Here is a 57,671-nt window from a genome sequence, read left to right on the forward strand (position 1 = left end):
CGGGATGCACAGTTTTTCTGTCAGACGCAGGTTGAGGCGCATGATTTTGATCAGGTTATACAGCTCTTTGTAGCTGCTGTCGCTCTGGTTGTAATGGCTGATTACCCGGTTGAGCGTGTTAAAGATAAAATGGGGTGATACGCGGTTGCGGATATTTTCCATCCGGAGGCTGATGATCTTGTTGCGTGTTTCCGCCAGCAGAAAGGCCCGTTGTTTTTTCTGGTAGAAATAGATGAAAGCCGCAACGGTCAGCAATATCACACAAACGAGAATCCAGATATAGACACTTAGTTCCAGCGACTGCATGTCGCTTTGCTGTTTTTGTATGAACAGCCTTTGTTTCATCAGTGTCGTATCCTGTTTATAACGAAGGTCCGTTTCAGCCACCCGCATCCGGATGCGGTCGTTACGGATGGAGTCGTCCATCCGCATGTTTTCTTTGAGATATTGGTAGGCCTTGCGGTAATCGCCAGTCTCTTCATAATAATGTTGTAGAAATTTTTTTCGGATATCGACCAAAGTCGGCTCCGCCTGCAAGTTATCGGTCATGCTGTGGAGCTGTTTTGTCGCTTCGGCGATATTCCCTTTCTTGAGCGCCAGTTCGAATACCTGCGTCTGGGCGTGGTAAAGTGCTGATGAATTACCGATCTTTTCGAAATAGGAATAACTATGGTCCAAGTAGTATTGGGCCGAGTCGAGCTGTCCCATCAGCAGATAGATGGCTCCGATATTCAGCATGCAGACATTTTGGGCGTAAACATATTCGGGTGAAGGTCTGACCAGTTCGTATCCTTTTTTGAATAGTTCGAGAGCTTCGGGATATTTCTTTTCAAAAAAATAGACGTTCCCGTGGTTCGTGCAATAGACGAATTTCCGGTTGATGTCCATCTGGTCGAAAAGTTTGTAAGCCGAGTTGAAGTAGTAGTGCGAAAGATCGAAATCCCGTAGTTCGGAATAGGTTTGTCCCAGTCCGGTATAGATATTGATCAGCTCCGGTTCGGGCAGGCCGATCGAGTCGGCGATGTAGAGTATCTGCCGGTAGTACCATGCTCCCTGGTCGTAGCGGCCACTGCGGATATAGACGTCGGCCAGGTTCGTGTAGCCTGTCAGCAGCACCTCGCTGTTGTGTGTCTGCCGGCTGTACGAGAGCATTTGTTTGAAATATTTGAGAGCGGAATCGTTCATGCTGGTGATCGCATACCGGTTCCCTATGTTATTGCTTGCATCTGCCAGCAGGTAATAATGATAGGGTGTCAATGTCTTTTGGCGTGCACAAAACTGTTCGACTTTCCGGCACAGTGGCAAGATCGTGTCGAACTCGGAAGTCGTCAGAAAGGTTTTGACATATAAATTATAAAGGATATACCAGTCGACGCTGTCCTGCACCGGGCGTGTCTGCATCGCTTCCTCCAATATCCGGCGTGCGAAAAGGGCATCCGAATAGATCGCTTTTTGAGCTTGTTCATAAACCGTATCTCCTTTAGGTACAAAGTTAATCTCTTGTGTCACCGGGACTTGCTTGTTGCAGGACAGGATGGCGGAAAATAAAAAGATAGTAACGGTGTAGAAGATGTGTTCTTTTTTCATATAAGAGATGTTTTAGATGGCAAATTGTATTGAAATAAATCAGGATCGCTGTTGGGGCAAATGTAGCAGATATAATGATTATATCGGCATGGAAAAGGCTTTGTTTTTTGTTTTTTCTTGAAAAAGAGAAAAAAGGAGGGGATAAATTGGTTAATTGCTTTTTAAACTCTACTTTTAGGCTGGGTCTTGGTGGAATAATGGTTGGAAAATCATCGGGGAAGCTTTCTCACAATGAGAAAACTCCGGTGAGATTCCTAAAAGTATGCTCGCCGTGAGATCCCTTCAAAAAGTTTTTGTTCCAAGCCTGCAACGCCGAGCATTACCTCCTGTATGCACAGCTTGTCGCGGCCATCACCGCCGAGTTTCGGCAAACTACAAGATCAGTGGCTTCCGTGACAACTACGTCAGCCTGTTTGAGAAGGAAAACGCGCTTTACCTGCAGGGAGTCGCCTATGCCGACACGAAAGAGATCGAAGTGAAAGACGCTTTTTGCGACCAGCGCACCCGGCATGTCTTCCTTTAGGGGGCGCCTTCCTCATTTGCGGTTGGCGGAAAAAGATCCCCGGATTCCGTTCGCCCCGAAATCTATATTTACCGGATGGCAGACGTCGCGAAGAAAATACGAGCGCCTGAATAATCTCTTTTTTGGGCAGGATGATTCCTGTTATCGGCCTTATAACTGCATTTTCGGAAATTAGGCATTCCCGGGAATGGCGGGGGGTATTACCTTTACCGGCACAGAATAAAAGAACACAAACATAAATAATTGATTTAAAAACAAACGGCGTATGAAAACAAAATTCAGATTTTTAAAATGGATGGGGTTTACTGTATTCTCAATGGCATTGTTTTTGGGGTGTGGTGATGACGATGATTTTTCCGGTAGTTCCGGTTGGGCACCGGAGTCTTTGCCTAAGGGTACTGTCATAGGATGGACTGGGTATTATACATATCGAGGAAGTGTCAAAGAATATAGTGAATATGGTTGTAGCATTGAGATCTTAGATGAAACCACTTGCCAGTCAAGTTGGTCTTTCAATACCGGTAAATATACTTATGTCAAGACCGGGGATAATAGCGCAGAATTAAACATCTCTGTCTTGCAGTCGGTCCCGGGTAATTCCAGAATGTTTATCTATAACGCGATCTTGACCTTTACAGGTGAAGGAAAATATGAATTTACAGGAACTAAAAATGTGAACGGAAGCTTGATGGATCTCCATTGCACGGGAGCCTTTAAATGAAAGGAAGGAGGATTTTCCCATTCTGTATGAATTAATACGGATCATAGTCAAGCTATAAATAAGTGAAAGGTGTGGCGCAAGTCGCACCTTTTTCTTACCTTTGCCCCTCATTCAAAGAATAAAAATAAAATAAATATACATACGAATTATGTTTGAGAATTTAAGCGAAAGGTTAGACAGATCGTTTAAACTGTTGAAAGGTGAAGGTAAGATCACGGAGATCAATGTGGCTGAGACATTGAAAGATGTGCGTAAGGCATTACTCGACGCCGACGTAAACTATAAAGTAGCCAAGAGCTTTACCGATACGGTAAAGACGAAAGCGTTAGGGCAGAACGTGCTTACCTCCGTTAAACCCAGCCAGTTGATGGTCAAGATCGTGCATGACGAGCTGGCCGAACTGATGGGAGGGACGGCGACCGAGCTGGACCTGAAAGGCAGCCCGGCGATCATCCTGATGTCCGGTTTGCAAGGTTCCGGTAAAACGACTTTTTCGGGTAAGCTGGCGAACCTGCTGAAGACGAAGAAAAATAAGAAGCCTCTGTTGGCAGCCTGTGACGTGTACCGCCCGGCCGCTATCGAGCAGTTGCGCGTGGTCGGCGAACAGGTCGGAGTGCCTGTCTACATGGAGCTGGAAAACAAGAATCCGGTGGAGATCGCGATGAACGCGATCCGCGAAGCGCGGGCGAAAGGCAACGATGTCGTGATTGTCGATACCGCCGGCCGTCTGGCTATCGACGAGCAGATGATGAAAGAGATCACGGCTATCAAGAGCGCTATCCAGCCCGATGAAATCCTGTTCGTGGTCGACTCCATGACCGGACAAGATGCCGTGAACACGGCGAAGGAATTTAACGAACGCCTGGACTTCGACGGCGTGGTGCTGACCAAGCTGGACGGTGATACCCGTGGCGGTGCCGCCCTTTCTATCCGTACGGTGGTCGACAAACCGATCAAATTTGTCGGTACGGGTGAAAAGATGGATGCACTGGATATCTTCCACCCCGAACGTATGGCAGACCGTATTCTCGGTATGGGTGATATCGTTTCTTTGGTGGAACGCGCACAGGAACAGTATGACGAAGAAGAAGCCAAACGCCTGCAGAAGAAGATCGCCAAGAACCAGTTCGACTTCAACGACTTTATCGCCCAGATCCAGCAGATCAAGAAGATGGGTAACCTGAAAGAACTGGCCTCCATGATCCCGGGCGTAGGCAAGGCCCTGAAAGACGTGGATATCGACGACAATGCTTTCAAGAGCATCGAAGCGATCATCTACTCCATGACTCCGGACGAACGTACGAACCCCGCTCTCCTCAACGGTTCACGCCGCCAGCGCATTGCCAAAGGCAGCGGTACGACCATCCAGGAGGTGAACAAGCTGATCAAGCAGTTCGACGAAACGCGCAAGATGATGCGTATGTTGACGGCTGCCAAACCGGGAAGCAAAAAATTCCCTTCATTCAGAAGATAATCCCGAAAAGATAATAGAGTATGGAAGAACAGCAATACAAGCTATTGGACGGAAAGGCCGTTTCAGCTCAGATGAAGCAGGAGATGGCGGAAGAAGTGGCCCGTATTAAGGCTGCCGGTGGTAAAATTCCTCATTTGGCTGCTATATTGGTAGGCCATGACGGGGGGAGTGAAACGTATGTCGCCAGCAAGGTGAAGACGTGCAATGAGATCGGTTTCAAATCGTCGCTGATCCGGTATGAAGCCGACGTTACCGAAGAAGAACTTCTTCGTAAGGTCGACGAGCTGAACAACGATCCGGATGTGGACGGCTTCATCGTACAGCTCCCGCTGCCGAAACATATCTCGGAACAGAAGATTATCGAAGCAATCGACTACCGCAAGGATGTGGACGGTTTCCACCCGATCAATGTCGGCCGTATGTCTATCGGCCTTCCCTGTTTCGTGTCGGCAACTCCGGCCGGTATCCTGGAACTGTTGAGGCGTTACGAGATCCCGACTCGCGGCAAACATTGCGTAGTGCTGGGCCGCAGCAATATCGTGGGTAAGCCGATGGCTACCCTGATGATGCAGAAAGCTTATCCGGGCGATTGCACGGTTACCGTTTGCCATAGCCGTTCCGAAAACCTGAAAGAGATGTGCCAGAGCGCCGATATCATTATTGTGGCTTTGGGCGTCCCTGAATTCCTGAAAGGCGATATGGTGAAAGAAGGCGCAGTTATCGTGGATGTGGGTACGACGCGTGTTCCGGATGCGACTCGCAAAAGCGGTTTTAAACTGACCGGCGATGTCAAGTTTGACGAGGTTGCCCCTAAATGCTCCTATATCACGCCGGTTCCGGGTGGCGTAGGTCCGATGACTATTATCTCTTTGATGCGCAATACGCTTTTAGCCGGAAAGAAAGAGATTTATAAATGAAAATCCTCCTTTCCGGGTTTTGTCTTTTGAGCTTTCTGTCTTTATCCGCTCAGGACTCGCTGACAATCTTGTTTGCCGGTGATGCCATGATGCACCAGAAGCAACTCGACAATACCCGGAGGGGAGATTCTTTTGATTTAGGCGGCTACTTTGCGAATATCGAAAAAGAGGTGAAAGCCGCCGATATCGCCGTTGTGAACTTTGAAGTCCCGTTAGGAGGGAAGCCCTATAGCGGTTATCCGGCTTTCAGCGTTCCGGAAGATTTCGCTTTAGCTTTGAAAAAAGCGGGCTTTAGCTTTTTCCTGTTAGCTAACAACCATTGCTTAGACAGGCGGACAGGCGGACTTGTCCGCACCATTCAAACGCTGGATTCTCTCAAAATCCGCCATACCGGAACCTTTCTTGACCCTGACCACCGCCACCGCACATACCCGATGTTGCTCCGTAAGAAGGATTTCCGTATCATCATGCTCAATTACACGTATGACACTAACGGCTTGAAAGTCGATACGCCCCGTATCGTCAATTATATCGATAAGAAACTGATGGAAGCCGATATCGCCGAAGCCAAGCTCTTTAACCCCGATTTTATCATTGCCAATATGCATTGGGGACTGGAATACGAGCGGATGCCTTCCCGCAAACAACGTGAACTGGCCGATTGGCTGACGGGACAGGGCGTCGATCTGGTCATCGGCTGTCATCCCCATGTTGTCCAGCCGATGGAACTCCGCAGAGGGAAAGATGGAACTTCCGACCGCCTGGTCGTCTATTCATTAGGCAACTTCATATCGAACATGAGCCGGGAACATACCGACGGAGGTGTTATGGTGAAAGTCGTTTTATGCCGGAAAGGTTTGCGCCGGTACATTGCATCCGCACAATATTCGTTGATCTATTCCTCCCGGTGTGAGAATAAACAGGGAAAAGAAGATATCCGGGTAGTCCCGGCAGCCTCTTGGTCGGAAAAGAATCAAAAAGCCTCTTTTTCAATTGATTCAGCATTAATTAAGTATGTAAATAATACCCGTTTGCTTCTAAATGGCAGTAATAAAGAGGTCGGAGAGTATATTTTTGAATAAAAAAGTATTCGGATTATTTGCAGTTTAAAATAAAACATCTATCTTTGCACCGTCTTAAAGAAATCAACACTCGATAAGATAAACATGGTGAGAGTAGCTCAGTTGGTTAGAGCATCGGATTGTGGTTCCGAGGGTCGTGGGTTCGAGCCCCATCTTTCACCCCATAAGGCTGTCTAAAAGGACGGCCTTTTTTGTTTGCGTTCATCCGGCCCGTGTTTGTCGCATCAGGCATCCGTTATCTGCATTAACTATCTGAATTTTAAGGAAGAACTATTTCTATATCTACCAAGAACTATTTCATCTCACGCTAATCAGTGCCCATATCATCTACACCCGATCCGGAATACCCTGTAGACCGTATCTGTTATACAATGTACAGGGTATTGACGATACGGTCTACAGGGTATCTATAGTTCCCGCCTAAGTTTGAATTAGTATCCAACGTGAAACGGAATAGTTTCAGGCGAGAAAGACAATAGTTTATTTATCCTTTGGTTTATTTGGTTTGTGGGGAGTTATTGCGTATCTTTAAAGGTCTATTAATCTTAAAACAAAAGAAATGAAAATAACACAGTTTCGTGGAGATCTACGTACTTTCCGGAATCTGGAATTAGAGGCGGGAGTAGAAGCGATGAAGTCGGAGGTTTCACGGAAACGAGTGGAAGATTTACGGATTTCTTTACCCTATCTGAACCCCTATAACCGCAGTTCGCAGGCGGAAAAACTGCCGGGATTGATTTTCGGTGCTACTTGCAAAAAGGGAAATGGAAAAGCGGAAATTCAAAACTACAACGGCCTGATCCTGTTAAGTGTCAGTAAATTGACCGGGTTGGAAGAAGCAGCCCGTGTCAGGAGGTCGGTGGCGGAGATGCCGCAGACCTTGTTGGCGTTTGTCGGATCGAGCGGGAGGAGTGTGAAAATCGTAGTGCCGTTTGTCAGGATGGAGGGTACGCTGCCGGAACGGAAGGAAGAGGTCGAATGCTTTCACGCCCATGCCTTTATACGGGCGGCACGTTATTACGGGGCACAGTTGCAATATGGGATCGAACAAACGGAACCGTCGCCTTTGCAAGGATGCCGTGTGTCGTATGATCCGGATTTATATTACAATCCCGGCGCTTTGCCGATCCGGATGGAACAGCCGTTGCAGATGCCGATGCCGTTGACGGTTCGCGAAGCGCGAGAGAGGGAAACGGATCCTTTGAAACGGATGCTGCCGGGCTATGACCGGTATCAGTTGATCTCCATTCTTTTCGAGACAGCTTTGCAACAGTCGGTGCTCGAGGTCGGCTATGGAACGGAGGAAGGAGAGCGGAAATCACTGTTGGTGAAGTTGGCTAAGAATTGTCTCCGTTCTGCGATCCCTGAAGAGGATGCCGTGCGGTTCACTTTGTTGCATTTCTATGAAGAGATGGGAGAGCAGGAGGTCCGCATGACTTTCCGGACGGTCTATATGAAGCGGGAGGCTTTCGGGAAGGCGTTTGCTATGCCGAAGAAGATGCTGGCGGCCATGCAGTTGCAGGAGTTTGTGGCCCGTCGTTTCGAGGTTCGTAACAACCGGATGAAGGGATGCCGCGAAGTCCTTACGCGTAATACGGTGTTTGCCCGGTTTCGTCCGGTGACGGCGGAGGTGATCAAAAGCATTTGCTTCGAGGCGCAATTGGAAGGAATCTCGGTCATCGAATATGACGTGCAGCGGTATATCGATTCCGACCGCATTCCTGATTTCTGGCCGGTGGAAGAGTTCCTGTCCCGTCTGCCGGCCTGGGATGGAAAGGAGCGCGTCCGGGAGCTTGCCGGTTGTGTCCCTTGCGATCAGCCGGAATGGAAGGACCGGTTCTACGTCTGGTTCCTGAGCATGGTGGCGCATTGGTTGCAGATGGACCGGGAGCATGCGAACGGGGTTTCCCCTTTGCTTGTCGGTCCGCAGGGATGCCGCAAAAGTTCGTTCTGCCAGAATCTTCTGCCGCCCGAACTGCGCGAGTATTATACGGACGGGATCGACTTCACGAGCCGGAAAGATGCGGAATGGGCGCTGGGGTGCTATGCTTTGATCAATATGGACGAGTTCGATTCGATCCCGGCATCCCGCCAGCCTTATATGAAGAACTTGCTCCAGAAAGCGAAAGTCAGCATGCGGAAACCGCATGGATCGAGTGTGGAAGAGATACGTCGTTTTGCTTCGTTCATTGCGACGTCCAACACGTTCGACCTGTTGACGGACACGACCGGGAGCCGTCGCTTTATCGGTGTCGAGGTGACGGGTACGATACGCCTGGAAGCTGTCGACTATCCGCAATTGTATGCCGAGGCGGTACATGCGTTGAGAAAAGGCGAACGCTATTGGTTTACGCCGGAAGAGGAAATGCAGTTGAACCGGAATAACCGCAGCTTCGAGAAAATCCCGTTATTGGAAGAGCTGTTTCTCTATTGTTACCGTGCGGCGGAACCGGATGAGGCGTGTGAGCCTGTTTCGGCTCCGGAGATCTTGAAATATCTAAGTAAGTTTGGAAAAATAGAGGTCACGGATCATCAGTTGTCTTTGTTAGGGCGTTTGATGCAAAAGCATAAAGTGAGAAAGAAGCGGACTGCCACGTGCCGGTATTACTATGTTTTACCCCAAAAATAAGGATCAGTGTCGGCAAAATGTCGGATCAGTGTCGGCAAAATGTCGGCAAATGGCTTCCGTGTGTTTTCTTAATTGGTTTAGAAATAGAAAGTTATAGATTTAGTGTCGGCGTGTCGGCACTTCAATCAAAAATACATACATAAAAATAGAAATATGGCAATCACTTACAGGTTTGAACCGGTTCACGACAACATGAACCCCGAAGAAAAGAAAACGAAAGGTTATTATCCGAAAGTCGTCAGTAGCGGGACGATCGATAAAGAGGCGATGTTCAATGCGATTTCTCACGGTTCCTCCAGCCTCCGCGCCGAGTTGGCGCGGTCCTGGATGCTGATGGAAGATTTCATAGTTAATAAATTGCAGGATGGATATACCATTAACCTGGATGGATTCGGTTCGTTTTCGGTGTCGGCCCAAAGCCGCCTGATACAGAGAATGAATGAGATACGTGCCGAATCGATCCGGGTCAAAGGACTGAATTTCCGTGCATCCGAAGTCGTGAATAAGAAGTTGAAGCGGGCGACGTTCGAGCGGGAATCCAAAAAATGAATGTTACTTCCTCAGGAACTTTTTGCCCAACCACTTTCTGACCGGTTCGTCATAAAGTTTCAGGCAGAGGAAAGCCACAACGATGCTGCCGACGTAGACTGCCAATGCTACAGGCCAGACTTCGAAGAACGTATAGAGTTCGTTGTCGATCAGCCAGGCGTAGAACAGGTACATGATCGGGTAGTGGACGGCGTAGAGCGGGTAGGATATGTCGCCCAGGAACTTGCATATCTTCGTCGAACGTTTGTCCGTAGTCTTGCCGGAAGCTCCGAGCCAGACAAGGACCGGGAAGATAAGGATGATGCAGGCTGCCTCGAACAGCCCGTTGAAGCTGATGGGGGCGGCGTCTACCTTTATGTAAGGTACGCAGAAAAGAATCAGCAGGACGATCGAACAGATCCAGAAAGCTCCTCTCATCTGGAACGGTTTGAAATTGCGGGACAACAGCATCCCCAGCGAGAAGGGGAAAAGCATACGCAGGGAACCGCCGAGGAAATTCAATCCGTCGAGTGTCCAGCCTACGCCGATCATGTCGTAACCCGAGACATTGAAGAGCGTGAACCCGGCAAGCCCGATCCCCAACAGGGCGACCAGCACCGTCAGGGCCTTGGTGGAAAGGCGGTGGATGAAAACGGCGTAAAGGATATTGCCGATATACTCGAAAAAGAGCGACCAGCTCGGACCGTTGAGGGGGAACATCTCGCCGTTGCCGCGCACTTCATATCTCGCACCGGGCAGGGCGGGAATGAAAAACATCGCGCAGAGCGTGGACAGCATCACCGCCGAGACTGCCACGTGCTTGCCGTCCCACTGGACGCACCCTTGTATGAAGAAGGCTATCGCTCCCAATACGACTCCCATGATGATCATCGGATGGAGGCGGATCAGGCGGCGTTTGAAAAAGTTGCCGGTCGTCATTGTTTTGCCTAAGCGGTCGTCGTAGGCGTAGCCGATCACGAAACCGGAAAGGATGAAGAAGAAATCGACGGCTAAGTAGCCGTGGTTGATCGTTGTGATGGGAGTTCCTCCGGCTGCAAACGAAAGGCCTTCGAAGATGTGATAGAAGACAACCAGTAAGGCTGCCACCCCTCGCAATCCGTCAAGGAGCTCGTAATGGGGTTTGGTATCCGCAAATGCGGCTGAAGAGATTGTTGTGTCTGACATCGATATTGAATTAGATATTTGTAATATGCGGCAAAGGTATTTGCTTTTCCGGATAAATAATTTGTCCTATGTCAAATTCCGCTATCCGTTCGCCCGGAGCCGGCTGAGGGTGGAGAGCCTGATACCCAGGTAGGAGGCGATATATCCTAAGTTCACTCGCCGGTATGCGTCCGGAAACTGTTCCTTGAATGCTTCATATCGTTCCTTGGCTGACAAGGTCAAATGGTCTTTGTGGCTGCGGTGCAAGCGCCTGTATTCGTTTTGATGGATGATCCTTCCCCAGTTGCACAGTTCGATGTTTGTCTCGAAAAGGTGCGTCAATGTCGCCAGCGGGATCCGGTAGGCTTCCACCTCTTCCAGCGTTTCGACAAACTCCTCGCTTATCTTTCCGTAATAGAGCTCGTCCATGCTGAAGACGATGCTTCCTTCGCCGGCAAACGATGTCGTAACCTCTTCGCCGTCTACCAGCCAAAAGGAACGCGTAATGCCTTTCTCAATGAAAAAGGCGGCTTTGCTATAGGTATCTGCTTTTATCAACTGGTACTTTTTCGGGAAGCGGCAATAGGTTACGTTCTCTTTCAATACCTGGACCGTATCGTCGGAAATAGGAAACAAGGAATTTATTTTATTTAATATATTCGTCATGATGTTACTTTGGCATTATCTGTCCATCACAAAGATAGGAAATAAAATTGAGACTTAGGGCGGAACGTAGTAATAATACTGATTAATAGTGGTTTATGTAATAAAAAGGAAAGAGCAGCAAGCCATCCGAAACCAACAAAAAGCCAAGTGAGAATGGAGATGCGGGATCGACTGAATAAGCGGATGCAACAGGATGACGAGAAGGAACGAAAGCGGAAATAAAGAGACCGATTCCTGTTCATAAGCTTGTTGCATTCATTACAACTGAAACATCCTCATACTTTGCGATATGGGGATGTTTATTTTTATATTGATTGCTTGTTAGTATCCTAAATAATTTCCTATATTTGAAATCAAGTAGATGATATGAGTAAAATCAAGGATATGAATAGGATTAAAGAGCTACTTCAAGAAAAGGGCATTAAACAGATGTGGACATTTCATCCAGACCTTAATATCGATTTATGCATTTTACCAATAAATCCATTGGTAGAAGCAGCCAAGAATATGGGGAATAAATTATTTTTTGTGCCTCTTGACAATAGTTTAATACCTAATATCGAATTATTAAAAACATTAGATGTGGTAGAGAATATCCTAATGATAGGTTATCCCAATTATAAAGACTAAATATTCAATTTAAACAGTGATACTCAGAAATAATATGAAGATAAAGGAGACACTAACGCAACCCGAAGGGCGTAGATTGGAATTTAAGGCAGAGTTGCCGGAGCATTCCGATGTGGCTAAGACGGTTGTGGCATTTGCCAATGATGCAGGTGGCGACCTGTATATTGGTGTGGCAGATGATCCTCGTGAAGTGGTAGGATTGGATGAGGACAAGTTGGTGGCTATCGGGGAGAAAATAAGTAATATTATTTTTGACCGTTGCTATCCTGCGATATTGCCGGAGATAAAATTTATAAGCGAAGAAAACAAACACTTGATTCAAGTGACTGTTTTCAGAGGTAGCACGCCACCTTATTATCTCAAAGAGAAAGGTAAGTTACAAGGAACATTTATTCGTGTAGGCTCGACAAATCGACTTGCGGATGAAGCTATTATCTCGGAATTGGAACGTCGGAGACGAAACATCTCTTTTGATAGCGAAGTTATACCAGATAAGCCTGTAAATGATTTGAGCATAGATGGTTTTAAGGCTATATTCAAGGAGAAAACGGGGGAAGAATTATCCGACCAGGCATTAAGGAAATTAGACTTGGTTAAAGATATGCAAGGAACAGAATATCCGACCAATGCGTTGATTCTATTCTCGGACGACCCGTTGCGAAACTCGTTGTTTCACTATGCAAAGGTGGAGTGTGCTCGTTTTAAAGGTATTAGTATCGATGATTTCATAGACCAAAAGAGTATTACGACCAATATTGCCACACAAGCAGAGGAAGCATACAACTTTGTGTTACGCCATATCAATAAAGGCGCTTCGGTTGAGGGAGTGTACACTGTCTCTCGTTGGGAGTACCCTGTTAAGGCAATACGTGAGGCGATTCGTAATGCGGTGGTTCATCGGGATTATTCTCTCACGGGAAAAGACGTTAAGATTGCGGTCTATGATGATATGGTAGAGATAACCAGTCCGGGACTTCTACCACCATCAATCGACTATGCTGCAATGGAAAGCCGTCAGAGCGATGCACGTAACAAAGTGATAGCCCCTGTTTTCAAACGTCTTGGTATCATCGACCAATGGGGCAACGGCTTGAAGTTGATTGCCGATGAAATGAAGGAATACCCAAACATCGAACTTCGTTGGAGAGAGGTGGGCTTGTCGTTTCAGGTACAGTTTGTGAGGCTGGATTATATGCTGAACGCAAAGCGGATAAAGAATATACAGCAAGAGTTACAGCAAGAGCTACAGCAAGAGTTGCAGCAAGAGTTACAGCAAGAGCTACAAAAGACGACATTATATTCTGAGGTATTGCGTTGTATAGTAAGTAATGCTTTATCAAGGCAAGATATATCCCTTGCATTGGGACAAAAGAAAGTATCGGGACAATTAAATAAAGTTATTCAAAAACTGATTACCGACAACCTGATTGAAAGAACTATCCCAGAGAAACCTAACCATCCTGCTCAGAAGTTTCGACTAACAGAACGTGGACAGTTATTTCTTGGTTTACTTGCAAAATGAAATGACTATGATATATAGCTATCTACATTGAAATAAAACCTCGCTTCGACAATATAAATCAAAGCGAGGTTTTATTATTCCAAAAACTTTTCTAACTTTGTAACGAAGTTGTTTTAAGGTATGCAAAGCACAGATTATCAATGCAGTTTTACTGTTGCCAAATCGTTACCAACAACTTGTTACTTCTCAATAATAATCTGCCATTCAGATAGATACAAGAAATTTTCTTATCCGACTACAAGATACGAAAAACCGGTAAAAAACGATTGGCAACCGGGCGGTAATTACTCACCTCCCAATTGCCAACCTATCAACCTATTGAATTTTCAATTTTCAACTTTCCATTTCCTACAGCCATTCACTCATAAACGCATCCATCTCTTCCGCATGCGCTTCGAGGCTTTGGAGCAGTTTGAACTGCGCCTTTGTGCGGATCAGGTTGTGCTTCGGGCTGTGGATCTTGTAGTATGTGTCGCCGTTGATGTAGTCGGTCAGGAAACGGACGGTCTGCATGTACGTCAACAAACGGCCGCCATACGGGAGCAGCTTGATTTCCGTCGGAGTCAGGAATGATTTGGCTTTCTCCATGTAGCCGCGTGTATAGGCTTTGAAGATGTCCATGTTGACGTTGACGTTGTCTAAGTTTTCATCGTCTTCAGCCCCGGTATTGGCTCCCGTGCGGATGAAGTCGCCGATGTCTGACAGGACGAAGCCCGGCATGACCGTGTCGAGGTCGATCACACATAAAACCTTGTCGGTTTCGGCATCGAACATCATGTTGTTAACCTTCGTGTCGCAATGGTTCGTGCGTTTTTTCAGCTTGCCTTCGCGATACAGGCGTTCCTGGATACACATGGCTTCGGCACGTTTTTCGATTTCTTCGATCAGGTCTTTCACTTCGTCCAGACGTCCGGCGGCATTAGCCTTTACTGCGTCGTGGAACTGCTCCAGGCGGAATTCCATGTTATGGAAGTTCGGGATGGTTTCGCCCAGCGTACCTTCCGGAATGTCGGCCAGCATGGATTGGAAGTCGCCGAATGCCTTGCCTGCTTCGTAAGACAGCTCCGGGTTGACCTCTTCGTAGCTCTTGCTGTTCGGGATGAACAGGCAAACGCGCCAATAGCTGTCGCCGTCGAAATAATACAGCTTGTTATCTTTTGTCGGAAGGAAAGTCAGCACTTTGCGGTCGATGTCGCTTTCGCCTTTTTCTTCCAGTTTCTTACGGATATGCGAAGTAACGACCTGGATGTTGTTCTGCAACATATCCACGTTGGTGAAGATCAGGTGGTTGATGCGTTGCAGGACGTATTTGATTTCGCCTTTTTCGTTTGTTACTTTCAGCGTATCGTTAATGTGTCCGTTTCCGAATGGTTCAGCGGAAACTACTTTCTCTGTGAGCTGGAACTGATCCAGGATGTCGAGTAATTGTTCTTTAGTTTTTGCCATGGTATGATGTTAATTGATATTTGAAAGTTGAAGATTGAAAATGAAGGATGCGCGGTGCATAGCTTGATTTCAATCTTCAATTACGCACAAAAGTAAGAATATCTTTGTAAATAAAAAATGGTAGCCGGGTTCTTTGTAGTCGAATTCCATATAAATAAGAAAGGCCATCCTGTGAAGGACAGCCTTTCTTATCAGATATAATCGAAACGGGGAACCGGTATATGTTCAATTCTCCATTTGAATTCCCTATTACTTCTTGTTACGGTTACCGTAGCGGCTCATGAACTTATCAACACGTCCGGCAGTATCGACCAATTTAGCCTTACCTGTGTAGAACGGGTGGGAAGTGCTTGAGATTTCGACCTTTACCAGCGGATAAGTAACGCCGTCGATTTCGATCGTTTCTTTTGCATTGATAGTAGAACGAGTGATAAATACGTCCTCGTTTGACATGTCCTTGAATACTACAGGACGATAGTTGTCAGGATGAATTCCTTTTTTCATTGCTTTGTTATCTTATTTTTAATTTATATTCTTATACTTAAGTCTGGTAACCGGTATTTTGGGTTGCAAAGGTATGGATTAGAGTTGAACAAACAAAGAATTTCGAACTATTTTTTCAATCTGGCCTACTTTTGTGTTATTTTATATGCTTAAAAGCATAATGTTTCCGGATAGTTATTATCTTTGTGGAAGATTTCTAATCATTAACGTAATAACATATACAACAATGGTAAATTACAAAGATTTAGGTTTGGTGAACACAAAAGAAATGTTCGCAAAAGCCATCAAAGGCGGATACGCTATTCCGGCTTTCAACTTTAACAACATGGAACAGATGCAGGCTATTATCAAGGCTGCTGTTGAAACAAAGTCTCCGGTAATTCTGCAGGTATCTAAAGGTGCTCGCCAATATGCTAACGCTACTCTGTTGCGCTACATGGCTCAGGGTGCAGTTGAATATGCAAAGGAATTAGGATGTGAAAACCCCCAGATCGTTTTGCACCTGGATCACGGCGATACGTTCGAAACTTGCAAAAGCTGTATCGACTCCGGTTTCTCTTCTGTAATGATCGACGGTTCTCATCTTCCTTACGAAGAAAACATTGCGTTGACTAAGAAAGTGGTTGAATACGCTCATCAGTTCGATGTGACCGTAGAAGGCGAACTGGGTGTATTGGCTGGTGTTGAAGACGAAGTTTCTTCTGACCACCACACGTATACAAACCCTGAAGAAGTTATCGACTTCGCTACCCGTACAGGTTGCGATTCTTTGGCTATCTCTATCGGTACATCTCACGGCGCTTATAAATTTACTCCGGAACAGTGTACGATCGACCCGGTTACCGGCAAGATGGTTCCTCCTCCATTGGCATTCGACGTTCTGGACGCCGTAATGGAAAAACTTCCGGGATTCCCTATCGTTCTTCACGGTTCTTCTTCTGTTCCTCAGGAAGAAGTTGAAACGATCAACCAGTTCGGTGGCGCTTTGAAGGCTGCTATCGGTATTCCTGAAGAATGGTTGCGTAAGGCTGCTACATCTTCTGTTTGCAAGATCAACATCGACTCAGACTCCCGTCTGGCTATGACGGCTGCTATCCGCAAGACTTTCGCTGAAAAACCGGCTGAATTCGACCCGCGTAAATATCTGGGCCCGGCTCGCGATAATATGGAAAAGCTGTACAAGCACAAAATTATCAACGTACTTGGTTCTAACGATAAACTCTAATCCCTGTTTTACAGAACACGGAATATATGGAAAGGGGCGCCGGTCGGCGTCCCTTTTTTTATTTCCTTTTGAGGGGAGCCGGTTCGGAGATGCGCAGGCAACTGACGATCCCGGCGACAATGGCGAATGCGCCGGCCAGGTAGAGGCAGGCCTGTGTGCTGTGGCTGGGAACGAGGTTGAACAGCATGGCGACCAGTGTCGCTCCCAAAGTCTGTCCCAAGAGGCGTGCCGTACCGAGCATCCCGCTTGCGCCGCCGCTGCGGTTGGTGGGGGCGGAGGAGATGATCGTGCTGTTGTTGGGCGTCTGGAACAAGCCGAAACCTGCTCCGCTGATAAACAAACGCCAGATGATATCCATATCGGTAGGGTGGGCCGGCAGCGTGGCGAGTAGGAACAGTCCCGTTGCAAATATGCCCATGCCGATCCCGCCTAATATCCCCGGATGGATCTTCTCGACCAGTCGTCCGGCTGTCGGAGCCATAATCATGGTTGCCAGGGGCCAGGGAGTCAGTAGCAGTCCCGTGGCGACGTCGCTTCGTCCCAATGTGTTCTGGAGGAAAAAGGGCAGGGAGATCATAGCCAGCATTTGTGCCGTGAAGGAACTGACCGAGGTCCCGATGGAGAGCGAGAAGATCGGTATCCGCATCAGGTCGACGGGAAGCAACGGGAAGCGCTGGCGCAATTGCCGACGGATAAAGAAATATCCGATTATGCTCAATGCCACGATCCCGCCTATGATGAGGACGGCGCTTTTCTTATGGGCGATCTCTTCCAGCGAGAAGATCAGCAGCCCGAAGGTAAGCGCGTTCATCAGGCAACTGACTTTGTCGAAGCGCCTGCCGTAGACTTTCACCGGGTTGCCGGGCAGATGGGAGAAGCCGATCACCAGGGCGGCGATGTCGAACGGGACATTGACGGCGAACAGCCAGTGCCACGAGCCGAGCGACAGGATCGCCGACGCAATGGTCGGTCCCGCAGCGATCGAGACCGCCACGACAAGGGCGTTTATCCCCATTCCCCTTCCCAGAAACTTTTTCGGATAGATGATGCGCAACAGAGCCGTGTTCACGCTGGTGATGGCCGCCGCCCCGAACCCCTGCAAGATGCGGGCTGCCGTCAGGGTCCAGAAGGAACCGGACAGGGCGCAGATCAGCGAGGTGACGCTGAATACGGCAATCCCTGACAGGTAGATGCGTCTATAGCCATAAATATCTCCCAAGGAGGAGAAGGAGAGGAGCGAGATCGTGATGGCCAATTGGTAAGCGTTCACTACCCAGATGGTGACGGACGGTTCCGTCCCCAAATCGCGGGCGATGGTCGGCAGGGCGACATTGGCGATGGTTCCGTCAATGACGGACATGCCGACACCCAAAGCGGTGGCAAGTATCGCCCAGTAGCGTTTGGGCAGCGGCAGTCCGTCGGTTTCGTTTACACTTGTTGCACGATTGGCTGATATCATTTGTTTTGCTTTAGTTGATCACTTCCCGTACGGCTTCCAGCATCGGTTCGACTGTCAGCGGGCTGCCGGTGGCTTCCTGCATCCACTCGTTGGGCGTCAGGCGTCCCTGGCGGAAGATGCGTTCGACTTCGGTCGCGAAATCTTTTCCTTCGAGGTACTGGTCGAGCTGGAACTCGATGATCTGTCCGAAGGCATAGGCCGACAGGTACAGCGGATAGCTGATCATGTGCGAGTAGATAGCCAGAACTGTTTCGTCTTTCACGCCGAAAACGGGGGCGTAATATTTATTCCAGATCTCTTTTGACAAGGAGATCGTTGCTTCTTTCAGCTCTCCGGCCGTGGCGTCGGGATGTGCATACATCCATTTCCAGACGGAGATGTCCAACATGGAGACACCGCATATTTCGTACATCGTCCATATCTTGTCCAGAACATCCATAGCCTTTTTGTCGGGATTGTTGTCCTCGATGCCCAACAGTTCCAGGTCGCGTTTCTGGAAGACGAATGCCAGGGCTTCGGTAAAAGCCGTGTTGGGGACGCCGTTCAACATATAATAATCCACATCGTACATGGACAAAGTCTGTTCCACATTGTGCCCGAATTCGTGGATGGCAATGTTGTAGCCCTTATAATCCATCCCGGTTTCCGGTATGCGGGTGCGCAGGTGCGACTGCTGTCCCTTCATAGCTGTTCCCCAGGCATGGCCGGAACCGCGGGCGGCATCGACCGTGATCTTGTCGGCCAGGTACCGGGCGCGTTCAGGGGTGAATCCGGCTTTGACGAGGATGTTCGGCAGGTCTTTATCCAATGCTTCCGCATCGGGATAGAGCGCCCGTGTCTTTTCGTCCAGCATCGTTTCGTCCAGATTGCTCCGCGCCTTGAAGCCGTCATACCAGATGTCGTAGGCTTCGAGCTTGCGGCCGAGGCGTTTGGCAATCATCTTGCCGGCGGTTTTCAGTTCCGGGGCGGAAAGGAATTCGTCGAAAAGCTTTTCCACGTCGTCCGGCGAGACTTCCATCTCTTCCGAGAACTTCCGGTCGATGTAGGTATTTCCCGTGTACTTGTCTATTTCCTGCATCGCCTTGAAGTTATTCAGCATCTTCTGGTAGCGGATGGTCGATTCGGGTGTTCCCTGCACCAGCTTGCCGTCTAAGCTGATCTCGTTCTTGTACGGGTTCCATTCGTATTGGCCTGAGTTGATGACTTCGACCGGAATGTCCTGTGCAATGATCCGTTTCATCACTTCGTACACCGTGCGCTGTTTGTCGAGGCCCTCTTTCCCTTTGTTGTAGTTGGCTTTGATCTCGTCGCGCAGGTTCCAATGCGAAAGCAGGATCATGTCTTTAGGAAACAAATGTCCGCCTTTTTTGTTCCCGACCTGCCCCATATAAATATTGTAGTCCGAGATATAGATGTCGGCGTCGCTCTCTGCATTCCCGGCGGCTTGCAAGGCGCTTGCCGGGATTCGTTCGGTAAACAGGTCGCCCAGGCGCACATACGCCCATGCTTTGCGGTCCGCACCCAACTTGCCTTTTTCTTCCAGCGTATAATGCGGGAAGTTCAGCATGACGGTGAAAGCAATCTTGTTTTGGAAGAAGTCGTCTTGCAGATGCGTCCCCGGACTGTACGAGCCGAACATCTCGTCGATCGTGTGGAGCGGGCCGGTCGGCTGGTTCAGGTTCTTTGTCAGGCGGAGGGACATCTCGTTGAAGTAGCCGCTGATGCCTTCCATGTACTCGCTGATTTTCAGAAAAACCTGCTCCTTCTCGGCAGGATCGGTGATGTAGTTTTTTTCGCAGAAGGCTTTGAACTCTTCTGCGCTCCCGTCGGAATCCTGCCAGAGGCGGGCGGCTTGACGGACTCCTTTTTCGATGGCAGCCTTGTTGTGGCTGTCTTTTGCGATAAGTGACTGGATTGTCGATTGGACGACAGTCGGGCTGATCTCTGCGCGGCCGCTTAAACAAGCGAGTGTACAAACGAGCATAAGGCAGATGTGTTTAGTTAGTTTCACCATAGTTGTTCTATTTAATGTATATTGGAATATCCAAGCGTTGGAATAATCGTCCGGATACAAATGTAGGGATAATATTCGTATCTTTGCGTACTATAAACATGAGTAAGAATAGATGAAAATGAAAAAAAATTGGATTTTGGGGGTTGCCGTTTGTGGCATATTGTCCGTATCGGATGCAGCGTATGGACAATCGATTAAAGATATCTTGAATTCTGCTGCCGTGAAAGATGCCGTAACTGCCGTGACCGGAGGCAAAAAGCTGACGGTTGAAAACCTGGCCGGCACTTGGACATATGTGAATCCTGCCATCCAGTTGGAAGGCGACAATGCTTTGAAGAATGTGGCGGCAAGCGTGGCCTCTTCCGAGATGGAAAAGAAGTTGAAGGAATATTGTGCGAAAGTCGGGATCATCGAAGGGGCGTTCAACTATACATTCAATACCGACAGCACCTTCACGAGTGTCCTGAAAGGCCGTACTTTGAAGGGGACTTATTCGTTCAATCCAGACGATAAGACGATGGAACTGCATTATGGCAAGATAGGCAAGTCGAAACTGACGACGATGACGGCGCATGTCGTTGTTACTAACGATCAACTGTCCCTGCTTTTCAATGCGGATAAATTGCTGGATTTCCTGACGAAACTTTCCGCCGTTTCCAAGAATACGACTTTGCAGACGCTCAATAAGCTGGCAAGCCAGTATGATGGGATGATGATGGGGTTCGAGTTGAAAAAATAGTGGGGCCGGAAGTAGAGCCGCAAAGCGGCTCTCTTGGGATGGCCCATACTATGAGTCTTTTTTTATTGCTTGCTTCTTTTGTATTCGTCTACTATTTCCAATAGCTTTGCGCCATAGTTTTCAACGATTTTTTTCCCGATGCCGGGGATTCTGAGGAGATCGCGTCCGCTGACGGGTAACGTGTTGACTACACCGATCAGCGCTTTTTGTTGCAAGATCGTGTAGGGAGGAAGGCCTTTTTCGGTTGCCAGCTCATAACGCCAATGTTTCAGGCTGGCGTATAATTCCGGATATTTGATGTCGGTCGAAATTACTTCTTTCTCCTGTTTGGCAGATTTCTCGGTCCGCTTGCGGGTTGGCGTTTGCGTCTGTTCGATGCTGGCCTTTGCTTTTGCTGACAAATAACCGGATATCGTGAATTGGTCTTTGCAACCTTCTAAGGCGGCCAGTTTGATGCGGAGGTCTTCGTCCCACTTGTCCAAAGCGCTCTTGACCGTTTTACGAGTCTCTTTATTATCGATTTCCACATCCGACGCTTCCTGCAAAGGAGTACAAAGGCGGTCTATCTGTTCCAGAAAATAAGAGACGCCTTTCCGGACGCGTTCCTGTATCATTTCATCTTTGAGATAATCAGGGTTTCCGGTTATCATCCGTTTCAGTTGCTGGATGAAACGTTCTCCGACATCCGTGACCGTGGATCGGAATGCATCGCGGGTGTTAGAGTATTGCACGCTTAGCTCTGGAAATAGTTTTTGCAGGTTTCCGTACACGACAAATGCGGCGTATTGTATGCGCTGTTGCAGGTTGTTGAAATCGAAAAGTTCGCAGATCAGTTCCATGAAATACAGCTGTTGTGCTGCCTGCATTTGCTCTTCACCCGGTTGGCGGTTGCCGACCGAAGAGGTGAATTCCTGTATCCGGTAATCGTTGATCATGGCATTGCGGGTAATCGGGCTGCTCAGCACAAGCCCTTCCAATGTCTTGCAACGGCTCAGTGCGACATACACTTGTCCATGCGAGAAAGCGGCCGAAGCATCGATGATGGCATGTTCGAAGGTCAAGCCTTGGCTTTTATGAATGGTGATAGCCCAAGCTGTTTTTAACGGATACTGGCTGAATGTGCCGGAAATCGTTTCGGTGATTTCTTGTGTTTCGGGGTCGATTGCATATTTTACGTTATTCCAGGTTTCCTTCTCGACGATGATTTCGTTTCCCTCCTGGTCGACCACGGTTATTTTGTTGGGATTGATAAATACGATCTTCCCGATCTTCCCGTTGTAATACCGTTTTTCGGAGGATGAATCGTTCTTGACGAACATGACTTGTGCGCCGCATTTCAAGGTCAGCTTGTCGTCGGTCGGATAAGAATATTCCGGGAAGTCGTTATTGATTTCGGCGGAAAAGCTATAAGCCTGTCCGGGGAGTTCCGCCAGTTTCCGGTTATTGATCTGCTGCGCCTGGTAGTTGTGCGTCGTGAGCGTTATGTAGCCCGAATGCTCGTCCGGCCGGAAGTTGGGGATGTAGCGTTGGTTCAGCTGTTGCAAAGTGTCGTCGTCGAAACGGTTTTCGCGGATGTTGTTCAGCAGGCTGATGAAGTTCGTGTCGCTCTGGCGGTAGACGTGCGTCAGCTCGATGCAGAAATAATTACTTTCCGATAGGGCCTTGCTGTCGAAAAAGAAAGCGGACGGATAGTGCTCTTTCAGCAAATTCCACTCATCGTCTTTGGCGACAGGCGCTAATTGCTGCAAGTCCCCGATAAGCAGAAGCTGTACGCCGCCGAAAGGTTTGTTGCGGTCCTTATAGCGGCGCAAGACATCGCTGATGGCGTCCAGCAGGTCGGCACGCACCATGCTGACCTCGTCGATCACCAGCAGGTCCATGCTGCGAATGATATTGATCTTGTCCTTGCGGAACTGGTTCTTGAAATCCGTTTTGCGTCCCTGGTATTCCGGTGAAGACGGAATATAAGGACCGAACGGTAATTGGAAAAAGGAATGGATTGTGACGCCCCCTGCGTTAATAGCAGCTACTCCGGTCGGCGCCACAACGATCATTCGTTTAGGAGAAACCTCTTTAAGCCTTTTCAAAAAGGTCGTTTTGCCTGTTCCGGCTTTCCCTGTCAGAAAGAGGTTGGTTCCGGTATTCTGCAATAAGTTGAAGGCGAGGTCAAACTGTTGGTTTGTTTGCATGGCGATTTGTGATATTGTTAATAGTCACAAATATATAGAAAATATTATAATTGGCAATGTTTCCAATACAGAATATGAGAAAACGGCTCCTTACACCACCAATGCCGCGATAAATTGGATGAAGAGGATCAGGAACACCATCGCAATCGGATAGACTGTCGCGTAGGCGATGCTGGGAGCGGAGCTGTCGCTCATCGAGTCGGCGGCGGCAAGTCCCGGTGTGCTGGTCATTCCTCCGGCAATCGTCCCGATCAGGTCCAGGATATGTATCTTGAAGACGAAATGGCCGAACAGGACAGCCACGACCATCGGCACGATTGTGATCGCCATGCCGATCCCGAACAGCGTCCAGCCGCTTTCCTGGAAAGTCGATACCAGGTTGACGCCGGCAGACGTCCCGACCTCGGCGAGGAACAGCAGCAGGCCGATCTGGCGGAGCAACTGGTTGGCGGAGCCTGACATAGACCAGACGATCGGCCCCGTCTTACCGATCGCGCTCAGGATCAGCGCGACAATCAGTATGCCTCCTGTCAGCCCCGGCGAGAAAGAGAACGAGTCCGAAAACGAAATATTCAGTTTACCGAACAGTACGCCGAGGACGATACCGGCCGCAATCGGGAAAAAGTCCGTGTCGGATAGCTTCTTCTCGTCATTCCCGAACACCTGCCCCAATTCCTTGATATCCTCTTTTTCTCCGGCGACCATCAGCTTGTCACCGAATTTCAGCAATAAGTCCGGCTCGGGCGAGAGGTCGATCCCGCTTCGGCGTACGCGGGTGACGGTACAGTTGAACGTGCTTTGCAGGTTCAGGTAGCCCAGGCTTTTATTGATGACCTCCTTGTTCGTCACTAACAGCGACTGTAATTCTTGTGTGCTGCCGAAAGGAAGATCGTTCTCTACGCGTTCGCCGACAAGCAGCGCCATTTGTTCCAGCGACTTGTCGTTGCCGACGGCCTTTATCATATCCCCTTCATGCAGGATCGTCTGTGCCACCGGTATGCTTGTCCGGTCTTTATGCTTCACGCGCGAGACAACGGCGCCGGTCATGGAACGGAGTTGCAACTGCGCCAGCGTCTTCCCGAATATATGCGCGTTGGTGATGCGGAAAGTAGCTGTGTGCAACGGGGGATATTTCCCTTTCCGCTGTGCTTCGAGCGCCTTGGCTTCGGCGACGAGATCCTTGCGCAGCAGCTTGGGCAGCAACTTGATGAAAAGGATCACCCCGATCACCCCGAACGGATAGGCGATACCGTAGGCTATGGAGGCGGCGGACGAATGCGTGCTGTCTATCGCGACGGCAAGCCCCGGCGTACTGGTCAGCGCCCCGGCGATCAGGCCCACGAGGCTCGGCGTGTCGATTCCCATCACATATTTAAGTACCAGACCGGTGAGGCTGGCGGAGCCGACGATCAGCAGCGTCAGTATGATCAGCGTTTTCCCCTTCGAGCGGAAGGAGTCGAAGAACCCCGGCCCCGCTTGTATGCCGATGGTGAAAATGAACAATACCAAACCGAAATTCCCCAGTTCTTTAGGAATGATCACACCGAAATGCCCGAACAGGAGTGCAATAAAGATAACGGCCGATACATCGAGAGAAAGCCCTTTGATCTGTATTCTGCCCAACATGAACCCTAAGGCGATAATCAGGAACAAGGCGAAATAAGACGATTGAAGCAATGTTTCAAACATGTCAAATAGTTTTGTTGTGAAGATTTATGTGTGCAAAATTACACTTTTCTGTCCGCATAGGCAATCCCCTGGCAAGATTTCTGTTACCTTTGCATCCGAAATCAAACAGAAGCAAGACATCCCGACGTGAACAGATACTTTATATATTTAGGTTATAACGGCAAACAGTTTTGCGGCTGGCAGATACAGCCGAATGGAATCACAGTACAACAATCCATCGAAGAGGCCCTGACCACCCTGTTGCGCCAGCCCGTCCCCATCGTAGGAGCCGGGCGGACGGATGCCGGTGTGCATGCCCGCATGATGGTAGCCCATTTCGACTGGCAGGAACCGATTGCCGACCTTGCCTTTCTGGTGGAGAAGCTGAACCGCTTGCTTCCCAAGGATATTGCGGTCTATCGGATCGTTCCGGTGCGTTCGGATGCGCATGCCCGTTTTGATGCTACTTCCCGTACCTATAAATATTATGTCACAACACAAAAAGACCCGTTCAACTACGAACTGGTCTATAGGATTCCGGGAAAACTCGATTTCGAGGCGATGAACAACGCCTGTCCGGTGCTGTTCGACTATATCGATTTTACCAGTTTCAGCAAATTGCATACGGATGTGAAGACGAACAATTGCCGTATCTATAAGGCCGGCTGGGAGAAGGAAGGCGATGTCTGGGTTTTTACCATACAGGCGGACCGTTTCCTGCGTAACATGGTACGTGCCATTGTCGGTACGTTACTCGAAGTGGGCAGAGGAAAACTGACGGTTGACGGTTTCCGTCAGGTGATCGAAGCCAAAGATCGTGGCTGTGCCGGTACATCCGCTCCCGGACACGCTCTCTATCTGTTCGATGTCACCTACCCCGAAAGTATTTTCCTTTAATTTTTAAATTCTTAATTTTTAATTCCCATGTGGATTGGATTAGCATTTATGTCAGCCTTCCTGTTAGGTTGTTATGAAGTAAACAAAAAGATATCGTTGGATGGCAATGCCGTTATTCCGGTTTTGTTTTTCAATACATTGATAAGCAGTCTTATCTTTGTCCCTTTCATTCTTCTTTCCTTTTGTACGGATGTACTCGACGGGACGATGTTGTATGTGCCGCGTGTTTCGTTCGAAACGCATGTAGCCGTGTTTATCAAAGCGGTGATCGTGCTGTCGTCCTGGATATTCGGTTACTTTGCCCTGAAGCATTTGCCGCTGACTATTACCGGACCTATCAAAGCGACGCAGCCGGTTGTGACGTTGGTGGGAGCCATGCTGATTTTTGGTGAACGGCTGAACTTGTACCAATGGGTCGGAGTCATTCTTTCTATTGCCTCTTTTTATCTCCTTTCTTCATCCGGAAGAAAAGAGGGAATCCGTTTTACACATAATAAGTGGATATTCTTTACCGTCTTGTCGATCCTTACCGGAGCGGCAAGCGGCTTGTATGACAAGCACCTGATGGGAAGCCTGGATGTGATGACGGTACAGGTCTGGTTCAATGTCTATCAATGCCTGATGATGTTGCCGATCCTGCTGTTTCTCTGGTATCCGCGCCGGAAAAGCACGACGCCGTTTGTCTGGCACTGGAATATCATCTTCATCTCCGTTTTCCTCTGCTTGGCAGACTGGATTTACTTTTATGCCCTGACTATCCCCGGTTCGATGATCTCCATCGTTTCGATGGTGCGCCGCAGCAATGTGTTGGTGACTTTCATTGCCGGAGCTTTGTTCTTCCATGAAAAGAACCTGAAAAGTAAGGCGATCGATCTGTTTTTAGTATTATTAGGAATGATATTCCTGTATCTCGGTACGCGCTAAAACATATTCTATTACTTTTGTAGAGGTAAATTGTAAATGAAGATATGAAACGATTATTTCTTTCTATATTGCTTTGTGTATTTGTGTGGGGAATGAAGGCGCAGGAGATGGATGCTGTCTTTGTCGCCATGCCCGATCAATATGTTCCCCAACTGGAAAATGCTTGGCGTAAAGATTTGATAGACTTATATAATTCAGGAAAGGAAGCGAAGCTGAAAAATACCATGAACGGTTTTTCCACACTGAAGAAGTTGACGGACGATTATCTGTTGTTGCAGGTGACGGATCGCAGCACGGTAGAGATGAAGCTCCTTCCATTAGTCAACAATACCTATGTCGTTTGCATGATCACGACCGTGTATGGTCCTGTTCCCGACAGCCAGGTCGAGTTTTTTACGACAGACTGGAAACCGTTGGATGCTGCCGATTTGTATACCCCGGTTTCGGCAGAATGGTTTATCAAAGACGATGCAGACAAAAGCCGCATTGCCTTTATCGAAGCAACCACCCGTTTGGATATGGACTTGCGGAAGTATTCGCTCAGCCCTGATAACCAGATGCTGACGGAGGAATATACGACACCTCAAAGCCTGTCGGAAGCCGAACGCAAAAGGGTGGAACCTTTCTTAAAGAATGAACCTAAAGTTTATACCTGGGAAAAGTTCCACTTCAAGTAACCATCTGTAAATTTACCAGTCATATCCAGGGGCAAGCTTCGAACTTTGGGTTACGATCTGTGCTTTGGAGTCGAGTACGACGTGCACTTCGTTGTTATCCTGTTTTAATTCGAAATCATAGAACAGACCGTCCGGCCGTTCGATTACCGTGATGTCTTCTACTTTATATTGGTTGTAAGCTGAACTCTGTAAAGCATCCATAACGGCCACAGGAACGTCCTGCGCGCTGATATCCCAATGAGTGGAAACCCATTGCTCCTTCGTGTCGAACCATACTTCTTTGTGTATATTCTTTTCTTGTATATCTACTTCTGTCCCGTTAGTCTCCTTTTCGGATTTCAGGATTGTTGCGGCCGGATACTTTTGTTTTAGGAAGTTCCGGATAGGAGTTGCGATATTTTCGGCAGGCGCTTTTTGGTTTTGCCGGTTGTTGCTGCATGAGGCGAAAAGTGTGAGGCTACATAAGCACAATAGCAAGACGGATAATTTAGTTTTCATGACTTGTTGTTTTTTTATTGTTACTATTCGTGGCGGGTTCCCGATCGAACTCCGTCTCGATAGAAACAATTCTTTTGTCTTCAAGGTTGTCCGTATTCATAAAAATCATAATTATTCTTATTTACGGCTACCGACAAGGTATCGCTATCCGTACAAGCCGGAAAGAATTTCAGAAAAACATGAAATAATACCACTTATCTTTATAATTGATGTTTTGTCGGGTTATTGCTCCTTTTTTATTTGTCAGTTTCCCTGAAAAATAGTTTCTTTAAGATATTTTTAAGATAGATGACTGATGATTGTAAATATACTGAAAATTTTTCTGATCGGATTAATCGTTTTAGGATTGTCGGACAGTTGTTCTTATAGACCATCCGGAGAACCGGATGAGGAAATGCTTTTGACAGATTCCATATTGGCTGTTTATCAGGATTCGATGGCGGAAGTTCCACAAAAGGTGATAGATGTTTTTTCCGGAAAGCGTTTGCTGATGCGGGATAGCTTATGTTTTTATATCTTGTTGTCGTACGAGTCCAAGTGCTATTATTATTTGAACCGGATGGAAGATGCTTTTCGTACGAACAGAGAGGTGATCCGTTATTGCACGGACCATGCTTCTCTTGACCGTAGCCGTGCACTTTTGGCTGAAGCACTCAATAATCAAGGAGTTTATTGGCAGGAACAGGGTGAGCGGGATTCTGCTATTTCGGTATTGAAGTCGGCCGTCGATATTTTGCAAACGACTCGAAAGAGGGGTGTGCTTACTTCTGTCTATATGAACCTGGCGGATTCTTATCTTCAGAAGGGAGATTATTCTTGGTGTGGTTTTTACTATCGGAGAGCTCTTTTTGTTGCAGACTCTTTAGGTATTGGCTATCGGGATTATTTTGCCATCTATTCGGGATTGGCCAAACTTTATTTGGAATTGGAAAATTTCCCGGAAGCGAATGAATATTTTGTGAAGGCCGAGCAAATAGACCATTTGTGTACTCCTTATGAACGCTATTTCTTTTCCAATACCCGTGGAAATTATTATTATAACACAAAAGAATATGAAAAAGCCCTTGACTGGTTCCGGAAGGCGGACCGGATTACGGATGCTTTCCCTCAGCCTCTTTATAAGGCAATTGTCCGGGGAAATCTGGGGGAAATATTTATCTTGAGCAGACAACCGGATTCGGCCCGTTTCTATCTTGACGATGCTCGCCGGCTATTTGGAAAGGCTTATGAACAACCTTCTTTCCGTTACTATATGGATGGGCTGTATGTTTCATTGGCTTTGCTGGAAAACAATCTTCCGAGGGCAGAGCAGTTGCTCTCACATACGCATGACTTGAATCAGGTAAATCCGCTATATACCTATTATAATAACCGCAGGATGGAAGAATTGTATCGTAAGAAGAAGGATTATCGGAAAGCCTATGAGTTCAAGGTAAAAGCAGATATGTTCAATGACTCGTTACGCAGTGTGAAGGTGAAAAATAACCTGGCGGAAATTGATTTCAGGTACAGGCAGGATACGACTTTATTGAAAATGGATATACAATTGATCAATGCACGGGATGAAATGGCCCGGTGGAAAACGATTGCGTATTATTGTGTATTGTTGCTGCTTCTGTTCTTGTCGGCTTCTTTATGCTGGATTCTGTATAGACGGCGGAAACGTGAAAAACAATATTGGATACAGATGGCAACTGTGAACCGTTTGCGTATGGCTGTTGTACGAAACCGTATTTCTCCTCATTTCATATTTAATGCATTAAATATCATATTGCCGGCTTTCCGGCAATATGATATTTAATGCATTAAATATCATATTGCCGGCTTTCCGGCAATATGACGGGTTGGATAAGCCGATTCGTTTACTGATAAAAGTATTGAGGGGAAATCTGTTTTTTTCAGAACAGGTTGCAGTACCCTTGAAGGATGAAATACAATTGGTGAGAGAATACCTGCAACTGCGTTTGCTGGGTGATCCTGGCCGGATTCGGATGATTTGGGAATTACCGCCGGAGATACCGGATACTTGGCGGATTCCTTCGATGTCTGTCCAGATACCGGTAGAGAATGCAGTGAAATATGCCTTTGATCCGGAAGACGAAGAGGCTTGCATACATATTCGTGTCGTTGAAAAGCAGGATTGCCTTTTTATTACGATCGAAGATAATGGCATCGGTTTCGCTACAGATACTCAAAACGGCCAGGAGGAACAGGGTACAGGCTACGGACTGAAAATTCTGTGCCAGACCATCGATATCCTGAACAGCCGGAATAAGAATAAAATGAACTTTATTATACAAGACCGCAGCCTGCTTGAACCGGGAGGTCACGGTACTTTGGTTTCTCTTGTTGTACCATTAGATTATACATTTGATTTATGAATGAAGAAATTACAGTCGTGATTGTAGATGACGAAGCGGCTTCCATCCGTAATTTGAGCAATGATTTGTGTGCCTATTCGGATATACGGATTTTGGAAACGACAACTTCGGTGGAAAAGGCGAGAAAGATCGTGACCCGACAACAGCCGGATCTGCTTTTTTTAGATGTGGAAATGCCGAAGATGTCCGGTTTTGATCTTTGGCAGAGTATCCGTGCCGATGTTCATGCTGATATGAGAGTCGTGTTTTATACCGCTTATGATAAATACGTTTTGGATGCTTTACGTGCATCGGCCTTTGACTATTTGCTGAAACCTTATCTGCCGGAGGAGCTGGATGCCGTCATCGAACGTTTCAGGTGCGTATTTTATCGGAGCAAAGTTAATATGGAGCAGTCCATGCGCCGCCTTTTGGCCGATGATTGCAAGTTTGCTATCCAGACGGTGACCGGCCTGTTGTTTTTGAAGCGTAGCGATGTGTTGATGTTTCGTTTCTCGGATGCGAGCCGCTGCTGGCTGCTTTACCTGTCCGACCGGACGGATTATAAGCTTCGTATGAGTCTTTCTGCACGCGACCTGCTCAATATGAGTGTTTCTTTTATCCAAATCAGCCAAAACTGCATCGTCAATCTGGATTACTTGTGTTCGATCGAGAACAAAACACTCGAATGCCACCTCTATCCGCCTTTTGACGATATCGAACTGATCGCTTCACGCCGGTATTACGGGAAAGTGAGAGAGTTGTTGGAGATTATTTGAGATTGTCGTGTCTGTTTATCGGAGATCCATGCACCTGTATGGTATTCTATGGGGCTTATTGTAAAAAATGATTCGTAATCGCCGGATTTGGTTTCCTGAAAACAATGTTTTGAGGATCGGTTTGTGGCAAAAAAGTGGATTCGAAAGGCCTGTTTCGGCGAGTTGCGCAGTTTTTTTCCACGATGACCGTCTTCATTTCCACGACGACCGTCTTCGTACAGAGTGAAGACGGCAACCCGGAGCAACGAAGACGGTCGTCATGGAAATGAAGACCGTCTTCATGGAAAAGGAGTGCGGGAACCTCTTGGAATATCCGCCAATTGTTAACCAAATATCCTTACCATATCCCGTATCCTTCCGAATATTCGATTCTCCGGGAGTTCGGCTTTTCCTTAATGTCAGGATTATTGGGAAAAGACGGATAAATGGTAAGACTTTTTCCGTGAATATAGCAGGTCATTTACAGGTTTGTAATGAAAAACACATGAACAATAAGCAAACTGTCAATCCGAAAATGTTCGTTTTTTTATTGGAAATAGAAAAAATGTGGGTTATTGTCTATTTCTTTTTATCTCTCCTACAGATTCCAACTTATTGATGATTTTAAAAACTTTTGTTTTTGTGCATTGTTTTTTACCGCTTGTCTGTGAAGTCTCTTATTTGTCCGCAGATCGAATTCTGAGTGATTGTGAGAGTTATTATGAGTTTATATATTTGAAAATTATCTAAAAGGGAAGAAGCCTTTTCATTGAGTAAAAAATAATATAAGATATAGATCATGAAACAGATTCTACTTTCAATTTTGATGTTGGTGTGTGTAATGGGGATAAAAGCCCAGGATTTGATGGTGGCAACGTTACAGTCCGGAGAAGTAACTCAGGTGTTTTATGGGGCAGATGCGTTTATAGAAGCGGTTGGCAAAGCGAATTCTGGTGACCTTATCACTTTGTCTGGCGGAACGTTTAATGTTCCAAAAATAGAAAAAGCGTTAAGGATACAAGGAGCCGGTTATATGGATGATTCGAAAAATGGATTGTATAGGACGACTTTGAACTATGAATTGTATATAAACTTGCCAAAGGGTAGCTCAGATAATTTTTTGTTGGAGGGTATTTATTCTGATAAAGAATTGCGGGTGACAAGTTCTACTCCTGTTAAAAATTTTTTATTGAAAAGATGTCGATTTAAAGACGTTTCTTTTACAAATAGCATAACAGATGGTTGTCAATTGGAACATTGTAGGATTTCGGATAATTTATATATAGGTGATAAGTCGACCAATTTTTCAGTTGTAAATTCTGTTATCAATGTCTTGCAGAGTAATAATGAAAATTCTTCAATTGTATTTCAGAACACATTTATTAATGATGTTAGTTATAATGCTATTGCGACTTTTGAAAATTGTATATTGAGTTCACACTATACTGAAGGAATTTCTTATGTCAGGTTACATAAAAACTGTATCATAAAACATTGTTTAGCATTGAAAGGCAATATGTTTGCAAATGTTTTGACTCTAAGCAATTGTTGGTACTCGGATAAAACAACAATTTGGGGTACCGATAAAGGCTATAGTGATACCGATTTATACGAATTGACAGAAGCAGCAAAAAGCCAATATACCGGTTCCGATGGTAAAGAAATCGGTATTCATGGCGGATATAAACCCTTCTTGTCAACTCCTTCCCATCCGCAGATTACAAAACGGGATATTGCGACTAAAACTTCCGGTGGAAAACTGAAGGTCGATATTACGGTTGAAGCTCAAAACGATTAATGATCCCAAAAAGAATACAGAATGAAAAAGATATGGATACTGTTATGGATCTGTAGCTGGACTTCTTTTCTTTTGGGACAAGAGATGAGTACGTATGAATACTGGCTGGACACCGATTATCCAAATAAAGTTTCGGCTACAATGTCCGATGAAAAAGTTGCATTGTCCATAGAAACGGCACATCTGTCCGAAGGGATGCATATTTTCAATTTTCGGGCAAAAGATTCCAAAGGTCGATGGAGCAGTCCTGTTACAAAATATTTCTATAACTTCATTGAAAAAGAAAAGAATGAAGTGGTGGTGTATGAATATTGGTTCGATACGGACTACAACGGAAAACAAAAAGGGGCTTGTTCCGGACAATTATTGTCGGATATAGATGTTTCTTTTTTATCCGAAGGAATGCACTTTTTAAATGTACGTTTTGGTGATAAATGGGGACAGTGGAGTAGTCCGATCGTCCATTATTTTTATCATTTCCCAGTACAAGAACCAAACTTGGTTACCGCGTATGAATATTGGTTCGATACGAATTATGCCGGATGTCGAAGAGGGGAGAGCGATGGGGTGTTTTCGCAAGAACTGGATATTACATCCCTGTCGGAAGGTATGCACTTTCTGAATCTACGTTTTAAAGACCAACGGGGACAATGGAGCAGCCCCATTGTCCATTATTTCTATTACATGAAAGAACGTGAACCAAACGAGATTGTGGGGTATGAATATTGGACCGATCAGAATTTTAACGGTCGTAAATATGTGGAATCCTCGGGTGGGGCATTGTCTTTGAGTTTGGATTTTAAAAATTTAGAAAATGGGGATCATGTATTGTATTTTCGGGTGAAGGATAAAAGAGGGCAGTGGAGCAGCCCGGTTTGTGCTGCATTTGAGAAGATTGACGGTATTATACCGGACATTCCGGAGGCAGAATACACCGTTTTGTGCCAGTTGTATGAAAAGACCGGTGGAAAAGATGCTTGGACGGAAAAGTGGGATACGGGAGAGAGAGTGGCAAACGATGATTATTGGAAAGGTGTTTCGTTTGATGAAGACGGCCATGTCGTGGCAATCACATTGCCGGATAATAATTTGAAAGGAATATTACCGCAGGAGGTATTCGGGCTTCCTAATCTGCTTCGTCTGGATGTATCGCAAAATCCCGGTATAGGAGGGCAGTTGGAGAAAGTCTTGTGTTTAGACAAACCGAATAAAACGTTACAGGAAATTCGTATGCAAGGGACGGATTTGAGTGGTTATGTGCCTGATCTTGCGAATTTGTCAGCTCTGAAAGTTGCCGATTTCTCACAAAACCGGTTAGATTCCATCTCTCCGAATACGAAAATGGAGCAGATTGACTTGAGTGGGCAAGCGATCTGGATTGAACCGATTGACCTGGTACAATATCCGGAACTGGCTTTGCCTGCGATCAGCCGATATGATGCGAAAGAAAAAACGTTCATTGCTTATCCTGATTTTAAAGGGATGAATGCTTCCGGAAAGAATGGTGTTTTGTTTACATACGACCCGGTAAAGGAACGCTATTTGGTCAAAAACGGCCAGGGGGAGGTCGACCTTTGGCTGAAATCCGGCGAACCGATCGTGTTGGTGCAGCTGGATGGGGCTGCGAAAAATAGCCGGGCTGAAGGTTTTTCCGTCAAGTGGCAAGCTGGAGATGCCTGTGTGGACGAGTTTTCGGAAACGAACCGGATCAATGTGCTGGATGCACTGTTGACGGCTCAGTATGCGGTCGGTCTTGATTTGAACAAAGAAGATAATGATCCGGCTTTGTTGTTCAATGTATTGGCTGCCGATGTCTATACGGAGGATGAGCAGCAGGGGACGATCAATGTACAGGATGTCGTGTCGATCGTTAATATGGTGTTGGAAACGCCGTTGGCCAAAGCCGGTTTGTTGAAATCGACGATGGACTGTCCGAACAGCGTGCGTGTGGAGGACGGAAAATTGCTTTTGCAAACGACTGTTCCGGTTGCGGCGTTGGATCTCCTGTTGGAAGGTTGCAAGAGTCCGCATTTCAAATCGTTGGTTTCTGCCGATTATATGGTGACGATGCGCGACACGCCGGGCGGACTCCGGGTGCTGATTCTTTCTTTGACCGGAGAAACGTTGCCGGTGGGTGAGACGGAGATTGCAGCGGTCGGAGCCTCTTCGGCTTCTTTGTCGGCTGCGATGGTGGCCAGCAGTAAGAATGTTAAAATTCCGGTCATGTTAAACAGAAAAGGAGTGACGACCGGGATCGAAACGCCTGAGATTGCCCGTGAGGACAACCTTTCGGTCGTGATGCCTGCGGATGCACTTGAAGGACATGTCCGGATTTATAATCTGTTTGGGCAGTGTGTGAAGCACGAACAGTTGGTTGACCTGTCTGCAGGAACGAAAGATCTGCGCTCTTGTTATCGCGGTTTGCCGGATGGCGTTTACATCGTCCAGGTGGAAATTCGTACGGACAAAAGGGTGGAGGTCACTAATAAGAAGTTGAATCACATGAATTGAACAATATGAAATTTCGTCAATTATATATAATATGGGGACTCCTGCTTTTGGTTTGGCAGGGATTTTCCCAATCTTCCGGAAACAATAAGTTGTATATTCCGGAGATGCAGGTTGTAGCCGGAAGTACGGCTTCGATACCCGTCTATTTGGATAACAGCGACGATGTGGTCGCTTTTCAGTTCGATTTGGATTTTCCGGACAAGATATCTCCTGTTTTGGACGAGAAAGGGCGTCTGGCGGTAAATCTATCCGAACGTATGGCATCGGATGCGGTAGGAACTTATAACCGATTGTCATCCAATAAGTATCGTCTGTTGGTGTTCTCTTCTTCCAATGAGACGATCGGAGGCTCGAAAGGTGAAATCCTTACTTTCCAGGTCAAGATCGAGGATGTTGAATCGTTAATAGGGGTTAAAGTCCCGTTTACGATCACCAATATGATCCTGACTAAAAAAGATGCCGGGAGAGTGAATTGCACGATTGGGGAGAACTATGTGGAAATTGTTCGTGGAAATCGACCGGACTTGGAAGTGTCTGCTGTGGCATCGGCTATGTCTGCTGTCAAGCCGGGAGAAATCGTGAAAGCAAGTTGGTTGGTTCGTAATATCGGAAACCAACCTACGAAAGCAGGTTGGAAAGAATCTGTTTATTTGGCCGGCCAGGATGATGAAAGCGAAATCTATCTGGGAAGCCTTAATTACCAGGAAATATTGTCTGCTGGCGGACAAGTATCCAGGAACGCCGAGTTTAAATTGAGTGACTGTCCAGGTGTGGATGGTACGGTTCGGATCAAGGTTAAACTGACCCCGAATGCCGGTGCCGGAGAATTGGAGGCTGATGCGGCGAATAATACGGGTATATCGAGTAAGACATTTACGGTATCGAAAGTGCTGACTTTTACTGTGTCTAAAAGTTTCATATCGGAAAATTCTTCTTCCGGCATCAATTGCTATGTGTATCGAAGCGGTAATCGCCGGAAAGCGGAGTCGTTTACGATTACGAATTCGAATCCGGGACGATTGATTACCCCGGCAAGTTTGAATATTCCTGCCGGACAGTCGGGAGCCTCTTTTGTGGTGAATGCTAAGAATGATGATAAAGCGAATCCGGATTCGACGGCCACACTTTCCATACAAGGCAGTGATTATGCTGTTATCAAGCGGGTGATCCGGATTGAGGATGACGAACGGCCATATTTGAAATTGTCATTGGATAAGACGGAAATTTCTGAAGGAGAGATATTTACGTTGAGGCTTGAACGCGAATGGGATATTTCGTGGCCTTTGACGGTTAAGCTCTCTTCCGACCATCCCAAGCGTTTTGAAAACTTCCTGTCCGAAGTGGTGATTCCGGGGGGAAAGAAAACGAAGGAAGTGACGATAAAGGTTAAAGACGACGACCTGCCGGGTTTGGATGACGAGGTCGTTTTTACGGTTTCGGCTCCTGGACATGAATTCGATTTGATGAGTCGGCGATTTGTAAAAATCAAGGATAACGATATTCCGAATATAACTCTCGAATTATCGACTTCGATAGTGAGTGAAGCGAACCAAGTGGTGACGGCTATATTGAAACGTTCCGGGGTTACGGACAATCGGGTGACCGTGAACTTGACGGACGACGGAGACGGCCGGATCAGTCTTCCTGTTTCCGTTGTTTTGGAAAAGGGTGTTTCGGAAAAGGAGTTTGCGATCCGAACGGTCGACAATGGGATGAAGGATGGTGACAAGCTTGTGAAGATTACGGGGGCTATCTATATCTCTTCCTGCAATTGTTCGACTGCCGGGACACAAGCCGGTGTATTTGAAAAAACATTGACCGTTTTGGATGACGATGATGCGGCGGTGGCGATAAAGGCTTCCAAAACAACTTTGTTGGAGGGTGAGACAGGGAAGATTACGATTTCGGTCAATCAAAAACTATCACAGGATTTGACGATTAACCTGTCAAGTGAAAATTCAAACGGTTTGAAGTTCCCTTCCTCTGCCACGATTTTGGCGGGGCAGAAGTCGGTGGATGTGGATGTCACGGTTGACAAGAATGATGTTTCGGATGGAAACCGGACTGTTATGATCGTGGTCGAGGCCGGTGTGTTTGGTAATAGTATTTGTTGTTTGAACATTACGGATCAGAACTTGCCGGATGCGGTCGTTACAAATGTTGAGGTGAACAGTGAGGTCACCGTGCAAAGCAGTGCAACGGTGAAGGTGACGGTGAAGAACGAAGGAGCTGCAATGTTGCCTGCGCAGACGAAAGTTTCTGTTTATCTCAGTCCGAGTGCAACTTTGGTAAATAATGCGGTTGCATTAGGAACGTTATACACGCAAAGCGAGTTGCCCGTTGGTGAAAGCGTCATGTTGGAAAAGGTATTCGTTTTCCCGGAAACAACAGGTAGCTACCAGTTGATTGCCATCGTAAATGAGGAGCAGTCGAAAAAGGAATTGTCTTACGTCAATAATTCTTCTGCGCCGTTTGCTATCACATTAACCCCTTTATATACAGTGCAGGTCTCCTTGGATAAGAGTGTAATTAAGACAGGGGAATCTGTCATGATCACCGGACAAGTAACCGGCAGTAAGACTGCCGGCGTTCCGGTCGATCTATATATTATTAATGATGGTTATCGGCAGGTACTCAATGTGAAGACGGATAATGCCGGCATTTTTCAAAAGAAGTTTACGCCGGAAGGTTGGCAAATGGGACATTTTGGTGTAGGAGCCTGTTATCCGGGTGAAAGTTTGGACAAAGAGATGGCCGGATTCGACCTGTTTGGTTTAAGGAAAGCTTCCAACGGAGTGATTGCCTGGGAAGTCTTTACCGATGAAAAAACGACCGGTTCGATACCCTTGTCAAATCCCGGAAATAAGCCTTTGAGCAGCGTGACGGCAAAGGTCATTTCTCAACCCAAAAATTGTGAGATTCATTTTACTTCTATTTCCAGCTTATCGGCCAAAGGTACTGCCGAATTGCAATATGAGGTGACGGGCAAAGCGGTTTCTCCGAGTGTGGATTGGGAACCGATAAAAGTGCAGATTGCTTCTGCTGAAGGTGCTGTGTTGGATTTGGATATTTATTATTATTGCCGGTCGCAGGCCGCACAGTTGGAAGTGAGTGAATCGAATCTGAATACGACCATGACGATAGGAGCCATTCGAGAATATCCGGTGACGATTACTAATACGGGGAAAGGAGAAACTGGTGATATTCAAATTGTTTTGCCGAAATCTGATTGGATGTCGTTGGCAAGTCCGGAAAAAATGCCATCGTTGAAGTATGGGGAAAGTACGACTGTCTTATTACGATTGGCACCGAGAACTGAAATGGAAGCGAATCTGGCGCATAAAGGACAGTTCGCAATCAATTGTGCAAATGGTAATGGGATTCCGATATCTTTTCGGATCACGCCTGTATCCTCCGAAATAGGGACATTGGCTGTGGATGTCTGTGACGAGTACACCTATTATACGGTTGAAAAGCCACATGTGAGCGGAGCAAAAGTCCGTGTGACAAGACCTAATACCAACGAAGAGGTTGCCAATGGAATTACCGGAACGAAGGGTTTGTTCACCTGTGAACTACCTGCTGGTTATTATACGCTTGAAGTAACGGCTGACAAACATGATTCGTATAAGAATACGATTTTGATTGATCCGGGGAAGATGAATAAAGAAGTCGTAGATTTGAGTTTTCGGGCGATTACGTATAGTTGGACAGTTGAGGAGACAACTGTGGAAGATGAGTATGAAATAAAGACGGATGTAAAGTATGAGACGAATGTACCTGTACCTGTTGTCGTAACGGAAATGCCGGAGTATGTCCCTGCTGATGAATTGGCTATAGGGGAATCTTATGTGTTTGAAATAAAATTAACAAACAAGGGGTTGATAACAGCAAATGACGTACTTCTTGTATTTCCGCAAAATCTGAAATCTTTGGAGTTTGAATTATTGTCTGAAGATAATATTGATTTGAAAGCACAGCAATCGGTTGTTGTTCCGGTGAAGATGACACGAAAAGGAGTGATGACAAAGGCCATGCATGATGAAAATTCGGATATACCATGTACAATGCAGGAGGTTACTGTATATAATTGGCAATGTAATAAAGAACAAAAATGGGTAAAAGTCCCAAATGGAACTCGTTTAGTTAAAACTTGTATGGCAGAAAAGAAAGGAAATGGAGGTGATATTTCTCCATTAACTCCGACAGGCATGGATGAATATGAACTTTATGATTATATATTAAAGAGAAATCAGTTTTTTGCAAAGGCATTTTCTCCTATTTATACGGTTATGGAGAATGTGTCGGGAGCAATTGAGAAAACGATTTGTAATCCAGTTGTCCGAGCAGTTGCAGGTCTTTTCAACCCTGATGCTCCATGTAGGGAAACAATTTTTGCTGCCGCAAAAGACGAAGTTAATCCTATTAGCAAAATACCTATAGTTGGAACAGTTTTAGGCTGGGGGGGAGCGATAAAAGATTGCGTAGTGAATATGAATGATCCTAATAAAGATAAAAAATATCAGGCGGCATATTGTACGGCGAATGTTTCAAGCATGCTTATACAGACAGGAGGTGAAGTTATGCAAATAGCAGGAGCTGCGGTAACTGTGGCCGGAGCAGCATTTATTGCGACTGGTGCTGGTGCTGGTTTAGGTGCAGCTGCTGTTACTGCCGGAATAGGTATGATGAAAACGGGCGACTTAGTTAAAACAGGTGCTACTTATGCCGGAATAGGAGGAAACTGTATGATAAATTTTATGGAAAATTGGGAGAATATAAAGAACAATGATCCTATCACAAAGGCAAATGTCGGGACAATGTCATGGATGGAGGATTTTGAAAATAAATTCCGAATTGCAGTAGATGAATGGGAATGTGTCTCCAATATGATAATGGAAATATATGGTGATGAAAAATGGTATGATTGTACATTTGAGGATGTTTCTAAAATGTTTTCGTATATGCTTTCTCATGAAGGCATTATAGCGAAAAATGAAGATCTGTATAAATATAAGCCTGAGGCGATATCTGAAGAAACATTTGATTTGTTTATTGATCGGTGGAATAATTCATTGAAAATTTGGAGTGGCAAAAAGTTGTCTTCTGAAAATTATATTGATGGAGATATTTTAATAAAGAATATAGATAGGATCGCTGAGCTTGAATCCAAATCCAAATCATTAGGATATGCTTCGACAGAAGAACTTCTTTATAATATATTTTATGATTTGAAAAAGCAAGTAGATGATGCTTCTAATTCGCTTTGTTCTTCGGTTTCTCTCCAGTTTTCTCAATCTATGGTTATGGCTCGCCAAGCTTTTAGAGGAACATTGGTTGTAAATAATAGCCATGAGTCTGTTCCTTTGAATGATGTAAAGCTCGATATAGTAGTTTCTGATGAAGACGGCGTAGTTGCCACTTCCCATGAATTCCAAATCAATCCGGAAAGTTTGGATGGCTTTGGTGGTAAATTGGATGGTGCTTGGACATTGGACGCCCAAAAGACAGGAAAGGCGACGATCTTGTTTATCCCTACCAAATATGCCGCTCCGACCAAGCCGAAAGAATATACTTTCGGTGGAACACTCTCATATCTCGATCCGTTTACCGGTTTGGAAGTAACCCGCGACCTGTTTCCAGCCACGATGACTGTCATTCCTTCTCCGAATTTGGAAATGGATTACTTTATGCAACGCGATATTTTAGGTGACGATCCTTTGACAAAAGATGTGGTCGAGCCGATGGTTCCGTCCGAATTTTCTTTGTTGATTCATAATATCGGAGCAGGAGATGCTACGAATGTACGAATGACAACGGAACAGCCGGAGATTACGGATAATGAAAAAGGGTTATTCGTAGATTTCCAAATCAAAACTTCACAATTGAACGGAGGGGAAGAAATGGCTGTCATGGGAGAAAATGTTGCAACAGATTTCGGAACGATCAAAACTGGCGAGACTGCTTATGCACAATGGTGGCTGATAAGTACGTTGCTCGGTCATTTTACCGATTATAAGGTAGAGGCAACCCATGTGACTAACTACGACAATCCGGATTTGAGTTTGTTGGATACGGTACGCATCCATGAACTGATCAGAGGCATCAGGGTGAATGAATCGGTAACACCAAAAGTAACCGGATTTATGGTCAACGATATTCCGGATGCGGAGGATTTTCCGGATATGATGTATCTGACAGACGGTACAGTCGCTCCGGTTGTGAAGGCAAAAGATGCCAAACTTACAGATTCCGGTCCTAATCGTTCATTGACAGTAACGCCTTCTACTGTTGGTTGGAATTATATCAGTATTGCAGATCCGACAAAGGGTAGTATGAAATTGGTCAGCGTCAATGGAGATAGTAACTTGGATACCCGAAAGGTTTGGCAAACGGATCGGACGTTGCGGGATGGCAAAGATCCGAAGTATGAGTATCGGATTCATGTGGTAGATTATTTCGACGACATCACAACTAAGGCTGCAGGTTCGACTCCCGGTGAATTCCAGTTGGTATTTGAAGAACGTCCGGAAATGCTATTGGCTGTCGAATCTATTTTGGGCTTGCCGGAAGGTAATAATGTCGCCACGACTCCGGTTGATGCAATCACGATTAAGTTTAATAAAGGGGTTTCGGAAAGTTCTTTGACAACTGAAATGTTTTCTTTGTTCTGTCAAGGGAAAAAAATGGATACGAAAGGACTTCAACTAAAGCTGCAGGAAGGGAATTCTTATCTGTTGGATTTGTCAACTCTTACCAAACAAAACGGAGTGTATACATTGACGATCCATACATCTGAAATTAAGGATGCCGAAGGCTTTACCGGTGAAGAGGATTATTCGGTTGTTTGGAACCAGTTGGCGGGAGGGAAAGTCTCTTTGACGGCTTTGGCCGAACCGGAAAAGGCGGGAACCGTTACTCCCGCTTCCATACAAGTCGATTATGGAAAGGAAACGGAATTTAAGGCAAAGGCAAATAAGGGCTACCAGTTTAAGACTTGGACGATCAATGACCGGGCCGTGTCGGCCGAAGAGACCTATTTGCATACCGCAATCGTAGACCAGACGCTTGTCGCTAATTTCGAACCGATTTCCTATAAGATCGAAATCTCTTATAATGCCGCCCAGGGTTTTGTCACTTTTGGAACGGGTTATTATGAGTATGACAGCTCTTTGGAACTGATCGCAACGCCGAATGACGGATATCGGTTTGTCGGATGGTTTATCGGAGGGGAAAGGGTCTCAACTGCGGAACGCTTTATATATAAGATAAGCGGTGATGCTAAGCTGGAGGCGCGTTTTGAAGCGGCTGGCGGTGGACCGGACGATCCCGATAACCCTGATGGTGGCGATTCTGATGATCCGACCGCAGACGAGGAGATAGAAAAAATTGTGATCCAAGTCTATCCGACACGGGTGACGGATTATGTCCATGTCGGGACGTTACCGGTTAAGAGCCGCTTGATCTTGTTCAATCTTGCCGGTAAACAAGTAAGGCGGATGGATGCTTGCGAAGGTGTTACGGATTTGTTCATGGGAGATCAGCCATCCGGAATTTATCTTTTGTACATCTTGGCTGGAGAGGAGCAGATGCAGACTGTGAAATTGATAAAAAAATAAAACATAGTAGATATGAAAAACAGGATATGGCAGATAATATGCAGTTTGAGTGTAGTGATTCTCTTTTTCCCTTTTGTCGTCCATTCCCAAGCCGACGATTCTGCTTTGGCTGCAAAATCTGATAAAGCCAAGAGATGGGGATATGAGAATCAGGGGGAGAAAAGCGGTTGGTGGCAGAAAGCGGCTACGCTTTCCAATAACGGGATTTTGGGAACAGGGATTTCATTTGGGAATCAGTTGGATGATATCTTGCACGTAGGCTATGAGACGGAATGGGCGATTCCGCCGCAGTATGAAAAGGTGGCGAAATATTTCGGTGAAAATCTGGCCGGCGTGCAGTTGAATGGGAGAGTCGGTTTTGTAGACCGTTATAACCGTTTCATTATCGAGCCACAGTTCGAACCTGTTGACAGGCTGGAAGGATTCAGCCGGGGATTGGCGGCTGTTAAGAAAGATGGGATGTTCGGATTTATCGATAAGTCAGGAAAATTTGTGATTCCTCCGAAATTCGAGTGGGCGGAAAATTTTGAAGAAAATGATTTGGCGGCTGTTAAAATGGACGGTAAGATCGGGGCGATCGACTTGAAAGGTGAGATTGTCGTTCCTTGCAAATATAAACTGAAAGAGATGATGACAAAGCTTCCGACTTCGAACAAACCCTATAAGGAGGCTGCTAAAAAAGTGAAGTCCGATCGAGAGAGTGGTGTGTATGGTGACTTGTTATCTAAGATAGAAGAGGCGGGGAAAGCTATCGACATACTGATATCGGACAGCCTTTACCGAACTTCCGTCCCGGCTGATTCGCTTTGGACTGTCCCCTTGCGTTATGAAGAAATCGCACGTGTGGGAGATGGCTTTGCTTTGGTGGCGGAAGGTGACAAATGGGGAGCGGTTGATCATTATGGACGATTGGTGATCCCTTGTGTGTTTGACATGATCGAATATATGTCCGAAGGGGAGATGTTTGCTGTGTATGAAGATGAATCGGTCGGACTGTATAGTTGGACCGGGGCATTGATCGTTCCGCCGAGCTATGACCGGATCGAACCGTTTGTTGCAGGCAGTTCTGTCGGATGGATCAATTTCGAGCATGGGCAGATAGGCGCAAACGGCTTGGTCATGGATGATCTGTTGGACCGTGCGTTTGCAAAAGCTGTGGTGTTGGATGAAGCTGGCTTGCATGCGGAGGCTCGTGAGCAATATCGGAAAATCCTGAGTATAGATCCTACTTATGCGATGGCCCATAACAATATTGGCATTATGGATATAGAAGGGGAAAGCTATAAGGAAGGAATGAACCGCTTGAAGATAGCCAATAAGTTGGCTCCGGAGAATAAAGAGATAGAAGCCAATCTGAAACAGGCCAAGAAAGACCGGCGTGAACGTCGATGGAACCGTGTGGAGCAAGGTTTTATGACTGCGGCAAATATAATCGGGGTTGCTGCAGGAACGGCATTGGCTGTTGATGCAGTGAAGAACGGCGGCGGTGATGCCGCTTCGATCGGGCAGGCTGTGAATAGTTTGGCGTCAGGCGATGTTGCCGGGTATGTATCGGCTACGAGCAATATGTCGTTGACCGCCCATGCAAATGATGGAGGTGGTTATGCCGGAGCTGATTATGGCAGTGGCGGAAGTTCCGGTGGAGGCGGGAACAGTTGCGCTTTCTATCGTTCCGAAATCAAACGGCTTTCTTCCCGTCTGGCACATGGGACCGAGGCGAATGCCGGACGAAAGGGACGTGCGGCAGGTATGAATAAAGCCCATTCGATTTCACCGGATTTGGCGGATGGGGCGAGTGCAAGCGATTATCGGGTAATCCATAGTTCGGATCGGTTGAACAAGACATACGCGAAGTCTCTGGAACAAATGCAACAGAAGGCAATAAAAGCCGGGTGTACATTCTAAGGAATAATGATTTGTTCTCGGCAGGTGCTCTTTTGTTGTCAAGGTTGTCCATATCTATAAAAAAGCATCCCGGCAAAAGGAAGAATGTGCCGGGATGCTCAGGTTGGGTATTGTCTTTTGTATGTGGGTTGAATGGACAGGCTTAATCACCAATAGAGATGTTGCCGTCTTTGTCGATCGTGACTTCTATCTCTTTGCCGCCGATCTCGATTTCCACTTCGAAGTACATGCCTTCCGTTACGTGGCTGATGACGTTCACTTCCGTGTTGCTGATGATCTCCGGATTAGTCAGGTCGATGCCGGCCTGCGCTGCCATTGCCTGTAACTTTTGGAGGATAGCCGGGTTCAACGTGTTCATGATCTCCATGGCGTCCGGCAGGGTTACTTCAAATTCGGTGCTTACCCAGTTGCCTTTGGCGTCCAGCTTGACTTCTTTGTGGATGCCGTCGTCGAGGACGTCTATTTCGGTTTCGTCGTCGTCGGCTTCGATCTCCATGATTACGACGCTCTTGCTATCCGGGAATAAGCCGGCGATTGTTTTTTTGATTTCTTCTGATACGACTACCGGCAGGATATCGTCGTCGTCGTCATCGTCCGCCACGTCTTTCAACAGGATGCCGGCGGCGGTGAAAGACAGTTCTCTTTCTTCCTGGCCCTTTTCGATTTCGATGATGTAGACGAGACCCATGTCGAGGCGGTTTACGACGTCTGCTTCATCGTCTGCTTTCCAGTCTGCATACATGGCTTTCTGGATATCGGCGAAAGCTGTCTTGACGGCTTCCGGCAATTTGGCGAACGGGATGTCCTGGTTCACCTGTTTCTCGGAACCGTTGTCGTCAAACCAAGCAGAAGTCGTATAGCTGTCGTCCGCTTTTGTGATGGCGCCTGCCTGGAAACGGGCCACGTTGTAGTTGTTTTTCTTCTCCCATTTGACATCCTTGACGTCGCCATATTTGTTTTCAAACGCTTTCAACACGGCCTCGGGGACATCCGACGGGGTGACGTTGCCGTTATCATCGTCGTCGCTACAAGCAGTAAACACAAAGGCGCTGCAAACAAATGCCAGCATAAAATTTTTTAGTTTCATAATTGCTATTATTAAGTTATACATACGGTTAAAAATCGTCTTTTACCGGGTTGTCTTTGATCTGCAACCATTTGCCGCTCGATTGCCTGAAATGGATGTCGATGCCGTTCGTCAGGATCACATGATTGCACTTGGACTGAAAGAATCCGGTTTCGAGTTCGATATGGGCAATCTCCGTTTCCTGGAAATGCTTCAGTATGAACATCCGGCAGGCAGAAGGAAACTCCCGTTAATTTGCACGGCAAAGGAATGAAACGATTTGGGAAAGATTTGGGAATCGCGGCCTATTTGAAGGTTAATTTGAATTCGTGTAGTTGATCTTCATAGTTATATTCCACTTTGATCTCGTAAAGGGCGGCGATCGACTTGACGATGGCAAGCCCCAGGCCGGTCGATTCTTTGTGCTTGCTTTGCCGCTCGTAACGGTCGAACAGGGTAGAGGGGCTGAGGCGGGGAGTGTCGCTGCTGTTGGCGATTGTCAGCGTACGGGTGGTCGTTACGATCCGTATGCTGCCGTCCTGCTTGTTGTGGATGTAAGCGTTTTTGACCAGGTTGGTGATGAGGGTGGAGGCGAGCGAGTCGTTCATGGTGACGAACAATTGCCCGGATGCCTTGAAAGTAACGGTTATATGTTTGTGCTCGTACATCTCTCCGAAGTCGTCCAGCATGGCGGTGACCAAGGCGTTTAGGTGGATGCGCGAAGTCTCCGGGAATTGCCGGTTCCCGATGCGGGAGAGGAGCAGGAGGGATTTGTTCATTTTGACGATCCCGGTCAGTGCCTGGTGGAGGTCGGCAAATTCGGTCAACTGCTGTTCGGTGCAATCGGGGTTCTCGCTCATCAGTTCCAGTTTGTTCATGCAGATGGCGAGCGGGGTTTGAAGTTCGTGGGAGGCGTTTTCGATAAACTGCTTCTGCGTGTTGTACAACCGGGCGCTCCGGTCGACCACGTCCTCGATCGCTTCGTTCAGGATGCGGAACTCCTCTATCTTGGTCTCGTTGCGGAGCGGAACGTTCGTCTTGCCAAGCCGGTATTTTTTCAGCCAGTCGAACAGGACGTACAGCGGGTGCAGGCTCTTGCGGAATACCAGGTGTATGACGAGCAGTATGCAGAAAACGAGGGAGAAATAGAGGATGGCGAGCCCTATGATCGTTGCGTTCACCATATCTTCTTTTTCAAGGATGGAGGTGGTGATGGTCAGTTGGTAATATTTGTCGTCGGACGTGCGGAAGCAGGTTCGCAATCCGCGTACCGGGACGGAGGTCATTTCGAGCGGGATGACCCGGGTGGAGTCGAAGAATTCGTTCAGCGCCAGGTCGGCTTCCGCTTTGGGTATTTCGCTGATATAATATTGTGTCAGGATGTCCACATGGTCTTTCAGCAAGCTACTGTCTGCTAATGCCGCTTTGATGATCAGCATCTTGTGGTTCATCAGGCTTTCGTCCGTCTCTTCGTCGATCTCATGCGTGATGGTGGCGTAAAAGGCGTATGCCCATACCGACAAGATCAGCAGTAGGGGGATCGATAAGTTCTGGAGTGTGTACTGGCGCAGTCTCATTTATCTTCACATACCATTTTATATCCGAAGCCGTATACCGCCTTGATCTCAGGAAGGGCGCCGGCCGTCTTTAGTTTCTTCCGCAGGTTCTTGACCTGGCTGTAGATGAAATCGAAACTGTCCGCCTGGTCTATGTAATCGCCCCAGACGGATTCGGCCAGGGCCGCCTTGCTGATAAGCCGGTCGGGATTGGTCACGAAGTAATAGAGCAGGTCGAACTCTTTCCGGTTTAATACCAACAGGTTACCTTCGATGTAGACTTCGTGGCGGTCGGGGTACATGGTGATGTTTGCAATGGTGATGTCCATCTCCCCGTCTTGTTGTTTCCGGCGCAGGACGCATTTGATCCGCGCGTTCAGTTCTGCCAAGTGGAACGGCTTGGTAAGGTAGTCGTCGGCCCCGAGATCGAGTCCTTTCACCTTGTCTTCAAGCGAATCTTTCGCCGAGACGATGATGACGCTGTCTTTCTTCTTCATCTTTTTCAGTTCCTCTAACAACGCCAGCCCGTTTCCTCCCGGTAGCATGATGTCCAGCACGATACAATCGTAGTCGTAATCGTAGATCTTGCGCAGGGCCTCCTGATAGTCCGCCGCACTTTCCACGACATAGCGTTCCTTTCCAAGCGAACAAACCATGATATCGCGCAATGAGTTCTCGTCTTCAACAATCAGTATTTTCATATCGGATTTAGAGTGTTTCTCTTTTTCATTTTCCATAGCTATATAGTTTTAATTCTGTCCGAAAGCAGACAGTTGGACAAATATAGGAAATAAAATCCGGTTAGCATGGACCGGCTTAGACTTATTACATTTTTCCGGGTTTCCCATGTTATGTTTTCGTTTCTTTGTCGTCATAATAGTAGAAATGGAACTCGAAACATTTAAAATAACCGTGCTGCCGCTCCGGGAGAAGTTGATCAATATTTCGTGGCGGATGATGGAGGATAGGTCGGATGCAGAGGATATCGTGCAGGAGACTTTTCTGAAATTGTGGCAGATTCGCGAGAAGCTGGACGGCTATAATAGTGTCGAGGCGCTGGCGGTACAGATCGCTAAGAACCTGGCACTGGACAAACTGAAACAGCACCGGCCGGAAGGGACGGATATCACCTTGCTTTCGCTCGATTCGGGAGCGAGGAACCCGGCGGAAGAGCTGGAACAGCACGACACGGTGGCACGTGTACGCCAGCTGATAGGCCGGTTGCCTTCGCTACAGCAAACCATTATCCGGATGAAAGACGTCGAAGGGTATGAGTTGGCGGAGATAGCGGAGATAACAGGCACCCAGATCGAAGCCGTCCGGGTGAATCTTTCGAGAGCCCGGAAAAAGATACGGGAACAGTTGATGAAGGAAATGTGATTTATAATTAATAATGTATGGAAAAGAGTAATCTACATATAGAAGAACTGTTGGAACGGTATTTCGAAGGTGAAACTTCTGCTGCGGAAGAACGGCTGATCCGTGCCTTTTTCGCTTCGGGAGAAGTGCCGGAGCATCTGGCGGCCTACAAACCCCTGTTCGCCTATTTTGACGAAGAAATAGGACGTGAAGCGGAATTGCAAAAGGGCGGGCCCGATTTGGAATCCGAATCCCTGTCCGTATCGCTCCGCCCCCGGAACAGGAAGCGTGCCGCTCTTTACATCCTTTCCGGTGTGGCAGCCTGCGTGCTGGCTCTGCTGAGTCTTACCCGCCTGCTGTACCCGGCCGATCCCTGTTTCTGTTCCGATAACTATGTCGTGATCAACGGCCGCTGCTATACCGACATCCATAAAGTCCGTTCACTGGCGATCGAAGCGTTGCAGGAGGTGGCCACTCCTGCCGATGACTATTTCCCGGAGATGGATAAGGATGAAGCGGACCGTCGGATAATAGATAATCAATTAAAAGAATTAGGTAGCCTTTTTAGTGAAGACGAATAAAAGAATATCAAGATGAAGCAGTTGAGATATACATTAGTGGTAATATTGGCAGCCTTGTTGCTGCTGCCAACCGGTGCCGGAGCAGTCGAAGCGCAGAAGGACCTGAAGATACAGGATGTCTTTGCCCGCTACGGGAAGAAGAAGAATGTCACGATGGTGGAGCTTTCCAACGAAATGCTGGAAACGTACGGCATGACGCGCTACAAGAGCATTACGATCAAAAACGATCCGGAAGCGCTTCGCTTTACCCGCCAATGCTTGGAAGCCGACCAGCGGGGGGCGCGTAAGATCAAGGAGGTGACGGACGACGGGGGAGTGGTTTCCGCCTACTATCAGCTTCCGGGTAAAGATCCCGACGTGAACCGCTTTGTCCTCTTCAAAGTCAATTCCAAAGGGACGATCACGCTGGTCTACATCGAAGGCGAGCTGGACAGCGACGACCTGATCACCCTCTTATTTACCAAAAAAGATTTATAAACTGATAAACAAGAATAAAGATGAAAAGATTTCTATTGATCATAGCCGCATGCTTTCCTGCCATTGGATTGCTGGCTGCAGATGTTGAGCCGATGCCGGCCGATACCGTCATCCGGTTGGAAAACAAACGTATCGTTGTGAAGGACAACGGCGAACGGATGAAAGTGAAGGTGTACGAACTGACCGGAGAAGGCGATTCGATTGACAGCGAAATGGTCTTCGAGGGACATTACCGGGACGGGCAGAGCTACGAACGGCGCAAGCATATCAAGTCGATCAACATCCCGATCCCTTCTTGGGATAAGGATTTCGATCCGCACTGGGCAGGCTTCGGCATGGGGTTCGCCAACTTTTCAGGTAGCGACGGGATCAATGATATCGACGGCGTTTCGCTTCGTAGCGGAAACTCGCTTGAGTATAACCTGAACTTTATGGAGTTCAGTTTCCCTTTCTCACGGCATAGATGGGCGGTTGTGACAGGGGCAGGTATGCGTTGGAGCCGTTATCGGTTGGATATGAATGCACATTTTCAGGAAGTGGACGGCGTCACACAGTTGGTCCCCGCTCCCGAAGGCATCGTCTATAATGCCAGCAAGTTGAATATCACCAGCCTGACGATTCCGGTCCTGTTCGAATGGCAGTCACCGAAGCATCGGCGCAAGTCTCCGCGTTTTTTTGTTTCCGGTGGTGTCGTAGGCGTGATTAAAACGATTTCTTCCTCCAGGATCGTCTATCATGATGCAGAGGGAGAAAAGCATAAGAGAAAGATGGACCGGGGTATGAACCTTCGTCCGGTAACGATGGATTTCCTTTTCCAGGCAGGTGTCGGCTGCATCGGTTTCTATGCCAAATATTCTCCCTTCGGCCTCTTTGAAAAAGACAAAGGCCCGAAAGTACACCCTGTTTCGCTGGGATTGCAGTTACATATCTGATGTTGTCCGAAATGATTGTCGATATCGGGCAGGTTCTAAACCTGCCCGATATCGACAAATATACACATTGTTGCAATCGGACGGGTTTAGAACCCGCCCCTACAGCGACACTCCTCCATGTTATATGCCGGCAAAGGCAACCCCGTAACCGGAATATTTTTTCGCTCGCGGGCGAAAAATGAAGGCGTGAAACGCGCGTATAAATCATCATTTATGGGGTTCACATTTCTCCCATTGGCACATTCTTCCTCAAAACGAATCTTATTGTCATCTATTACTTATTGTACGATTCACTAAAATACCTGTTGGTCCAAATCGAAACAGTAGCGCATCTAATTTGGTTTTCTACCCCATATATTTCAAATTACACTTGCGGGTAATATTTTTTAAGAAACTCGAAATAATGCAAAATGCTGGATAATAGATGCATACGAATATCCTTCTTTTTAGGAAACTTATTGTGCGATTTAACAATCAAAAAGACGGATTTTCCTTTGCCAAGAAATGAGGTTTTTGATGCGGTTGCCCTAAATAATGGCTTTGATTGCTGTATATTCCAATATTAATAGTATATTTGTAATGCTATTCTTACTTCCAGGCAGGAAAACCTGCCATTCTTTCGCGGCGGGCATTTTTATGTCCGCCTGTGGAGCATTTCATATGGCGGTTTCGTACCCCCGTGTGGAGTGTTAATGCACCCACTGCCTGGAAGGTGAATAGCAACGGGACAGGCGGAGCCGCTTTTATTTTTGCTCTTCCGTACTGCTCCGATAGTATTCACAATTAAATTTTTTCTATTATGGAAGCGAATCAAAGCATTTTCCCGGCGATTAGTGGTATGGAGTGCACGACAATCAATGTGCTGAATATCTCGGATGAAGAGATGAAAGCCTACTATCTGAAAGAAGCCTATTTGACGGATCGGCATGCCTGTACACCTAACCGTACCGAATTCGAGTTACTGAATATCCTCTTGAAAAGGCAGAAAAAGATTTTACAATTCCTCTCCAAACTGACTCAATTTCCGTGGAGCGAAGCAATGATTGATTTACAAACAGCTTGCCTGCCTCTGATGGTAGCCGATTCCGTGTCGGGCGAAGAACGGCTGGTCGCGGGTAAAAAGGTGATACGAACAATGCAAGGCGTTTCTAATATTCTGGTAAATAAAGATGTTCTGGCGTGGTTAGTCACTATTTATAATCGTCATTATCAGAATGTAAAACATTTGTTGAACCAGTTTCCCGAATATGAGAATGAAGGAGGACGTTAAGGGCGGAGGGCAACAAATCGGCCTTTAATGTTGTTCTATTCCTGTATTAACAAATAAAGCACAAATAATTATGGCTGGAATAATGAACACATTATGGGACGAAAGTTCCGAACTGGAAGACGAAGGGCTTACTCCTCATTCTATCTTGTCGGACGATTACACTTCACCTTCCGATGATGAGAAGAAATTGGATGATGTGATCGATGATCTGAAAGAAGAAAACGAAATTATCGATGAATCATTGAAGATATCGGATAAGAAATGATCTTGTGGGAACCACTCCGTTTCTCTTTTGTTTTATAGCACTCTTTAATATATAAGGTAGGAAATTATTTTCTTACCTTATATACATATTGAAAATAAATCCCTACTTTTGTGCTCTAAAACATTAAAATAAACCCAACGAAGATGGCTGCAACAAAACGTATTAAACGTGCATTGGTATCGGTATACCATAAAGATGGATTAGATGAAATTTTAAAGAAGCTCCACCGCGAAGGTGTTAGTTTTGTGTCAACAGGTGGTACTCAGAAGTTTATAGAAGATTTGGGACTCCCTTGTGATGCGGTAGAGGAGCTGACCGGCTATCCCTCTATCCTGGGCGGACGTGTGAAGACGCTTCACCCGAAAGTGTTTGGCGGTATTTTGAACCGTCGCGATAACGAAGGCGACAAGGCTCAGATCGCCCAATATGAAATTCCTGAAATTGACCTCGTGATTGTCGACCTGTATCCGTTCGAGGAAACAGTTGCTTCCGGTGCGGAAGAACAGGCAATTATCGAAAAGATAGATATAGGCGGTATTTCTCTTATCCGTGCCGCCGCAAAGAACTTCAAAGATGTTGTGATCGTTGCATCCAAAGCTCAGTATCAGCCGTTGATGCAGTTGCTGAACGAGAAAGGTGCGGAAACTTCTATCGAAGACCGTAAATGGTTTGCCAAAGAAGCGTTTGCCGTTTCTTCTGGCTACGATTCTGCAATCTTCAATTACTTCGACGATCGTCAGGGTTCGCACTTCCGTGCTACCGTAGACGATCCTATGAACCTGCGTTACGGTGAGAACCCGCACCAGGCTGCTAAATTCTTTGGCAAATTCAATAATATGTTCGACCAGTTGCATGGTAAGGAAATCTCTTACAACAACCTGCTCGATATCGACGCTGCCGTAAACCTGATCGACGAATTCGACGAACTGACATTTGCCATCCTGAAACATAACAATGCCTGTGGCATTGCATCCCGCGGTAACGTGGTGGAAGCATGGAAAGATGCTCTGGCCGGCGACCCGGTATCTGCTTTCGGAGGTATCCTGATCACCAACACGACTGTAAACAAGGAAGTGGCAGAGGAAATCAATAAGATCTTCTTCGAAGTGATTATCGCCCCGGCTTACGATGCCGATGCCCTTGAAGTACTGAAACAAAAGAAAAACCGTATCATATTGATCCGAAAGGAGTGCAAGACTTGTCCGATGCAGTTCCGTTCACTGCTGAACGGCGTGCTGATGCAGGAAAAGGACCTTAGCATTCAGGGGGAAGCCGATCTGGAACCGATGACGGAAAAGAAACCGACGGCTCCGGAAGTGGAAGACCTGTTGTTCGCCAACAAGATCGTGAAGAACAGCAAGTCCAACGCGATCACGCTGGTAAAGAACAAACAACTTTGCGCAAGCGGTATCGGACAGACTTCACGTGTGGATTCTCTGAAACAAGCCATTGAGAAGGCCGCTTCATTCAATTTCGACCTGAATGGCGCCGTTATGGCTTCGGATGCGTTTTTCCCGTTTGCCGACTGTGTGGAAATAGCCGCTAAGGCCGGTATCACTGCCGTTATCCAGCCGGGAGGTTCTATTAACGACAAGCTGTCCGTTGATTATTGCAACGAACATGGCTTGGCTATGGTTAAGACGGGTATCCGTCATTTCAAACATTAAGTAATTATTCAATATGGCAATGTGCTGATGTGCCAATCGGGGTACTTTCATTGGCACATTGGCTTATTGGCAAATTGATTCATTATTAAAATGGGATTATTTTCTTTCACACAAGAATTGGCAATGGACCTGGGGACTGCCAATACCATTATTACCTGCAACGATAAGATGGTAGTGGATGAGCCTTCCGTGATCGCTCTGGATGCTCGTTCGGAAAAAGTGTTGGCGGTAGGACGCCAGGCACGGGAGATGTACGAAAAGACCAATCCGAATATTCGTACGATCCGTCCGCTCCGCGAAGGTGTCATTGCCGACTTCTACGCTGCCGAGCAAATGATGCGTGGATTGATCAAAATGGCCAGCGGACGTAAACGCTGGTTCGCTCCTTCGCTCCGTATGGTGATCGGTATTCCGTCGGGTAGTACGGAAGTCGAAATCCGTGCCGTACGCGATTCTGCCGAACATGCCGGTGGCCGTGAAGTATATATGGTTTTCGAACCGATGGCTGCCGCTATCGGGGTGGGCATGGATGTGCTTGCTCCAGAAGGCAACATGATTGTCGATATAGGTGGCGGTACGACCGAGATCGCGGTGATTTCGCTGGGGGGTATCGTCTCCAACAAGTCTATCAAGATGGCGGGTGACGACCTGACGAACGATATCGTGGAATATATGCGCCGCCAGCATAATATACGCGTCAGCGAACGTATGGCGGAACGTATCAAGATCAACGTTGGCTCCGCTTTGAGTATCCTCGAAGACGCACCGGAGGACTTCGAAGTGTGCGGCCCGAACCAGATGACGGCTCTGCCGATGAAGGTGCCTGTTTCCTACCAGGAGATCGCGCATTGCCTGGATAAGTCGATCTCCAAGATTGAAGCTGCCGTTCTGAGCGCGTTGGAACAGACGCCTCCCGAATTGTATGCCGATATCGTGAAGAACGGTATCTATCTGGCCGGTGGCGGTGCTTTGCTGCGTGGTATCGACAAACGTTTGCGCGACAAGATGGGCATCGAGTTCCATGTGGCCGACGATCCTTTGCATGCAGTGGCAAGAGGTACGGGGATTGCGTTGAAGAACATCGACAAATTTAATTTCCTTATCCGGTAAATACAAGTTGAAAGTTGAGGGTTGAAAGTTGGAAGTAAACGGGTGGTACACTTGTTGATTATTCAACTTTCAACTTTCAACTTTCAATTTTCAACTGATTATGCGTAAACTCCTGGATTTTTTAGTCAGAAAGAGGCATTGGTTCTTATTCATTTTGCTTGAGATCATATCGTTGACGTTGGTTTATCGCAATAATGCGTATCAGCGGAACATTATGTTCAGTTCGGCTAATGTAATAACCGGGCATATAGCTTCTGTCTCCGGCTTCGTCACTTCCTACCTGAACCTGCGTGAAATAAACCGGGAGCTCCTGGAGCGTAACGGGCAGCTCGAGATGGAGTTGCTCGAATTGCAGGATCAGTTGGAGATGATGCGGGCCGACACGGCTTTGTTTGCCGGTTTTGTATCTGACTCGACCGAACAGTTTCCGTATAGTTTTGTGATCGCCGATGTCGTAAACAACAGCGTTACGCATTTGTCCAATTATATCACGGTTAACAAAGGCCGTAAGGATGGAGTGGAGCCGGATATGGGAGTCGTGTCAGAACGGGGTGTCGTGGGAATCGTTTCGACGGTCTCCGACCATTTTTCCGTTGTGATCCCTTTGTTGAACCCGAAGTTCAAACTAAGTTGCAAGGTGTTGGGAAGCAGCTATTTCGGGACGTTGAGCTGGAACGGGCGTAGTGCGCGGTTTGCCAACCTGGACGAATTACCGCGCCATGTGGAGTTTGAGAAGGGAGACACGATCGTGACGAGCGGTTATTCTGCTATTTTCCCGTCCGGGATTATTGTGGGTAAAGTGGTGGATTTCGAGAAGCAGCATGATGATAATTTCTATTCGCTTGAAGTGGAGCTGGCAACAGATTTCCAAGCGCTGAACAACGTGCGTATCATAAAGAATTACCGTCAGGCGGAGCAAAAAAATACAGAACAGGAGGCAAAGAAGAATGATTAACAATCTACTGCGCGGCTTTATTTATTTTGTGGTGCTGGTGTTGGTACAGGTGTTGATCCTGAACAATATCCATTTCCTGCGTGTAGCTACCCCGTTTCTGTATCTTTATTTCATTTTGAAAATACCGGTGGGGACGTCACAAACGAATGTCGTGTTTTTCTCTTTCCTGATCGGATTGGTAATCGATATGTTTTCAAATACACCCGGAATGCATGCGTTTGCCTGCACGCTGGCCGGTTTTATCCGCCAGCCGTTGATCCAGTTGTTGATGGGAAAAGATCTGCCGGAGGGGATTTATCCTTCTTACAAGACGTTCGGCTACGGCGGCTTCTTCCGCTACACGCTGCTTTTTGTCGTGATCCATCATGTGGCCTTGTTTTTGATCGAGTCGCTGACGCTTTTCGACCCGCTGTTCTTGGCGATCCGCATTGCGGCGAGCGTGGTGACTACGACTTTACTGATTTGTACAATAGAAGCATTCAATATAGAGTCCCAGAAAAGTGGCGATTAATACGAAATATACTCTTGACAACAGGCGTTTCGTGATTGGTGGCGCTGTTGTTTTGCTGGTTCTCATCTTTATCATCCGTTTGTTTTTCCTGCAAGTGGTGGACAACGATTATAAAGCGTGGGCCGACAGTAATGCGTTCCAGAAAAAGACCTTGATCCCTTCCAGGGGCATCATTTATGACCGCAACGGGAAGTTGCTGGTCTATAATCAGCCTTCTTATGAAGTCATGCTGATCATGCGTGAGATCCAACCGTTCGATACGCTCGACTTCTGTAACATCCTTGGCATTACAAAAGAACTGTTTGTGAAACGCATAGCCGAGATTAAGAACAGGCGGCTGAATCCCGGCTATTCTTCCTATGTCCCGCAGGTGTTCATGAACCATCTTTCGGCACAAGAGTGCGGCGTTTTGCAGGAAAAGCTATATAAATTCCCCGGCTTTTATATTCAGAACCGGACGATCCGGGAATATGAATATTCTTATGGAGCCCATCTGTTAGGCAATATCGGGGAGGTAAACCGCGGGGATATCGAGAGAGATCCCTATTATGTGCAAGGGGATAATGCCGGACGTTCAGGTGTGGAACTCTCTTACGAAGAGGCTTTACGCGGTGTGAAGGGTGTGGAGATCCTGTTGCGCGATGCGCATGGACGCATAAAAGGACGGTATGAAGAAGGCCGCCACGATGTGGCCCCCGTGTCCGGAAAGAACCTGACGCTTTCGATCGATATGGATTTGCAGGCTTTGGGTGAAAAGCTGATGCAAAACAAGAGGGGGAGTATCGTCATGATCGAGCCGGAGACTGGCGAGGTGCTGTGCATGGTTTCTTCGCCTTCTTATGATCCGAGCCTGTTGGTCGGCCGTCAGCGGGGTAAGAACCACATCATGTTGTCGAAAAATTCGGATAAACCTTTGTTGGACCGTGCCATCATGGGCCGCTATCCGCCGGGATCGACTTTTAAGCCGACACAGGCATTGACTTTCCTACAGGAAGGGGTGATTACAACGGAGACGATGTACACCTGTGCACATGGATATACAGGAGCCCGTAACGGGAAACCGGCCTGCCACGGCCATGCCTCTCCGCTGAATGTGACGTATGCGCTGGCTACTTCCTGTAACTCCTTTTTCTGTTGGGGGCTGCGCGATATGATCGACAGCCGGCGGCGTTACCCCAATGTGGAAGAGGCGTTTGAGGTCTGGAAGAACTACCTGGTTTCTATGGGGTATGGCTATAAGTTGGGGATTGACCTGCCCGGTGAAAACAGAGGGTTTGTTCCGAATAGT

The 57,671-nt window shown here is 46.9% G+C and carries 46 protein-coding genes and 1 tRNA gene (2 of these 47 cut by a window edge); 33 read left to right on the plus strand and 14 right to left on the minus strand.

From position 1 onward, the window contains the following. Positions 1–1,587, minus strand: partial view of a tetratricopeptide repeat-containing sensor histidine kinase gene (locus ACPYIV_RS01425; protein WP_425885156.1) — the 5' portion only. The gene continues 474 nt to the left of window position 1, outside the view; the window shows 1,587 of its 2,061 coding nt (coding positions 1–1,587); it begins with the start codon at positions 1,585–1,587; its stop codon lies beyond the left edge, outside the window. Positions 1,588–1,858: 271 nt separating this feature from the next. On the opposite strand from ACPYIV_RS01425, the gene ACPYIV_RS01430 reads away from it, so the two are divergent. The 8 genes from ACPYIV_RS01430 (at position 1,859) to ACPYIV_RS01465 (ending at position 9,482) form a co-directional block, all read left to right on the plus strand. Further along, on the plus strand, positions 1,859–2,110 hold the full coding sequence (locus ACPYIV_RS01430; protein WP_425885158.1) for a hypothetical protein: 252 nt from the start codon (positions 1,859–1,861) through the stop codon (positions 2,108–2,110). 265 nt (positions 2,111–2,375) lie between these two features. After that, on the plus strand, positions 2,376–2,831 hold the full coding sequence (locus tag ACPYIV_RS01435; protein WP_293740767.1) for a hypothetical protein: 456 nt from the start codon (positions 2,376–2,378) through the stop codon (positions 2,829–2,831). Positions 2,832–2,979: 148 nt separating this feature from the next. Continuing rightward, positions 2,980–4,305, plus strand: coding sequence for a signal recognition particle protein (ffh, locus tag ACPYIV_RS01440; protein WP_293740768.1), 1,326 nt, complete (start codon positions 2,980–2,982; stop codon positions 4,303–4,305). Positions 4,306–4,325: 20 nt separating this feature from the next. Continuing rightward, on the plus strand, positions 4,326–5,222 hold the full coding sequence (gene folD / locus ACPYIV_RS01445) for a bifunctional methylenetetrahydrofolate dehydrogenase/methenyltetrahydrofolate cyclohydrolase FolD (RefSeq protein ID WP_293733103.1): 897 nt from the start codon (positions 4,326–4,328) through the stop codon (positions 5,220–5,222). Beyond that, complete coding sequence (locus ACPYIV_RS01450; protein WP_425885161.1) at positions 5,219–6,304, plus strand: CapA family protein; 1,086 nt, start codon at positions 5,219–5,221, stop codon at positions 6,302–6,304. Before folD ends, ACPYIV_RS01450 begins: the two co-directional genes overlap by 4 nt. An 87-nt stretch (positions 6,305–6,391) precedes the next feature. Continuing rightward, a tRNA-His gene (locus ACPYIV_RS01455) sits at positions 6,392–6,468 on the plus strand. 395 nt (positions 6,469–6,863) lie between these two features. After that, complete coding sequence (locus tag ACPYIV_RS01460) at positions 6,864–8,933, plus strand: BT4734/BF3469 family protein (protein ID WP_425885163.1); 2,070 nt, start codon at positions 6,864–6,866, stop codon at positions 8,931–8,933. Positions 8,934–9,086: 153 nt separating this feature from the next. After that, a complete protein-coding gene (locus ACPYIV_RS01465; protein WP_293739020.1) occupies positions 9,087–9,482 on the plus strand; it encodes a hypothetical protein in 396 nt (131 codons plus the stop codon). A gap of 3 nt (positions 9,483–9,485) precedes the next feature. Here the strand turns inward: ACPYIV_RS01465 and ACPYIV_RS01470 are convergent, their stop codons facing one another. Next, positions 9,486–10,646 carry an acyltransferase family protein gene (locus tag ACPYIV_RS01470; protein ID WP_293739019.1) on the minus strand — a complete coding sequence of 387 codons (1,161 nt, stop codon included), beginning with the start codon at positions 10,644–10,646 and terminating at the stop codon, positions 9,486–9,488. An 81-nt stretch (positions 10,647–10,727) separates the two neighbouring features. Then, positions 10,728–11,291 carry a Crp/Fnr family transcriptional regulator gene (locus ACPYIV_RS01475; RefSeq protein ID WP_293733108.1) on the minus strand — a complete coding sequence of 188 codons (564 nt, stop codon included), beginning with the start codon at positions 11,289–11,291 and terminating at the stop codon, positions 10,728–10,730. Positions 11,292–11,657: 366 nt separating this feature from the next. Here ACPYIV_RS01475 and ACPYIV_RS01480 point away from each other — a divergent pair, with 366 nt between their 5' ends. Continuing rightward, entirely contained in the window at positions 11,658–11,921 is a 264-nt protein-coding gene (locus ACPYIV_RS01480; protein WP_293733109.1) for a hypothetical protein, read from the plus strand. Between the two features lie 34 nt (positions 11,922–11,955). Continuing rightward, positions 11,956–13,443 (plus strand): RNA-binding domain-containing protein, encoded by a 1,488-nt coding sequence (locus ACPYIV_RS01485; protein ID WP_425885166.1) that lies wholly within the window; start codon positions 11,956–11,958, stop codon positions 13,441–13,443. 348 nt (positions 13,444–13,791) lie between these two features. Here the strand turns inward: ACPYIV_RS01485 and ACPYIV_RS01490 are convergent, their stop codons facing one another. Together ACPYIV_RS01490 and ACPYIV_RS01495 are read right to left on the minus strand one after the other, a co-directional pair. After that, positions 13,792–14,889: a phosphotransferase enzyme family protein gene (locus ACPYIV_RS01490; protein WP_293739018.1), complete on the minus strand. Its 1,098-nt coding sequence runs from the start codon at positions 14,887–14,889 to the stop codon at positions 13,792–13,794. A 249-nt stretch (positions 14,890–15,138) separates the two neighbouring features. Then, positions 15,139–15,393: a type B 50S ribosomal protein L31 gene (locus tag ACPYIV_RS01495; RefSeq protein WP_008150452.1), complete on the minus strand. Its 255-nt coding sequence runs from the start codon at positions 15,391–15,393 to the stop codon at positions 15,139–15,141. Between the two features lie 226 nt (positions 15,394–15,619). Here ACPYIV_RS01495 and ACPYIV_RS01500 point away from each other — a divergent pair, with 226 nt between their 5' ends. Then, positions 15,620–16,618, plus strand: a complete 999-nt coding sequence (locus ACPYIV_RS01500; RefSeq protein WP_293739017.1) for a class II fructose-bisphosphate aldolase — start codon at positions 15,620–15,622, stop codon at positions 16,616–16,618. 58 nt (positions 16,619–16,676) lie between these two features. On the opposite strand, the gene ACPYIV_RS01505 is transcribed toward ACPYIV_RS01500, so the two are convergent. Both ACPYIV_RS01505 and ACPYIV_RS01510 read right to left on the minus strand, forming a co-directional pair. Further along, positions 16,677–18,077, minus strand: coding sequence for an MFS transporter (locus tag ACPYIV_RS01505; protein ID WP_425885170.1), 1,401 nt, complete (start codon positions 18,075–18,077; stop codon positions 16,677–16,679). Between the two features lie 10 nt (positions 18,078–18,087). Continuing rightward, on the minus strand, positions 18,088–20,061 hold the full coding sequence (locus ACPYIV_RS01510; RefSeq protein WP_425886485.1) for a hypothetical protein: 1,974 nt from the start codon (positions 20,059–20,061) through the stop codon (positions 18,088–18,090). A gap of 148 nt (positions 20,062–20,209) precedes the next feature. Between ACPYIV_RS01510 and ACPYIV_RS01515 the strand changes: the two genes are divergently transcribed. Continuing rightward, positions 20,210–20,830 (plus strand): DUF4923 family protein, encoded by a 621-nt coding sequence (locus ACPYIV_RS01515; RefSeq protein WP_293733605.1) that lies wholly within the window; start codon positions 20,210–20,212, stop codon positions 20,828–20,830. A 62-nt stretch (positions 20,831–20,892) separates the two neighbouring features. Here ACPYIV_RS01515 and ACPYIV_RS01520 read toward each other — a convergent pair whose 3' ends face one another. Both ACPYIV_RS01520 and ACPYIV_RS01525 read right to left on the minus strand, forming a co-directional pair. After that, positions 20,893–23,019, minus strand: coding sequence for an HRDC domain-containing protein (locus tag ACPYIV_RS01520; RefSeq protein ID WP_293739013.1), 2,127 nt, complete (start codon positions 23,017–23,019; stop codon positions 20,893–20,895). A gap of 90 nt (positions 23,020–23,109) precedes the next feature. Further along, on the minus strand, positions 23,110–24,708 hold the full coding sequence (locus ACPYIV_RS01525) for an aspartate:alanine exchanger family transporter (protein ID WP_293733603.1): 1,599 nt from the start codon (positions 24,706–24,708) through the stop codon (positions 23,110–23,112). Between the two features lie 126 nt (positions 24,709–24,834). Here ACPYIV_RS01525 and truA point away from each other — a divergent pair, with 126 nt between their 5' ends. The 3 genes from truA to ACPYIV_RS01540 are packed head-to-tail and all read left to right on the plus strand — an operon-like array spanning position 24,835 to position 27,185. Continuing rightward, positions 24,835–25,584, plus strand: coding sequence for a tRNA pseudouridine(38-40) synthase TruA (gene truA / locus ACPYIV_RS01530; protein ID WP_425885174.1), 750 nt, complete (start codon positions 24,835–24,837; stop codon positions 25,582–25,584). A 27-nt stretch (positions 25,585–25,611) separates the two neighbouring features. Beyond that, positions 25,612–26,508 (plus strand): DMT family transporter, encoded by an 897-nt coding sequence (locus ACPYIV_RS01535; protein ID WP_301704299.1) that lies wholly within the window; start codon positions 25,612–25,614, stop codon positions 26,506–26,508. A gap of 44 nt (positions 26,509–26,552) precedes the next feature. Further along, complete coding sequence (locus ACPYIV_RS01540; RefSeq protein WP_293733600.1) at positions 26,553–27,185, plus strand: DUF3256 family protein; 633 nt, start codon at positions 26,553–26,555, stop codon at positions 27,183–27,185. A gap of 12 nt (positions 27,186–27,197) precedes the next feature. On the opposite strand, the gene ACPYIV_RS01545 is transcribed toward ACPYIV_RS01540, so the two are convergent. Continuing rightward, on the minus strand, positions 27,198–27,683 hold the full coding sequence (locus ACPYIV_RS01545; RefSeq protein WP_293733599.1) for a PepSY-like domain-containing protein: 486 nt from the start codon (positions 27,681–27,683) through the stop codon (positions 27,198–27,200). 295 nt (positions 27,684–27,978) lie between these two features. On the opposite strand from ACPYIV_RS01545, the gene ACPYIV_RS01550 reads away from it, so the two are divergent. The 7 genes from ACPYIV_RS01550 (at position 27,979) to ACPYIV_RS01580 (ending at position 44,634) form a co-directional block, all read left to right on the plus strand. After that, a complete protein-coding gene (locus ACPYIV_RS01550; protein WP_425885177.1) occupies positions 27,979–29,484 on the plus strand; it encodes a hypothetical protein in 1,506 nt (501 codons plus the stop codon). Beyond that, positions 29,474–30,064 (plus strand): ATP-binding protein, encoded by a 591-nt coding sequence (locus ACPYIV_RS01555; protein ID WP_425885179.1) that lies wholly within the window; start codon positions 29,474–29,476, stop codon positions 30,062–30,064. The genes ACPYIV_RS01550 and ACPYIV_RS01555 overlap by 11 nt, the downstream gene beginning before the upstream one ends. Beyond that, a complete protein-coding gene (locus tag ACPYIV_RS01560; protein WP_293733597.1) occupies positions 30,061–30,822 on the plus strand; it encodes a LytR/AlgR family response regulator transcription factor in 762 nt (253 codons plus the stop codon). The genes ACPYIV_RS01555 and ACPYIV_RS01560 overlap by 4 nt, the downstream gene beginning before the upstream one ends. Positions 30,823–31,600: 778 nt before the next feature. Next, a complete protein-coding gene (locus ACPYIV_RS01565) occupies positions 31,601–32,599 on the plus strand; it encodes a hypothetical protein (protein WP_425885181.1) in 999 nt (332 codons plus the stop codon). A 21-nt stretch (positions 32,600–32,620) separates the two neighbouring features. Then, positions 32,621–35,110: a hypothetical protein gene (locus tag ACPYIV_RS01570; RefSeq protein WP_425885183.1), complete on the plus strand. Its 2,490-nt coding sequence runs from the start codon at positions 32,621–32,623 to the stop codon at positions 35,108–35,110. 5 nt (positions 35,111–35,115) lie between these two features. Next, positions 35,116–42,729 (plus strand): InlB B-repeat-containing protein, encoded by a 7,614-nt coding sequence (locus ACPYIV_RS01575; protein WP_425885185.1) that lies wholly within the window; start codon positions 35,116–35,118, stop codon positions 42,727–42,729. Between the two features lie 12 nt (positions 42,730–42,741). Beyond that, positions 42,742–44,634 carry a WG repeat-containing protein gene (locus ACPYIV_RS01580; protein ID WP_425885187.1) on the plus strand — a complete coding sequence of 631 codons (1,893 nt, stop codon included), beginning with the start codon at positions 42,742–42,744 and terminating at the stop codon, positions 44,632–44,634. Positions 44,635–44,776: 142 nt separating this feature from the next. On the opposite strand, the gene ACPYIV_RS01585 is transcribed toward ACPYIV_RS01580, so the two are convergent. The 4 genes from ACPYIV_RS01585 to ACPYIV_RS01600 all read right to left on the minus strand — a co-directional run bounded on the left by ACPYIV_RS01585 (position 44,777) and on the right by ACPYIV_RS01600 (position 47,957). After that, positions 44,777–45,721 carry a PepSY-like domain-containing protein gene (locus ACPYIV_RS01585; protein ID WP_293739006.1) on the minus strand — a complete coding sequence of 315 codons (945 nt, stop codon included), beginning with the start codon at positions 45,719–45,721 and terminating at the stop codon, positions 44,777–44,779. Between the two features lie 28 nt (positions 45,722–45,749). Then, complete coding sequence (locus ACPYIV_RS01590; protein WP_301704290.1) at positions 45,750–45,926, minus strand: hypothetical protein; 177 nt, start codon at positions 45,924–45,926, stop codon at positions 45,750–45,752. Between the two features lie 79 nt (positions 45,927–46,005). Continuing rightward, complete coding sequence (locus tag ACPYIV_RS01595) at positions 46,006–47,277, minus strand: sensor histidine kinase (protein ID WP_301704289.1); 1,272 nt, start codon at positions 47,275–47,277, stop codon at positions 46,006–46,008. Continuing rightward, positions 47,274–47,957 (minus strand): response regulator transcription factor, encoded by a 684-nt coding sequence (locus ACPYIV_RS01600; RefSeq protein ID WP_293733609.1) that lies wholly within the window; start codon positions 47,955–47,957, stop codon positions 47,274–47,276. Before ACPYIV_RS01600 ends, ACPYIV_RS01595 begins: the two co-directional genes overlap by 4 nt. A 184-nt stretch (positions 47,958–48,141) precedes the next feature. On the opposite strand from ACPYIV_RS01600, the gene ACPYIV_RS01605 reads away from it, so the two are divergent. The 11 genes from ACPYIV_RS01605 to mrdA all read left to right on the plus strand — a co-directional run. Beyond that, the gene (locus ACPYIV_RS01605) at positions 48,142–48,636 is read left to right on the plus strand and encodes an RNA polymerase sigma factor (RefSeq protein WP_293739004.1); all 495 of its coding nucleotides are present in this window, start codon (positions 48,142–48,144) and stop codon (positions 48,634–48,636) included. Positions 48,637–48,653: 17 nt separating this feature from the next. Beyond that, positions 48,654–49,196: a hypothetical protein gene (locus ACPYIV_RS01610; protein ID WP_293733588.1), complete on the plus strand. Its 543-nt coding sequence runs from the start codon at positions 48,654–48,656 to the stop codon at positions 49,194–49,196. A 12-nt stretch (positions 49,197–49,208) separates the two neighbouring features. After that, positions 49,209–49,673, plus strand: a complete 465-nt coding sequence (locus tag ACPYIV_RS01615; protein WP_301704285.1) for a hypothetical protein — start codon at positions 49,209–49,211, stop codon at positions 49,671–49,673. A gap of 20 nt (positions 49,674–49,693) precedes the next feature. Beyond that, complete coding sequence (locus ACPYIV_RS01620) at positions 49,694–50,605, plus strand: PorT family protein (RefSeq protein WP_293733586.1); 912 nt, start codon at positions 49,694–49,696, stop codon at positions 50,603–50,605. Positions 50,606–51,404: 799 nt separating this feature from the next. Next, positions 51,405–51,875 (plus strand): hypothetical protein, encoded by a 471-nt coding sequence (locus ACPYIV_RS01625; RefSeq protein ID WP_293739001.1) that lies wholly within the window; start codon positions 51,405–51,407, stop codon positions 51,873–51,875. 70 nt (positions 51,876–51,945) lie between these two features. Next, the gene (locus ACPYIV_RS01630) at positions 51,946–52,140 is read left to right on the plus strand and encodes a hypothetical protein (RefSeq protein ID WP_293733904.1); all 195 of its coding nucleotides are present in this window, start codon (positions 51,946–51,948) and stop codon (positions 52,138–52,140) included. Positions 52,141–52,283: 143 nt separating this feature from the next. Next, entirely contained in the window at positions 52,284–53,807 is a 1,524-nt protein-coding gene (purH, locus tag ACPYIV_RS01635; protein ID WP_425885192.1) for a bifunctional phosphoribosylaminoimidazolecarboxamide formyltransferase/IMP cyclohydrolase, read from the plus strand. 90 nt (positions 53,808–53,897) lie between these two features. Next, positions 53,898–54,917 carry a rod shape-determining protein gene (locus tag ACPYIV_RS01640; protein WP_005640987.1) on the plus strand — a complete coding sequence of 340 codons (1,020 nt, stop codon included), beginning with the start codon at positions 53,898–53,900 and terminating at the stop codon, positions 54,915–54,917. Between the two features lie 100 nt (positions 54,918–55,017). Continuing rightward, positions 55,018–55,872 carry a rod shape-determining protein MreC gene (gene mreC, locus ACPYIV_RS01645; protein ID WP_293733902.1) on the plus strand — a complete coding sequence of 285 codons (855 nt, stop codon included), beginning with the start codon at positions 55,018–55,020 and terminating at the stop codon, positions 55,870–55,872. Beyond that, positions 55,865–56,383, plus strand: coding sequence for a rod shape-determining protein MreD (gene mreD, locus ACPYIV_RS01650; protein ID WP_300760721.1), 519 nt, complete (start codon positions 55,865–55,867; stop codon positions 56,381–56,383). Before mreC ends, mreD begins: the two co-directional genes overlap by 8 nt. Then, positions 56,373–57,671 carry the 5' portion of a penicillin-binding protein 2 gene (gene mrdA, locus ACPYIV_RS01655; RefSeq protein ID WP_293733900.1) on the plus strand. The gene runs 579 nt beyond the window's last position, so the window shows 1,299 of its 1,878 coding nt (coding positions 1–1,299); it begins with the start codon at positions 56,373–56,375; the stop codon falls past the right edge of the window. The genes mreD and mrdA overlap by 11 nt, the downstream gene beginning before the upstream one ends.

Origin of the sequence: Parabacteroides vesiculifaciens (assembly GCF_049860805.1) — a bacterium.
In the GTDB taxonomy this organism is placed as follows: Bacteria; Bacteroidota; Bacteroidia; order Bacteroidales; family Tannerellaceae; genus Parabacteroides.

Coding starts and splice junctions, on each gene's coding strand:
- ACPYIV_RS01555 (WP_425885179.1), top strand. CDS start 29,474: ATGATATTTAATGCATTAAATATCATATTGCCGGCTTTCCGGCAATAT.
- ACPYIV_RS01605 (WP_293739004.1), top strand. CDS start 48,142: ATGGAACTCGAAACATTTAAAATAACCGTGCTGCCGCTCCGGGAGAAG.
- ACPYIV_RS01545 (WP_293733599.1), bottom strand. CDS start 27,683: ATGAAAACTAAATTATCCGTCTTGCTATTGTGCTTATGTAGCCTCACA.
- ACPYIV_RS01565 (WP_425885181.1), top strand. CDS start 31,601: ATGAAACAGATTCTACTTTCAATTTTGATGTTGGTGTGTGTAATGGGG.
- ACPYIV_RS01495 (WP_008150452.1), bottom strand. CDS start 15,393: ATGAAAAAAGGAATTCATCCTGACAACTATCGTCCTGTAGTATTCAAG.
- ACPYIV_RS01540 (WP_293733600.1), top strand. CDS start 26,553: ATGAAACGATTATTTCTTTCTATATTGCTTTGTGTATTTGTGTGGGGA.
- ACPYIV_RS01625 (WP_293739001.1), top strand. CDS start 51,405: ATGGAAGCGAATCAAAGCATTTTCCCGGCGATTAGTGGTATGGAGTGC.
- ACPYIV_RS01550 (WP_425885177.1), top strand. CDS start 27,979: ATGATTGTAAATATACTGAAAATTTTTCTGATCGGATTAATCGTTTTA.
- ACPYIV_RS01590 (WP_301704290.1), bottom strand. CDS start 45,926: ATGTTCATACTGAAGCATTTCCAGGAAACGGAGATTGCCCATATCGAA.
- ACPYIV_RS01475 (WP_293733108.1), bottom strand. CDS start 11,291: ATGACGAATATATTAAATAAAATAAATTCCTTGTTTCCTATTTCCGAC.
- mreC (WP_293733902.1), top strand. CDS start 55,018: ATGCGTAAACTCCTGGATTTTTTAGTCAGAAAGAGGCATTGGTTCTTA.
- ACPYIV_RS01580 (WP_425885187.1), top strand. CDS start 42,742: ATGAAAAACAGGATATGGCAGATAATATGCAGTTTGAGTGTAGTGATT.
- mreD (WP_300760721.1), top strand. CDS start 55,865: ATGATTAACAATCTACTGCGCGGCTTTATTTATTTTGTGGTGCTGGTG.
- ACPYIV_RS01460 (WP_425885163.1), top strand. CDS start 6,864: ATGAAAATAACACAGTTTCGTGGAGATCTACGTACTTTCCGGAATCTG.
- ACPYIV_RS01485 (WP_425885166.1), top strand. CDS start 11,956: ATGAAGATAAAGGAGACACTAACGCAACCCGAAGGGCGTAGATTGGAA.
- ACPYIV_RS01620 (WP_293733586.1), top strand. CDS start 49,694: ATGAAAAGATTTCTATTGATCATAGCCGCATGCTTTCCTGCCATTGGA.
- ACPYIV_RS01480 (WP_293733109.1), top strand. CDS start 11,658: ATGAGTAAAATCAAGGATATGAATAGGATTAAAGAGCTACTTCAAGAA.
- ACPYIV_RS01600 (WP_293733609.1), bottom strand. CDS start 47,957: ATGAAAATACTGATTGTTGAAGACGAGAACTCATTGCGCGATATCATG.
- ACPYIV_RS01465 (WP_293739020.1), top strand. CDS start 9,087: ATGGCAATCACTTACAGGTTTGAACCGGTTCACGACAACATGAACCCC.
- folD (WP_293733103.1), top strand. CDS start 4,326: ATGGAAGAACAGCAATACAAGCTATTGGACGGAAAGGCCGTTTCAGCT.
- ACPYIV_RS01615 (WP_301704285.1), top strand. CDS start 49,209: ATGAAGCAGTTGAGATATACATTAGTGGTAATATTGGCAGCCTTGTTG.
- ACPYIV_RS01585 (WP_293739006.1), bottom strand. CDS start 45,721: ATGAAACTAAAAAATTTTATGCTGGCATTTGTTTGCAGCGCCTTTGTG.
- ACPYIV_RS01515 (WP_293733605.1), top strand. CDS start 20,210: ATGAAAAAAAATTGGATTTTGGGGGTTGCCGTTTGTGGCATATTGTCC.
- purH (WP_425885192.1), top strand. CDS start 52,284: ATGGCTGCAACAAAACGTATTAAACGTGCATTGGTATCGGTATACCAT.
- ACPYIV_RS01560 (WP_293733597.1), top strand. CDS start 30,061: ATGAATGAAGAAATTACAGTCGTGATTGTAGATGACGAAGCGGCTTCC.
- ACPYIV_RS01520 (WP_293739013.1), bottom strand. CDS start 23,019: ATGCAAACAAACCAACAGTTTGACCTCGCCTTCAACTTATTGCAGAAT.
- ACPYIV_RS01640 (WP_005640987.1), top strand. CDS start 53,898: ATGGGATTATTTTCTTTCACACAAGAATTGGCAATGGACCTGGGGACT.
- ffh (WP_293740768.1), top strand. CDS start 2,980: ATGTTTGAGAATTTAAGCGAAAGGTTAGACAGATCGTTTAAACTGTTG.
- ACPYIV_RS01490 (WP_293739018.1), bottom strand. CDS start 14,889: ATGGCAAAAACTAAAGAACAATTACTCGACATCCTGGATCAGTTCCAG.
- ACPYIV_RS01595 (WP_301704289.1), bottom strand. CDS start 47,277: ATGAGACTGCGCCAGTACACACTCCAGAACTTATCGATCCCCCTACTG.
- ACPYIV_RS01570 (WP_425885183.1), top strand. CDS start 32,621: ATGAAAAAGATATGGATACTGTTATGGATCTGTAGCTGGACTTCTTTT.
- ACPYIV_RS01500 (WP_293739017.1), top strand. CDS start 15,620: ATGGTAAATTACAAAGATTTAGGTTTGGTGAACACAAAAGAAATGTTC.
- ACPYIV_RS01630 (WP_293733904.1), top strand. CDS start 51,946: ATGGCTGGAATAATGAACACATTATGGGACGAAAGTTCCGAACTGGAA.
- ACPYIV_RS01575 (WP_425885185.1), top strand. CDS start 35,116: ATGAAATTTCGTCAATTATATATAATATGGGGACTCCTGCTTTTGGTT.
- ACPYIV_RS01510 (WP_425886485.1), bottom strand. CDS start 20,061: ATGCTCGTTTGTACACTCGCTTGTTTAAGCGGCCGCGCAGAGATCAGC.
- ACPYIV_RS01470 (WP_293739019.1), bottom strand. CDS start 10,646: ATGTCAGACACAACAATCTCTTCAGCCGCATTTGCGGATACCAAACCC.
- ACPYIV_RS01610 (WP_293733588.1), top strand. CDS start 48,654: ATGGAAAAGAGTAATCTACATATAGAAGAACTGTTGGAACGGTATTTC.
- ACPYIV_RS01450 (WP_425885161.1), top strand. CDS start 5,219: ATGAAAATCCTCCTTTCCGGGTTTTGTCTTTTGAGCTTTCTGTCTTTA.
- ACPYIV_RS01435 (WP_293740767.1), top strand. CDS start 2,376: ATGAAAACAAAATTCAGATTTTTAAAATGGATGGGGTTTACTGTATTC.
- ACPYIV_RS01535 (WP_301704299.1), top strand. CDS start 25,612: ATGTGGATTGGATTAGCATTTATGTCAGCCTTCCTGTTAGGTTGTTAT.
- ACPYIV_RS01505 (WP_425885170.1), bottom strand. CDS start 18,077: ATGATATCAGCCAATCGTGCAACAAGTGTAAACGAAACCGACGGACTG.
- ACPYIV_RS01525 (WP_293733603.1), bottom strand. CDS start 24,708: ATGTTTGAAACATTGCTTCAATCGTCTTATTTCGCCTTGTTCCTGATT.